This window comes from Methylobacterium sp. NFXW15, assembly GCF_049887755.1.
Classification (GTDB): domain Bacteria; phylum Pseudomonadota; class Alphaproteobacteria; order Rhizobiales; family Beijerinckiaceae; genus Methylobacterium.
Map to the genome: position 1 here is coordinate 1 of NZ_JAGEKG010000018.1, position 42856 is coordinate 42856.

Sequence of the window (42856 nt, forward strand, 5' to 3'; positions counted from 1 at the left end):
GCGTCGAAGCCGTAACCGGCGTTGAAACCAGCGTAGAAGCCCGTCCAGGTGAAGACCGGCACCGGCGTGAACACCGGCGGCGGCGCAGCGCGGCGCGGAAGGTCGGCGGCCGAGGCGGCGGCGGTCAGGGCCGTGAAGGCGGCGAGGGAGGCGATCAGGGTCTTCATGATGTGGCTGTCTCCAGCAAAACTTCGTTGAGCCCCTCCTAAATCATCGCCTAAAATAACGCTGTAGCCAAAGAGACACACTCGTTCCGAAGGTGATTTGCGGAGTGAGGGCCGCATTCTCGAAGATCGACATTGGTTAGCAAAGTGTAAGCGGTCGATTTATCGAGTAAGACTTGGCAAAGCTGCCGTGAGTCGGCGCTTGCGGTGGCCTGTTCCCCGCCGCACCGGCCCTCGGGCCACCGCCCCGGTGCGTGCATCTGAGCACGAGGCATCACGAACGAGACACGGGAAACCGGCTCGGACCTCTCCAGTCGTCACGCTCTCGTCCGGTGCGAGCCTAGCGGGGTCGCGACCGCCTTCGGACAACGCCAGCACGGAAATCATCCACTGCGAGTGACCCACTCGCTGCATTAAATTGCCAGTATGCTTATTTTTCAGCGCAATCGTGCTTGATCGGCGGCCCGCTCTCGGCTACGGCCATCGCCCCGGACAGAAAAAAGCCGCCCACAAGGAGCGGCTTGAAGTCTAGGGAGGAAACGCCCAAGAAGGGCAGCAGGACCGCGACGCCATCGCCGTCCCGCACTGCCGATGTAATCCTTTGCACCGCACCAAGCAAGCTCGCAGGTGCGAGCGCATCGGTATTTCGACGCCATTCCGTCGGATCGGTGCATTTTCGCACCACAGAAGCTACTCGCGCCGCTTTTTTGCTCGGCCGTTTTCCTGTGCCGGTCCGGTCAAAGAGGCAGGTGGCCATCGCTATAGGTCCTAGACCTTTTTCAGCGCGACCCTCGATGCGTGCCCCCGCGGACAAAGGGGCCGGAGATGAGGCTCCGGCCGCAATGGTGAACTCCGAATGCCGGAGGGGTCAGATCCCGCTGCCGGTGCCGGGGTAGGACCGAACCCGGGTCCGTCCGTCATTCGCTCCGGAGAGACCGGTCCCCGATGGGTACGGATCGGTGGTCGATGCTGCTGCCGGCGTCCAGCCTTCCTGGGTCCAGGCCGCGGTCTTCTGATCGAGATCGACAGAGCCGTGTTGTTCGAGGATATCCATCACCATCGGAGCGCGGGCTTCGTCCGCTCGCACGGTCACGAGAGTGCCGCCACGGCGCACGCCCTCTCCGTAGGCATGGGCATCCTTCTCACTCACTCCCGCTCCCGTGAGACCGCCGGCAAGGCCGCCCGCGGCAGCGCCGACTCCCGCTCCCGTCAGGGTCGCCACCAGCCACCCTGCAGCCACGACGGGGCCGACACCGGGAATGGCGATCATGCCGAGCCCGGTCAGCAAACCAGCTGCGCCACCAACGACGGTGCCGAGCGTCGCGCCCGCACCGATGCCGTCCTTCGCCTTCTCCTTCGTATCAGGGCTTACGTGATCATGGCCATGCTTGATCAGACCCGCGTGGCGGTCCCCCTCGTTGTTGCCCACGAGGCTGATGTCGCCATGAGCAATCCCGCCAGCCTCAAGCTTATCGACTGCGGCACTCGCGTCTTCGTATCGATCAAATAAGGCAGTCAGTGTCTGTTGGGCCATCAAAGCCTCCTAAGGCGATTCCTGCAAAAATTACTGCGCGGCGACGTTGCCTTTGAAATCGAGCCCGATCGGGACCGACTTTCCTTCATGCATGGCCGTACCGCGCCAGATGCCGTCACCGTCCTTCTTGAGATCTTTGACGTCCTTGAAGCCTGCTTTTTCCAATCGAGAGCGTGCCTCACCCTCGGTAAAGCTGTTTGCCCCCTTCTCCAGTTTGACGGCGGAATGAGGATTGGCGGTCGCACCGTCGGGGGTCATTTTGTCCGTGTTCGGACGCGTCACGCTCTGCTGTCCGCCGGACTGCTGACTGGTCTTTGCATCGGGGGCGGCCGGTGTTCCCGTGACAGTGGTCTGGGCATACGCGCCCGAGCCCAGGAGGGCCGTTAGAGCAAGCGCAGCAAGAGGTGTTCGCATGTTCAACTCCGTGGGTCTTCTCGGACTTACCAAGCAGCCACCCCAACAAACCGTTCCAAAAATGAGGCGCCTTGCCCAAAAGCTGAGCTATCGGCGCCGATGCATCAGCCCATCACGCGAAAATGCATGGAATTGACGGATAAGATCCTGTTCCTGCGAGGATATTCTCGAAAACAATTTGATGTTCACCCGAGGGCGTCCGGTGTCCCTCGGCTCCACTGCACCGATCTCGGGAGCGTGGCCCGCGATGATGCAGAGGAGCGGCGACGCGAGGTTCTGCCGCAGCGACGAAAGCCGGTCATCGCGGTTGCCTGATGCCAACCAAGGAGACAGGCATGGCCAGTAAGGCGGACGTGACGACCTACACCGTGAAGGAGGCCATGGCCGCCAAAGTCGGCGATCATATCGAGATCGCGATTGAGGCTGATGATGGGACCAAGCTCAAGCTGAAGGGCACTGCCGAACAGCTCGACGCCCTGGTCGGCGATCTGGAAGTCATCCTGGATGGCGACGATGCCTCGGCTGAGGCTGCAGAGTAAGCCGGATTTTTCTGAGTTCCTCGAATGACTTGCGCGCGTCCTGCAAAACAGGCAGGGCGCGCGGGGTGCAATACCGGTGCTCTCGCAGCAGAAGTGTAGGGGGCACCCGACCGCTGCGATCCGCTGTCCTTCATCCAGCCGATCATGAAGATCTGGAGGCCGTGAACCGGCGCTTGCGGTGACCCCCTCCCCCGCTACCGAAGCGGGCGTCGGCTCGAACGGGCGCCCTGCCCCCAAGCGCGAAAACCACGCTCGATGCAGCGTCGGCAGTCACGCTGCACTGACGTTGCTCTGATCGCCTCAGATCGCTTCCAGCGGGATCGCCGAGTAGGTAAGCCCGATCTGACCAACATTCACGGCCACGGAGCCAAACCTGAGCTTGGTCCGCCAACGCCGCGCCAAAGCCATCGATCGGTACAAAATTCGCGCGCGCCAGGTCGAGGACACCTGATAGCCGTTCAGCAGTGAGATCATCTCAGGCCGCCAGCGGGTCTTGGAGACGTCTGTGCCGGTCGACAAGTTCGCGATACGCACCCCGTTATCGAACGACCACTTCAGAATTTCCGTCAGCAAGGTCGTCATGATGCTGTATTTGCGGTAATTCAGATCATAACCCGAGTAATACAAATACAGAACATCATCGATCTTTATCGCAAGACGAGCGGCGACTGTCTGGCCGCCGATTTTGATCTGAAAGACAAAGATGGCGCCAACTTTGGAGGCAGCACCCGCGTAAGACCGAAGAAAATTCTTTGCCGCGTTGGTCCGGAAGATATTGAGATGATGAACCGTGTTCTCCGCCTTGGATCGCTGCTGATGCAGGGATAGAAATTCTTCTACTGCAGATTCAATCTCCGTTGGCGATGAAACCGCACGAAATTCGAATGAAATATGATCGCGATCCAGATAGCGGTAGCACTTTCTGATGCTCTCTTTGATATTTCGTGGCAACGCACTGTGGAACTCGGCCCAACTGGTGGGCAATGGAAGATAGTAGTTGCTGATATTGCTGACGTCTTCGAGCTTGAGGCTGGATCGAATGCGCTCGGATCGTTCGTCGACGTCGTGCAGGCCGCGCCATTGAATCCAATCCCATTCCGAGGATCGGGCGTCGAGGTAGTCCCGAAGAGCCGCCACCACGGCTTCGAGGTCGCCGGGTCGGCAGATCGGTCCGCGGATCTCGGTCACGTTGGTATCTGCACCGATAAACTGCAATTCCCGCATCCGCAGCGGGCCCCATGCCGGGCGGAGTGTCAGCATCATCGGCGCAATGCCGATGATTTCACCGTCACGCTGGACAAGGAAGACCATCAGCCGGTCTTCGATGAAGTCGCGACCTCGGCGATAGCTCTCCCACCAGGATCGGCACCATTGGTATGACGCGAAGGGATGTCGGGGAAATATTTGCTTGCTCAGCGCCTCCCAGGCACCCTGTACAGATACGAGCTCGTCGAATGATGTCGCGACAACAATCTGGACCATCTTACAGAGTATCTCTGACGGACACATTCCAGAAACATAGCATTGGCGTGGCTTGAAATCCAAGGCCATGCTTTAGCGGTCGAATCTTGGCTATCCGGCGAGACGCATGAGCGGCCAGGGTGCCATGTCGAATAGATCGACCTTTGCTACGGCTCGCGGCGGCAGCCCGGTCTCCCGCCAGGCTATTGATGAAGCTCAGCGCGCTACTGTCCTCGGTTCAGTCGAAAGCGCACGCCAACGCTTTCGCCCGAGCGCCACCGGCCCTCGCAAGGTAACCGTACGTCCTCATCGACCAGTGAGATTTCGAAGTAGAGCGGCAGCGGGACATCGCAGCCAATACCGATCTTCGCGCCGCGTTCCGACATATCCCAGACGATACACGCGATAGCGTCTCGCCCAGAAATGTGGAGCAGGCCGTCGAGGAAAGTCGGCGCGCGGTGCAGTTCGCGTTTGTTGTCCGGCGCGTCGAGAGCGTGGCCCATGTCGACCGTCCATCTGGATGCGGGCGCATACAGCCTGGAGTTGAGCTCGCTAACATCTCGTTACAGACGGGTGGTCAGAGCGCGCAGTGAATGAGACGGGCACGCCGAATTCCGGCGTGTCTCGGGGCGTAGACAGGGCAGGCCGGCACGACGCGGGGTCATTCCGGCCCCGTGCAAAGGGCCTCACGAGATCGCCCCTCGCACTCCTGCTGGCGAACAGCGATCTCGTCAGCAGGAGTGAAATCAGGCGTTAGCGACGCTGCATCTCACGCCGCTCCTCACGGCGCTCCATCCGCTCTTCCCGGCGATCCCGCTCCGGATCGACACCCAGCACGCCGCCGACTGTCCCCGTCGCCGCACCGACCGCTCCCCCGACGACACCGCCAATCGGCCCCGCAGCGCGATTGCCATCTTCCGCGCCTCGCTGAGCGCCGGGAATGGTACCTTGGGCTTGCGCAGTCGCAGCGAGTGCGAACGGCGACAGGATGAGGGCGGAGGCGATCAGGATCCGTTTCATGGCGTTGTCCTTCGAGGCTCGAGAGGCGACGCCCCGCTTCGAAGCGAGGCATCCGCATCTCAGGCCAACGTCTGGACGCCAAGAAGGTCACACGACCGAGAGCCCGAACCTCTCGTCAGCGCTCGGCCTCATGGGGCGCCGGTTCAAGCCGAGCCCTTCGAGCGATCCTCAAGCCTCTCGCCGCGTATGGCGGCATCGTAGCCGGCCAGCCACAGATCATGTGCGTCCACCCCCTCGGCATAGGGGCATGCCTCACGGCTGAGGTTCTTGGCCGGAGCATAGAAACCGAGGGCGTAATGGTCGAGGTTATCGTCTGGTATCTCGTTCATGGCCTTCCCGCCTCACGCTCGCCCCACAAGACACCGGACCGCTAACCGACGGTCACCGCGCCATCGATCAGATTGATGGACGCCACGCGCGGCCCCCGCACGTCGGCATCGCGTTGCTCCCATTCCGACAGGACCAGGTTGGCGGCTTCATTGAGCTCACCCGGTGACCCCTCCCCGATCTGCGGGCGAATAGCCTCGACGAGGCGCGTCAAAACCGTCTGCTCTTCGCGGTAGGGGATCGGCATCGTCGCCTGCCTGCAATAAGCCGCGTAGACGTTCTCAGCGATCGTACGGGCGCGACGGTCGGCCTCCGGCACTTCGTTCATGTCAGGTCGCCCTCAACCCATCGGATGCGCGGTGCAGCGTGTCCGAACGCCGCTCGGCTTCACTGACCTAGCTTCGAGGGCCCCCCGTTCAAGGCGTGTCGCCTTGAGGCGTCGGTGACGATCAGTCTCCCGGCGTCCAATCGATTTTCGGCTGTTGCGACAGGATCCGATCGAAATAGTTCGCCACGGCCTGCGCGCCGTCCGAGTGCATCATGGCGACCGGATGGGCGAGATAGGCGCGTGCAAGGTCGAGGGGGATTTCGCCGGATTGAAGGGCGCCGAGGACGGCGTCGATAAACGCGTCGTTGGCCTCGTTGAAGTCGCTTGAGAGCTTCTTCCGCTCATTGAGTGCCTTGATGGGCATCGTGCGACTCATCCTTCGAAAGACGTGCTACCGGTCTATTTACCTGAGCACGGTCAGCGACCGAGCACCGACGCACAAAACACTGCGCCACGCTTCCGCGCCCCACATCAAGGGCCCACGAATTTTGCTGAGGTCTTTGGAAGATTGGCGCACCCGACACGATTCGAACGTGTGACCTTTGCCTTCGGAGGGCAACGCTCTATCCAGCTGAGCTACGGGTGCTGACCGTGTCTTTCACCTAGCCCAAGCGGGCGGGGAGCGCAACGGTGGCGTGGGGGCCTCATCGCGCTCGATACCGGGTGGCGAGAACTCCGATGGCAAAGGTTGCACGTTCGATGCGCCTCGGACGTGCCGCGTTCTGACAGGAGGAAGCGCTGTCGGAACCCTGCAGCCGACCTCCGATCCGCGCCGCCCTGCGACCTTTCGCGGGCCGCCTTGAAAGGTTGATCCGGCGAGCCAAACCCTGCTGCACGGCGTTCCCGTCTTATCGGATGCCATCCAGCGGAGAGTGTTCTTGTCGACAAAAGCGCGAATCTATACGTCCCCGTCCGCCTTCCCGAACCCCCAGCGCCTGCGCCTCTTCCTGCACGAGAAGGGAATCGCCGATGCTTACGAAGAGGTGATCTATGACATGGCGCCGGGCGGCGAGCAGCGCGGCTGGCGCCATCTCAAGATGAACCCGTGGGGCGAAACGCCGACGCTGGAACTGCCCGATGGATCCTACCTGTCGGAATCGGCCGCGATCGTGCGCTACCTCGACGCTCACCATGAGGGACGCAAGATCACCGGGGCGACGCCTCTGGAGCAAGGTCTCGATACGATGTGGGACGATCGCGTCTGGGTGCAGATCCTCTACCGGCTCACGACGCAGTTCCACGTTCTGCACCAGGGGCTCGGACCGAAGCTCGAACTGACGAACAACCCGCAATGGGGTGAGCATTGCCGCAAGGAGGCGCTCTCGCACGCGGCGCTCGTTGATCGTCATCTGGCCGATGGCCGGGATTGGCTGCTGGGCGGTGAGAACCCGACTTTCGCCGACATCACTCTCTGCACCGCCATCGCCTTCTCGAAGTTCGGGCCGGTGGCCACGCCGCTCGATGAGCGCTTCGAGCAGCTCGACCGGTTCTGGCAGCGATGGACGGCGCGCGACAGCTTCCAGACGGCCTATGCCGACGGAGGCGGGCTCGAGGAACTGGCTCATCTTCGCCGCTAATACAGTGCCGTCGACGGGGGATTCACGCACGGAGTGTGACGTGTGAGTCCGAGCGATGGATCAGACGGTGTGCGCCCCCCGTCACGCGAGCGACGTGAGGCGGTTGGCTGCGATGGCAGGCGACCGCTCCCGCTCGTTCACACGCACCCAACGCGCCCGCAGGAGGTTCCGATGAAAGCCGAAATCCTCAGCCTCCGCATCATTCACGACGGCTGGACCAAGTTCGGCTTGGCCAAGGTCCGGCTGGCCGATGGCACGGAGGCCGAGCGCGAGATCGAGGATCACGGCAACTCCGTCGGCGTCCTCCCCTACGATCCCGAGAGACGCGTCGCGACGCTCGTGCGCGAATTGCGGGTTCCGCCCCTCTACGTCTCCGGCGAACAATCCCAGCTGGAAGCGCCGGCCGGCCTCATCGATGACGGCTCTCCCGAGGAGAATGCGCGGCGCGAGGTTCTCGAAGAGACGGGCCTGCGCCTGCACGACCTCGAATCGGTCGGCACGACCTATTCCTGCGCGGGGATCTCGACCGAGCAGATCCATCTGTTCCTGGCGCCCTATCGCACCACCGACCGCGAGACCGGGGGCGGTGGCGCCGAGGGCGAGCACGAGAACATCAAGGTCGTGGAGATGTCCCTCTCCGACCTCGCCGGGATGGCCGCGACCGGGCAAGTGCGGGACTTGAAGACCCTGGCCCTCGTCCTGGCCCTTCAGGCACGCCACCCCCGCCTCTTCGCGGCCGAGGGCGATTCCCGAGAGGCCGTGCTCACACCGGACGAAGGGGCCAGACCAGGGCAATGAGGGGGATGCCCACCGCGATCACGATGAGCGAGAGCGGCAATCCGAGCCGGGCATAGTCGCCGAAGCGGTAGCCGCCGGGGCCCATGACCAGGGTGTTGCACTGGTGCCCGATGGGCGTGAGGAAGTCGCAGGCGGCACCCAAGGCCACCGCCATCAGGAACGGATCCGGGTTGAGCCCGAGCTTGGTCGCGAGCTTCGCGGCGATCGGACCCATCACCAGGACGGTGGCGGCGTTGTTGAGGAACGGCGTCACCGCCATCGCCAAAATGAGGATCGCGCCGAGCGCCGTCACGGGCGACAGGCCTTGCACCAGCGTCGTGAGATGGCCGGCGATCAGATCGGCGCCGCCGGTCGTGCTGACCGTCTCGGAGATCGGGATCAGGGCGCCGAGCAGCACGAGCACCGGCCATTCCACGGCCTGATACGCCTCGTGAGGCGTCATGCTCCGTAGAAGCAGCACGGCCACGACGGCGCCGAAGAAGGCCACCGCCACCGGCACGACATGCAGGGCGACGAGGGCCATCGCCGCGATCAGGATCGCGGCGGGCAACCAACTCCGGTCGTTGCGGCCGAGCGCGATCTCCCGCGCGGCGAGGGGCAGCACCTTGAGGGTCCCGAGGGCGGGGGCGAGGGCGGCGGCCCGCCCGCGCACCACGACCACATCCCCACCCCGGAACCGGACGGAGGAGAGCCGCTGCTCGATCCGCCGCCCGCGCCGACTGACCGCGAGGATGGCGAGCCCCGCACTGTGCTCGAGGTCGAGTTGCGCGGCGGTGCGCCCGACGAGCTCGGATTCCGCCGTCACCACGCCTTCCATCACCACGGATTCGGCGGTGGGGGCGTCGCCGGTCAGGGTCAGCCCGGTGCGGGCCACGAAGCGCTCCAGGGCATCCGGCTCGCCGTTGAGCAGGAGGACGTCGTCGGCCTTCAGGCGGAAATCCGGGCTCGCAGGATATCGCCGGAAGCGCTCGCGCAGGATCGTGGCGACGCCGACTTCGCCGTCGCCCTGCGCCTCCAGGGCGGCCACCGTGCCGTCGACCGCCGGGTGGCCGGGCGGGAGGCGTGCCTCCGTCGTGTAGCGCTCCAGGGTGAATGCGGCCTCCATGGAGCGCGTGCCCCCGTCGCGCCGGGGCAGCAGGCGCCAACCGAGGCACAGGAAGACGAACCCGGCCGCCGCCACGCAGAGCCCCACGGGGGCGTAGTCGAACATGCCGAAGGGCTTGCCGGTCAGGTCGGCGCGGACCTTCGAGACGATCACGTTCGGCGATGTGCCGACCAGCGTGACGATGCCGCCGATCAGCGAGGCGGAGGCCATCGGCATCAGCAGCGCGGAGGGCGGTGTGCCGCTGCGGCGGGAAAGCTGCAGGGCGATGGGCATGAAGATGGCCAGCGCCCCGACATTCTTCGTGACCATCGACAGGAGCAGCACCCCGGCCACGAGGATCGGCACCTGCCGCCCGGGGCTGGTCAGGCGCGGCATCAGGGGACGCATGAGGGTCTCGACCGCCCCCGAACGGGCGATGGCGGCGGAGAGGACGAGGGCCGAGCCCACGATGATGACGATGTCGTCGGAAAATCCCGAGAAGGCCTTGTCCGCCGGCACGAGGCCCAGCGCAATGCCGGCGGCGAGCGCGGTCAGCGCCACGACGTCGTAGGGCAGGCGATCCCAGACGAAGGCGGCCACCGTCACGCCGATCAGGCTGAAGGCGAGCACTTGATCGACGGTCATTCAGGAACACCTGTTCGGTGCGCCGCCGGAGCGGCGCAGGCTGGAAGGAATGGGTGTTGGAGCAAGTCGCCGGACGACAGGACCACCGGACAACGGCCGGTGAGCGGGAGGCGATCGATCGCCGCCACCGCGACATAGCCCCCGGCCGTCGCCAGATCCTGGACGCGGTCGGCCAGAAGGTCCTTCATGGCTTCCTGCAGAACCGGCACCAGACCCTCATGCCCCTGAGCGTCAACCTGACCTCGCTGGCCGGGGCGGAGCGTATGGCCGTCGCCCGCTTCGCCGCGGTGGCTGTGCTGGCCGGAGGCGCGGCGGAGGCACAGCGCCCGGTGCGGGCGTGGCTCGCCGCCAGCGGGGCCGACGAGGAGACCCTCGCGACCTTCGAGGACGCCCTGCGGAGACCCCCGCCCCTCACCGTGGCCCTGGCCGGTCTGACGACGCCCGAGATGGATCTGATCGCTTTCATCCTCTGTCTGGTCGCCGCGCGGGAGGGCGGACCGGCAGCCTCGGCCTTCGCGGACTATGTCGCCGCCGCCCGCACCCTGCCCTCGACGCTGGTCCGTGCGGCGGAGCGGCGGTATCGGGTCTGATCAGCGCTCCGTTCCGTCGAGGCGGTCCTGCAGGGAGACCTGCAGTTCGTCGTCGTTCACGAGCAGGTGGCGCGCGACATCGGCGAGGGTCAGCCAGCCCACGACCCTGTCGTTCCCATCGAGGACCGGGAGGCGCCGCACATAGTTCGCCCCCATGACATCCAGGGCCGAGCGGAGCGTGTCGTCTGGCTTGCAGGACAGCACGGGGCGTGAGGCCACGTCCTGCACCGTGACGGAGGTCGGATCGCGGCCGCGGGCGACGACGCGGTAGAGCAGATCCCGATCCGTCACGATGCCGATGCAGTGGTCGGCCGAGCCGACCGGCAGGGCCCCGACCTCGATCTCGCCCATCAGGACGGCCGCCTCCTGCACGCTCGCCTGAGGCTCGATGAATTCAACGTCGTGGGCCATTACGTCGGCGACACGCAGATGTTCGGCGGACAGGTTCGGCATCAAGCTCTCGGCGCGGCGCGGCAGCCGTGAGCTTTCGCGCATGGCCGTTGATCTAGGGCAATGTCCGCCGGGCCGGGACCGCTTCCTGAGAAAATACGCTTCGCGAGAGACCGTGCGCTCGTGGTGGGAATTCAGGTGCGGAGCGAATGCCGTCTCCGCTCACGCGTTCGTCGAGACCCTTTCGTCGGCCACCACGGCGCTCCCCTCGTCCAGGAACGAGACGAGAGCCTCCAGGAACCGCTCCGGCTCCTGCAACTGCGGAACGTGCGCGCAGCCCGGCAGGATCGTGAGGCGTGCCTCGGGCAACCCGGCCGCCAGTTCACGCGACATCGGCGGGGGCGTGGCCTCGTCCTGCTCGCCGACGAGCACCAGCACCGGCACCTCGACCGCCTTGAGATCCGGCCGGAGATCGAGCCCCGCCAGAGCCTCGCAGGCGGCGCGGAACACGCTCGGGTCGGTGCGGAGGAAAGCGGCCAGGCGCTCTCGCATCAGCGCCGGGTTCGCCGCTTGGAAATCGGGCGCGAAGAGACGGCGCATCGCGGTCTCGCTCAAGGCGCCGAGCCCCTTCTCGCGCGAGACGGCGGCCATGGTCCGGAAGGCCTGACGCCCGGGCTCGGAGAAGCAAGCGCCGCAATCGGCCAGGATCAGACGGCGCGCGAGGCCGGGATGCCGGATCGCCATCTGAAGGGCCACGAATCCACCGAATCCATTGCCGAGCACGCTCGGCTGCTCGCCGAGATCCCGCACAGCCTCGGCCATGCGGTCGGCTACGACCTCCAGGCCGCCGGAGACCGCCTCGGACCCGCCGAAGCCCGGCAGGTCCGGCACGATGACCCGGAACCGCTCCGCCAGAGGCCCGGCGATCCGGTCGAAGCTCGCCGCATCCGCAAGGAGCGAGTGGAACAGGACGAGCGGCTCCCCCGCCCCCGAAACCTGCGCCGCGATCCGTCCGCCAGCGAGCGTGATCCGCATCCTCGTCCTCCCGTCCAGCCTGAATTTTTCGTTGACGTGATATTTCACGGATGCAATCTTAAGGCAACCTGATCGGGTCAGAACCGTGCTTCTTCGCGACAACATCTATCACGCCATCCGCTCAGAGATCCTGGCCTGCCGCATGCCTCCGGGGGCCGAAGTTCGGGAGCAGGAACTGGCTGAGCGCTACGCGGTGAGCCGCCAGCCGGTGCGGGAGGCGCTGCTGCGGCTGGAGCGCGAGCGGCTGGTGACGGTTCACGCTCGCCAAGGATATCAGGTGAACCCGATTTCGATCTCGGATGCCCGCGATCTGCTGGCCTTCCGCCTCGTGATCGAGCCGGCCTGCGCCGGCGATGCCGCCGAATCCGGAACGACGGAGGCGCTGGCCGACCTCGACGCCTTTCGGGCGCTCGAGGAGGGCACCGACTTCATCGACTACAACCGCGCCTTCCACACCGCCCTGGCTCAGGCCTCCGGCAACCGCCGCATGGCGGCCACCGCGCGGGACCTGATCGAGCAGGCCGATCGCCTCGTGCGGGTCAGCCTCTCAGGCATCAAGGGCCGGGACCCGGACCAGCTCATCGCGGAGCATGTCGCGATCATCGAGGCCGTGCAGCGGCGCGATGGCCGCACGGCCCGGCGTCTCGTGCGCGAGCATGTCGCCCAGGCCCAGCGCCGCATCATCCCGGCGCTCGAACGCAGCGCCGTCATCCGTTGAGGGAGATCACCCCATGAACATGATCACGAGACCGGACCTCGCCGTCGAGACGCGGGGCAACTTCGTCGACGGGCGTGAGATCGAGGCCGGGGACGGCCCGCTCATCGACGTGAGGAACCCCGCGACCGGCGCAGTGATCGCCCGGATCCCCAACTCGACGGAAGCGGATGTGGACCGCGCCATGCGCAGCGCCCGCGCCGCCTTCGAGTCGAAGGAATGGGGCGGCATGGACACTCGCTCCCGCGCCCGGCTGGTGAACCGCCTCGCGGACGCGTTCGAGGCGAACCTCGACACGCTCTACAAGCTGGAGACGCTGAACAACGGCCGCCCGATCAACGAGACCCGCGCCCAGCTCTCGCGCCTGCCGGACTTCTTCCGCTACGCCGCGGGCCTCGCCCTGGCGCGGCGGGATGCGGTGATCCCGGTGGAGGGGTCCTACCTCAACTACACGCGCCGCACGCCCATCGGCGTGGTGGCGAACTGCACGCCGTTCAATCACCCGCTGATGATCCTGTGCAAGTCGCTGGCGGTCGTGCTCGCCACCGGCTGCACCACCGTGGTGAAGCCCTCCGAATACACCCCGCTCACCACCCTGAAGCTCGCGCAGATCTTCACCGAGGCCGGGCTGCCCAAGGGCGTGTTCAACATCGTGCTCGGCCTCGGGCCGACCACGGGCAAGCACCTCGCCGAGCATCCCGACATCAACAAGCTGGTTCTGACCGGCGGCACCGAGGCGGGGCGCATCGCGGGCAGTGCGGCGGCCAAGGTCTTCGCGCACCAGACGATGGAGCTCGGCGGCAAGACCCCGGTGATGGTGTTCGACGATTTCGATCTGGAGCAGGCGGTGAACTACGCCGCCTTCGGCGCCTTCATCGGCGCGGGCCAGACCTGCGTCTGCGCGAGCCGCCATCTCGTCCAGGCCTCGATCTACGACGCTTTCGTGGAGAAGCTCGCCGCCAAGGCGAAGAGCATCCGCATCGGCGATCCCTTCGATCCGGCGACCCAGCTCGGCCCGGTGATCTCGGGCAAGCAGCGCGACCGGGTGCTGGCCTATGCCGGCTACGGCCGCGACGAGGGCGCCCGCGCGGTGGCGGGCGGGCAGGCGGCGCGGGTCGCGGGGGGCGAGGACGGCTTCTTCGTGGAGCCCACCGTCTTCGCCGACGTGCGCTCCGACATGCGCATCTTCCAGGAGGAGGTGTTCGGCCCCTTCACCAGCGTCACGCCCTTCAAGGACGAGGCGGACGCCCTGCGGCTCGCCAACGACTCCCCCTTCGGCCTCGCCGCCGCGATCCGCACCCGCGACGTCGCCCGCGCCCACCGGGTCGCGGCCTCGGTGAAGGCGGGGATCGTATGGGTGAACGACCACCACCGCCTCGACCCGGCCTCCCCCTGGGGCGGCGTCGATGACAGCGGGCTCGGCCGCGAGTGCGGGCTCGAGAGCTTCGACGACCATTTCAACACCAAGAGCGTCATGGTCGCGACCCACGACACCCCGTTCGACTGGTATCGCGACACGGCGGGCCAGCGCCGCCTGAACTGACGAACACGAAACCCGGACGGAGGGCGACAGACCCCGCGTCAGACGGGTGCCCTCCGCGCCGATCCCTTACGCGGAGGAAACGCCATGACCTCGATCGTCAATGCGGGAGGCCGGCTCGACCGGCTCCCGATCGGCCCGTTCCATTACCGGATCATGTGGTTGATCGGTATCGGGATGTTCTTCGACGGGTTCGACATCTACATCGCGGCGACCGTGCTCGGCGCCACGCTGAAGAGCGGATTCTCGACCCTGCCGGAAAACGCGCTCTTCGTTTCGGCGACCTTCCTCGGCATGATGGGCGGCTCGTTCCTCACGGGCTTCCTGGGCGACCGCTACGGGCGGCGCTTCACCTATCAGGCGAACCTCCTCGTCTTCGGGCTCGCCGCCATCGCGGCGGCCTTCGCCCCCAACATGATGACCCTCATCGCGCTGCGCTTCATCATGGGCCTCGGCCTCGGCGCGGAGAACGTCGTCGGCTATTCCACCATGACCGAGTTCGTGCCGGCCCGCTCGCGGGGGCGCTGGCTCGGGCTGATGGCGGTGTTCGTGGTCACCGGCCTGCCGGTCGCCTCGCTGATCGGCTGGCTCGTGATCCCGGTCTTCGGCTGGCGGGCGATGTTCGTGCTCGGCGGATTGGGGGCGCTCGGCGTCTGGTATCTGCGCAAGAACCTGCCGGAATCGCCCCGTTGGCTGGAAGCCGTCGGGCGCACCGACGAAGCGGAGGCGCTGCTTCGGCAAATCGAGACCGAGGCGGCTCGCGGCGGCGTGCTGCCGCCCCCTGCCCCGGTGTCGGCCCCGGCGCCGAAGGTTGCATTCGCCACGCTGTTCCAACCCCCGTTGCTGGCGCGGATGATCGTCGGCTGCCTCTGCCTCATCGTCATCAACACGCTGCTCTACGGCTTCGTGACGTGGCTGCCGGTCTTCTTCATCAAGCAGGGCCTCAGCGTCGCGACCTCGTTCGGCTACTCGCTTCTGATGGGGCTCGGCGCCCCCGTGGGCAGCGCCATCGGCGCCCTCACCGCCGATCGCTGGGGCCGCAAGCCGACCATCGTCGGCGCCTCGGCGGCGGCGATCCTGTTCGGCATCGTCTATCCGCTCACCACCGATCCGTGGCTCCTGCCCCTCGTCGGGTTCGGCCTCACGGTGCCGATCTACGTCCTCGTGGCGCTGCTGTTCGGCATCTACATCCCCGAACTGTTCCCCACCGAGGTGCGCCTGCGAGCCTCCGGGATCTGCAACACGTTCGGGCGCGGCGCGACCATCGTCACGCCCTTCGTGGTCATCTCGCTGTTCCAAACCTACGGGATCGGCGGCGTCATGGCCCTGATGATCGGCCTGCTGATCCTCCAGATCGTCACGGTGATCACGCTCGGCGTCGAGCCGCGACAGCAGAGCCTGGAGGAGGTCGAGCCGCTCCTTCCCTCGGATCGGCCGGTCGAAGGCGCCGCCACGCGGCGGGGTCTTGCTTGAGGACCCACCGCCCTTGAAGCAATCCGCGAGGCGAGTGCCGCTCGCCTCGCGCCGTCTCCTGGGAACAAAGACCCCGGTCGTCCCTTGAGGCATCAGCCCCGCTCGTCGCGCCCCCGACCGGCGGCCGATGTCCCATGCGGGGAAGACAGCGCCGATGCGGTTCGTGGCGGTCGTCTTCGCCGTGCCGGAACCCAGGTTCCGCCGTCACGATCGTCCCACGCCGCCATGAGCACCCACGCCGCCCTCACCGTCATCGACCGCCTGCCGACGCGCTCCCGCACGGTGGACCGGATGGTCGTGGGCTGCGTCGTGATCCTCGCCATGCTCGGGATCGCGGTGGGGGCGTTCACCTATCAGCAGCGCGGCACGGAGGCCGTCCGGCATGCCATGGTGGTGGATGGGATGCTCGGCCGTGTGCTGTCGGCGGTCCAGGATGCCGAGACCGGACAGCGCGGCTACCTGCTCACCGGGGAGGACGTGTTCCTCACGCCGTTCCGCGAGGGCCGCGCCAAGGTGAACCGGGAGGTCGCCCGGCTGCACGAACTCCTGCGGGATGATGCCAGCCAGCGGGCCGAGCTCGATACGCTGATCCTGCTGATCCGCACCAAGCTCGATGAACTCGGCACCACGGTCGATCTGCGCCGCAACGGCGATCTCGACAGGAGCCAGAGCCTCGTCCGGGCCGGCCACGGCCGTCAGGTGATGGACGAGATCCGCGCCGTCATCGGCCGGATGGAGGATCACGAAGCCGCCTTCATGGAGCAGCGGCAGGCGACGATCTCGCGCATCGCCCTGCTGATCTGGGGCCTGTTCGCGGGGGTGGTGGTCGCCCTGGTCCTCTTTGCCCTGTCGGCCACGCGCGAGGCCGCCCGCCGCCGCAGCCTGTCGCGCTTCCTGCCGCGGGAGCTGGTCTCGCGCCTCGCCGACGACGACGGCAGCCTGAAGGCCGGGCGCCGTCAGCAGGCGGTCATCGCCTTCATCGACATGCGCGGCTCGACAGCCATCGCCGAACGGCTCGATCCGCAGGAACTCTCCGCGTTCCTGTCCTCCTTCCGCAAGCGCGTGATGCGCCTGTCGCGCCTGCACGGCGGCGTGGTCGACAAGTTCATCGGCGATGGCGCGCTGGTGGTGTTCGGCCTGCCCGAACCGGCGGCGGACGACGCGGCGCGGGCCGTCGCCTTCGCCCGCGACCTCGTCGCGGTCATCGCCCGCTGGAACGACAAGGGCGAGCACGATGCCAGCGTGCGCATCGGCGTCGGTCTCCATTGCGGCGAGGTGTTCAGCGGCATCATCGGCGAGGAAGCCCGCTACGAATTCACGGTGCTGGGCGACACGGTGAACGTCGCCGCGCGCCTGGAGCAGGCGACCAAGGTCCACGGTGTCTCCGTCCTGGCTTCGGAGGCTGTCCGCCGGGCGGCGGGGGCGGAGGCCGCCGCGTGGCGGGAGGTCAGCCGGGAACCGCTTCGGGGCCGCCGGGAGGCAATGCCCTACTACACGCTGGACATTCCAGCGTCCGAAACGACCGCCGCCGATCCGGAGAAGGACGCGGCGTGAGGACGAGGCGGCGGACGGGACGGTAAGTTCTCATGACAGGCACGATCGACCGCGCGACCCTCGACCGGCTCATCGCCCTGGGGCGGGTGCGCGGCGAACTCACCGCGAGCGAATTGCAGGCGGCCCTTCCGGTGGATGCACTGGATGTCGATGCCCTCGTCCTCGTGATGCTCGAACTGGAGGAGGCGGGGATCAGCGTCGAGCCGGACGCGTTCGGCCCGCGCGCCGAAACCGGCCCCCTGCCCCGGCTGACCCTTCCGCTGCCCGATCCCGGCGTGCCGCAGGCCACCGCGACCACCGCGAGCGAGGCCCGGTCGCGGGAGACGGCCCCTGCCGCCGCTCGGGCGCAAGCGAGAGCGGGCGAGGCGGAGGGAAATGATGTCACCCGCGTGGTCCTGTTGGCGGGTCTCGCGGTCGTGCTGACCCTGGGGCTCGTCCTCGTCTTCGTGTGAGGACGTCGCATGCCCCTGCACGGGAGCGGACCGAACCCATAGATCCTGGCTGTCACGCCGTCCGGACCGAACGCCCTTGTTTCGCACCGCCCTGCTCGTCTTCGTCGTCGTCTTCCTCGCACCGATCGCCGTCTCGGCCGCACGCTATTACTGGTTCAACGACATCTCGGATTGGCGTTTGGCCGACCGGTCGAGCGCGGGTCTGCTGCCGCCCGCTCAGCGCAAGCCCGAGGCGGTCGTCCGCGTGTTCTCCGCGCGCACGGTGAGTTGGCGCGGCATCGTCGCCACCCATAGCTGGATCGTCGTGAAGGGGGCGGGCGAGCGCGCCTACCAGCGCTTCGACTACACGGCCTGGGGCCAGCCGATCTGGGTCGACCGCTTCGTGCCGGACGGCCGCTGGTTCGGCAGCCTGCCGGAGGTGATCTTTGCCGCCGACGGTCCGGAGGCGGAACGGATGCTGCCGCGGATCCGCGAGACCATCGCCACCTATCGCTATGCTGCAATCGGCGATTACCGCCTCTGGCCGGGGCCGAACTCCAACACCTTCGTGGCGGCGGTGATGAGCGCCGTGCCGGAGATGGAGGCGAGCCTGCCCGCCACGGCGATCGGGAAGGATTTTCCCTATGACGGGCGCTGGATCGGGCTCACTCCGTCCCGCACCGGTCTCCGCCTGAATCTCGGCGGCTATCTCGGGCTCACCGCAGGCTGGGTCGAGGGGGTCGAAGTGAACCTCCTCGGCGCGGTGGCCGGATTCGACATCCGACGCCCCGGCCTCAAGCTGCCGGGGATCGGGCGGGTCGGGATCTGAGCGGGCCTCAGCCCTCCCGCTGCGTCTCGAGGCTGCTGTCCTCGCCGGACGCTCCCATCGACGGGCTCGCCAGCCCGCTCGTATTGGCCTCATCCGGAGATCCCGGATCGTCGACCCGGCGGTTGGCCACATGGTCCTGGTACTGTTCGGTCTGGACGTTCTTGCTGTCGAGGCCGCGCTGGTCGCTGTGCTGGGACTTGTCGCGGTTACTCAGCACCATGTTCTCGGGCAGGATTCCGTCCAGCAACTCGGTCATGGCGCCGGTGCCCGAGCCCTTGCCCTGTGCGCCCGATCCAAACGTGTGCTTGTTGGCTTTGGCCATGTGGCGCTCCTTCAATGAGGCTTGGGATCAGTGGGACCGGTCCGTGCGGTCGGAAGCGCGGCCCTTGCCCCCGTGGGTGTGGTGACTGTCGCGCTCGCCTCCGCCGCCGGAGACGTGAGACTTCGAATCGTTCGTTGGGCTGCCGGGCGCGGGTCCGCTCCGCTCCTCGTGGGCGGGCTTCGATGCGTCCTGATGGCTGCTGCCGGGACCGCCATGGTGGCGGTCGGCGGCGGGATTCTTCTGAGAGGTGCTCATCACCGATCCTGCTGGTGGCCCTGATGGGTCGTGTTCACCTTCGAATTGCCCGCTTGGCCGACCTTCTCCGGATTTTGGGCCTGGACGCCGCCCTGGCCCTGTGAGAGCGGCGCGGCGGGCGCGCTTCCGGGGCCCTTGTCGGATTGGTTCGCGGGCGGGACGGGGGGCGGCTTGGCCGTCATGATGGTCTCCTCGGTGGCGTGTCAGGCCAACCGTGCAGAGCCGACGACGTTCCTGCCGATGAAATTCTGCGACACTATTTGTCCGAACCTATGCTTGTAATATGCCCAAGCTTATCTTCCGATAATCCGCGATGCATTGTCGCAACATGAAAACGACTTGCCTCGTCGGTCGCAAGGTACGACGGACGACGCGGCGAGGCTGAGGGTTTCGAGCGGAGCTGTTTCGGACGTCGGCCGCGCTCGACATAGACTGGCCACGTTTCTCGATCTTTCGAGAGGTCCGCGTTCGCCGACACACGGCGCGCCTCGACACTCGAGATGTCAGCGATGCCGATCCGCCTCAGCCGGGACATCCCCAGAACCGTGCCCGAAGCCATCCCGGCTCCGGGGCAGGTGGGCATCGCCCGGGCGGCCGGAGAGCTCACGAACCTGCAACTCCTGCGGGCGCTGGCGGCGGGTCTCGTCCTCGTTCACCACGTGGCGATCTATGGGCAGATCCTGCGCGGGGCGGACAGGCCCTTCGCGGCCCTCGACCAGCTGATGGGTGTGTGGGGCGTGGCGATCTTCTTCGCCCTGTCCGGCTTCCTGATGGCGCGGCTCGTCACCCGCGATCCCCCGATGGTGTTCCTGGCGCACCGGGTGAGCCGCATCTTTCCCACCTACTTCGCGGTGGTCGGCCTGTTCGCCGTGCTGTACGCGGCCCTGGGCCTGGAATTCGGCGGTCTCTCGGTGCTGGCCCTGTCCCTGGCACCGGTGGGACCGCGCAGTTGGCCGCTCAACGTGGAATGGACCCTCGTTCTGGAGGTGACCTTCTATGTCGGGCTGTTCCTGCTGGCTTCCCTCGGGCAGGCACGGCGCCTCGTGCCGGTGGCCGCCGGGTGGCTCGTCCTGATGGCGGTGGCCTTCCCGCTGCTGCCGCCCGGCAGCCGCAACATGATGCCGCCGCCTCTCTATCTGGTGCCGGTCACGGCCTCCTGCGTGCCCTTCGCCCTGGGGCTGCTGCTGCCGCGGCTGATCGCGGCGGGCTGGGTCCGCCCCGCGACGGCGCTCCTCGCCCTGCCCTTCGCGGGGGCCTGCTTCTTCGTCGATGCGGCCGCCGCGCGCTGGCTCGGCGGCATCGCGGCGGTGCTGCTCGTGGGTGCTGCCGTCACCGCCCCGGCCATCGGGCGCCGGAGCCCGGCGGCGCGGGGGCTGATCGCCCTGGGGGATTGGAGCTACGTCCTCTATCTGGCCCATCCGCCGGTCCTGATGCTCGCGAACTGGGCCTGTCCGCCGCATTGGTCGGGCCTCGCCTACGGCGCGGTCTGCATCGCAGGCGCACTGACCGCCGCCGCCCTCCTCGGTCCGCTCGACGTCGCCCTGTACCGCCGCCTGCGCGGGTGGATCGACGCCCTGAGCCCCGCAGCCGGCAAGCGCGCCACCATCGCGTTCCTCAGCTTCTTCGGAGGCTGCGCCCTCTGGGGCAGCGTGGAGACGGCGCAGCACGATTGGGCCGAGAGCCGCGCGCGCCACGCGATCGCGAGCCTGCCTGCCGCTTCCTGGACCACGCGCGAGGCGGCCGAGGCCGCAATGGCCGGGCGCGGTCTCGCCCTGCCCCCCTCCGTCAAGGCACGGGTCGAGTCCATCGAGCCCCTGCCGGGGGCCGAATGGCTGGTGGGAGCCTACGCGTTCGATCCGGCGAAGCCGGGCCGGGCGATGCGGCTCGCCCTGTTCTGCGGCGGGCGGCTCGAGAGCCTTGAGCGGCCGCGCCGCCTGCGGAGGGACCTCGTCGGCCAGCCGGGCTTCGAAGGCGTGGGCAAGCGGCGGATCGGCTATCGCGTGCGTATCCCCGCCGGACCGTGCACGCCGGACAGCCTGCTAGCCGTCGCCGTGGACGACACCGGACGGATGGCGGTGCTGCCCCTCCCGTGAGGGGACCGCCGCTCACTCGTGGTTGATGTGGAGGCGGCGTGTCGTCCGGCGCGCATCCTTCGGCAGGCCGCGGACATGGATCGCGAGCGCGGTGCCGACGAGGCAGAGGAAGTAGCCGACCTGCATGGCGAGGAAGGCGAGGGCAGGCATCCATCCGCCGAGAAGACCGCCGATGAGGTACGCGACGAGGGTCAGGAGCAGGGCGAAGGCAAGGGCGGTCACCGCAAAACCGACGACCGACACGTAGAGTCCGCACACGACACCGAACACGCCGAAGAGTGCCAGAACGCCCGTCGTCTCCATCGGTCCTCTCCGAGTCCCGCCCCGTCGTTCCCCGGCCTGTCTCGGCGTCACGGGCTCGCGGCACCCCTCACGGGCTCGCCGCCGACCCTTGGCGCGTCACTTGTTCCGGAGGTGCACCTGGCGTCCTGTCGGTGAACAATACCTACGTGAGCGACTTATCTCCCAAAGGAAGGCCGAAAGGAATACATTTTTGTGAATTAGAAACGAAACCTGCCGTCAAGCCGCATCGGTTTGACGGGACAAGCCTCATTGTGCGTGGCGGGTGGAATGCTTTTGCCGCTTTTCACCGGGTCAAGACGCGTGTCGACTTGTTCGTCTCGACCCAGATCGATGGTATCCGGACGGGAGACCGGGCGGGATGATCCCTGTCCCGTTCAGTACGAACCCTTGACCAGGAAGACCGCCGGCACGGTGCGCATGATGATGACGATGTCGCCCGCGAAGCTGCGCGACTCGACATACTGCCGGTCGAGGCGGACACGCTCGGCATAGGTCGTGTCGGACCGTCCGCTGATCTGCCACGCGCCGGTCAGGCCCGGCCGTACGGCAAAGTAGGCAACGGCGGCGTCGCCGTACTTCTCGACCTCCGCCTCGACGATCGGGCGCGGCCCGACGAGGCTCATCTCGCCGCGGATCACGTTGATGAGCTGCGGAAGCTCGTCCAGGCTGGTCTTGCGCAGCAGGTGGCCGATCGCGGTGATGCGCGGATCCTTCTTGAGCTTGCGGCTCTGTGCCCACTCGGCCTGGGCCGCGGGATTCTCGGACAGGTACCGCACGAGGATCTCGTCGCCATTCATCCGCATGGAGCGGAACTTCAGGCATCCGAAGGTCTTGCCATCACGGCCGAGGCGGCGATGGCTGTAGAACGGCGAGCCCCGGTCCACGGCCCAGACCGCGAGGGCGACGAAGGCGAAAAGCGGCAGCAGCATGAAGAGCAGTGCCGTCGCGACGCTCAGATCGAACAGGCGCTTCATCGCCCTGTCATGGATGCGCTGGCGACCATACCGGCCCTCGGACTGCAGGCCGGATGCGACTTTGCGCGAGCGCAGGGCAGGAAGGGGCAGGTTAGAAAGCAGCATTCTGCGTCCCTTGATGACACGGGGTGGCGCCGTTGATTTTTAACTGGGTATTAAGTTTCGAATGCCAGATTGCGTTGCACAATTCAAGACGCGACTTGGATGAGGCGGGCTGCTTTTTTCGTCCTTCTGCATGGAACCCTTTTGGGGGTAAGTGAAACGAGGACTATATTCATCAAGCATTTGCGCCTTTTATAGCTGAGCCGTAAGGCTTCTAGAATCCTTTGTTGCACTGCAATGATTCAGCGTCCCGCCGCCCTTTCCGGGTGTTCGCGGGCGTTTCGGCGTTTCGGGCCTGGCCGGAAAAGATTCTGCCCTCGATCACTCCCACTGCAGTAGAAAATTTTTGCCTGAGCCCTCCGGCCTCACCGGACCGCGGCCTCCCGAATGCTGGGACGCGGGTTAAAGATTGTTAACGCTTGATCCTCATGGTCCTGATTCGTACCCGGTGAGACAGCCTCGCCGGTGCGGACAAACCTTTGAATGCGAACGCCTTCCTCGCTGAAGCCACGGCGATTCGGTCTCGAGGGCGTGTGACACCATGCAGGAACGGTGCCTCTTTCCTCGTCCCGGATGAGCGAGGGGGCTTGGCGATCACGGCGGCACTCCGAGCGGATCATGGCGACGACAGGCACTTCTCCCACGCTCGCCTCGGCCCTCGAACGGTGCCGGCTCGCCTTCATCGGCGTGGCCTGCATGAGCGCGCTGGTGAACGTACTCTATCTCACCGGCTCGTTCTTCATGCTGGAAGTCTACGATCGGGTGATCCCGAGCCGCTCGGTGCCGACGCTGGTCGGCCTCTGCGTGCTAGCCCTCATGCTCTACGCCATCCAGGGCGTGCTGGAAGCGATCCGCACCCGGGTGCTGGTGCGTGTCGGCATGGCGCTGGACGAGGCCCTGAGCGCGCGCGTCTTCGACGTGACGGTGCGCGCGCCCCTGAAGGGCGGGCTCGGGCAGGATGGGCTGATGGCGGTGCGCGACCTCGATCAGGTGCGCGCGTTCCTCACCGGTGGCGGTCCCTCGGCCCTGTTCGACCTGCCGTGGATGCCGGTCTACCTCGCCATCTGCTTCCTGTTCCATCCACTCATCGGCGTGGCGGCCATCGTCGGCATGCTGGTGCTGGTGGCGGTGACGCTCCTCACCGACCGGGCGACCCGCAAGCCCACCGTCCAGTCGGCGGTGACGGCGCAGCAGCGCAGTAGCCTCGCGGAGATCTCCCGCCGCAACGCCGAGGCTCTGGCGGCCCTGGGCATGCAAGGCCGCCTCGGCTTGCACTGGGCGCACGTCAACCGGACCTACGGTCTCGCGCAGCAGCGTACGGCCGACGTGGTGGGCGGCTTCGGCGCCCTGTCGAAGACCTTCCGCACCGCCCTGCAATCCGGCGTCCTGGCCCTCGGGGCGTGGTTGGTGATCCACAACGAGGCGACGGGCGGCATCATCATCGCCTCATCCATCCTCGTCTCGCGCGCCCTCGCCCCCGCCGAACTCGCCATCGCCCATTGGAAGGGGTTCGCCGCCGCCCGCCTGAGTTGGCGCCGCCTGTCCGACGTGTTCGGCCGCCTGCCGGAGGCGCCCAAGCCGCACGCCCTGCCCGCCCCCAGCCGCAGTCTGACGGTGGAACGGCTCGCCGTCGTCCCGCCCGGCGGTCGCAAGCCGACGGTGCAAGACGCGACCTTCGCCCTCTCGGCCGGACAGGGGCTCGGCATGATCGGCCCGAGCGCCTCGGGGAAATCCTCCCTCGCCCGCGCCCTGGTCGGCATCTGGCCACCCGCGCATGGGCAAGTCCGCATCGACGGGGCGGCCCTCGACCAATGGTCGAGCGAGACCCTGGGACCGCATCTCGGCTATCTCCCGCAGGAGGTGGAGCTGTTCCCCGGCACGATCGCGGAGAACATCGCCCGGTTCGAGGACGGGGCGGATCCCGCCAAGGTCATCGCGGCGACGCGGGCGGCCTGTGTCCACGAGCTGATCCTGCGCCTGCCCGAGGGCTACGACACGCGCATCGGCGAGAACGGCATGGGCCTCTCCGCCGGCCAACGCCAGCGCATCGGCCTCGCCCGCGCCCTGTACGGCGAACCCTTCCTCGTGGTCCTCGACGAGCCGAATTCCAACCTCGATGCGGAGGGCGAGGCCGCCCTCACCGAGGCGATCCACGGCGTGCGCCGCCGGGGCGGCATCTGCGTGGTGATCGCCCACCGGCCGAGCGCGCTCGCCGCCCTCGACCTCGTGCTCGTCCTGTCGGACGGGCGGGTCCAGGCCTTCGGCCCCAAGGAGGAGGTGCTGCGGCACGTTCTGCGTCCGTCGCAGGCCCCGACATCCGCCCCCGCACCCGCCGTCGCAACCCTGCGTGAGAGCGCGTGATGAGCCATTCCAGCCTGCCCGCCCTCGGCTCCTTCGGCGCGCCCCTCGCCCCGCCGCCCTCCCTCGCCCTGCCCTCGATCCGCCGCCATCTCCTGGCGGCGCTGGGCCTCGGCCTTGTGCTGGTGCCGGGCATCGGCGGCTGGGCCACGCTCACCCATTTCTCGGCGGCCGTGATCGCCCCCGGCCAGCTCGTGGTCGAATCCGACGTGAAGAAGGTCCAGCACCCGACGGGCGGCGTGATCGGCGAGATCCTCGTGCGCGAGGGCAGCCACGTCCATGCCGGGGACGTGCTGTTGCGCCTCGACGGCACGCAGATCCGCACCAACCTCGAGATCGTCCTGAGCGCTCTGGACGAATTGTCCGCCCGCCGCGCCCGCGACGAGGCCGAGCGCGACGGAACGGCCACCATCGCCTTTCCCCCGGACCTCACGGACCGCGCCGGGACGAGCCGCGCCGTCGCGCACCTGATGGAGAGCGAGACCCGCCTGTTCCAATCGCGCGTCGCGGCCCGGGAAGGGCAGAAGGCGCAGCTGACCGAGCGGATCGCGCAGCTGCGTCAGGAGATCCAAGGCCTCGGCCAGCAGACGGAAGCCAAGAACCGCGAGATCGCGCTGATCCAGCAGGAGCTGGTCGGCGTGCGCGACCTCTTCGCCAAGAACCTCGTGCCGCTCTCGCGGGTGACGGGTCTGGAGCGCGACGCGGCGCGGCTCGAGGGCGAGCGTGGCCAGCTCATCGCCGCCACCGCCTCCTCGCGCGGCAAGATCGCCGAGACCGAGTTGCAGATCATCCAGATCGACCGGGAGATGCGCACCGAGGTGGGCAAGGATCTCGCCGAGATCCGAGGCAAGTGGTCGGAATTCGTGGAGAAGCGCGTCGCGGCGCAGGACCAGCTGATGCGCATCGACATGCGCGCGCCCCAGGACGGCATCGTCCACCAGTTGAGCGTCCACACGGTGGGCGGCCTCGTCACGCCCAACGAGCCCGCCATGCTGATCGTGCCCCAGGCCGATCAGCTCCTCGTGGAGGTGCGGGTCCAGCCGCAGGACATCGACAACGTCCGCACCGGCCAGACCGCGATGCTGCGCTTCTCGGCCTTCAACCTGCGCACCACACCCGAGGTCGCGGGTGAGGTGATGCGCGTCTCCGCCGACGTGAGCCAGGACCCCAAGACCGGCCAGACCTTCTACACCGCCCGCATCCGCCTGGACCCGAGCGCGAAGGAGGCCCTGGGCGCCCTGCGCCTCGTCCCCGGTATGCCGGTGGAAGCCTACATGCAGATCGGCGACCGCTCGGTCCTCTCCTACCTGACGAAGCCTCTCACCGATCAGATTGCCAAGGCCTGGAAGGAGCGGTGAGGATCCTCGGTGATCCTTCTCGCTTCTATACCGCACCCCTGCCTTGCGAATCGAAGAACTCTCTTTGAAGCCGCCACTCTTACTGTCGACAAGACTTGGTCCGTATTCCGCACCTTCCGATGACGCTGTTTGAACACGTGTAGATTGCAATTAAATGGTTTATTAACCACAAATCCTTAGTCCTGTAGCCCTGAACGTCACGCCGTCACGGGGACCACAGGTGGTATGAAGGGTCGCGCACAGATCTTCGGCGCGGCAATCCTGTGCGTGGCGGCCACCGCAGCACCGGCTGCCGAACCCCTCTCGAACCTTCCCGACGGCACGGGCCTGCGCGGTGGGTCCGGGGGTGTGATCGTCCGGGGGACGGATCGGCTCGTGGGCAGCGACGCCGCCGTGCAGGAACCCCTCCCCGCCGGGACCGTGAACCTCAACTTGGTCGATGTCCCGCTGACGGTCGCCGCCAAGGCGGTGCTCACCGACACCCTCGGCTGGGGCTACACCCTCGACGCCGATCCGAACGGCACCCTCACCCTTCAGACCGGTGGCCCGGTGAACCGCGCGACCCTGCTCTCGATGTTCGAGGCGGCTCTGTCGAGCCGGGGTCTCGCCCTGCGGCGCCGGGGCCGGACGGCCCAGATCGTGGCGGCGGGGGGCAACACGCTCCAACCCGTGCGCGGCACCGGGGCCGAGGCCGGAGCCGTCGTGGTGCCCCTGCGCTGGATCTCCGCCGCCGAGATGCAGGCGATCCTGGCCTCCGTCGCCCCGCGCGACGTGGTGCTGCGGGCCGACCGGGCACGCAACGTGCTGATCCTCAACGGCGACGCGGGCCAGATCCGTATCCTGCGCCAGACGATCGAGGTGTTCGACGTCGACTGGATGCGCGGCATGTCGACGGCGATGCTGCCGGTGCGCAGCTCGAACCCGCGGGCCATCGCCCGCGACCTCACCCAGATCTTCGGCGGCGAGGCGGCGGGCACCGGCGACGTCATCCGCTTCGTCCCCAACGAGGCCCTGAGCGCGGTGCTCGTGGTGACGTCGCGGGCGGCCTATCTCGACCGCGCCCGCGTTTGGCTCTCCGAACTGGAGATGCTGGCCGCCGACCGAGAGCGGCAGCTCTTCGTCTACCGGATCCAGAACCGCTCGGCGAAGGAACTCGCCGCCGTCCTGCAGGGCGTCGTCGCCGCCGAGACCGGCACGAGCGTGAACATCACCGCCGGGGCCGGGTTCGGCGCAGGCGGGCTTGGTGCAGGTGGGCTTGGCACAGGCGGGCTTGGTGCAGGCGGCGCCGCCTCGGGCGGGTTCGGCGCGGAGGGCTCCGGCATCGGCGCCGGGTTCGGCACCTCCGGCTTCGGCGGCGATCCCGGCGGATTCGGAAACGGCCAGGGGACGCTCGGAGGCGGCCCCGGCGGATACGGCGCGGGCGGCCAGCCGTCCGGACCGGGCAGCCTCGCCGCGACGGCGCCCCTCGGCGGGGCGGGCGGCTACCAGCCGGGCGCGCAGGGCGGGGGATACGGAGGCGGATACGGCGGCGGGGGTCTCACCGGCGGCGCGGGCGGCGGCTATGCGGGCGGCTATGGCACCGATGCGGGCTACGGCATGGCGGGGGGCTCGGCCGGAGGCCTAGCCAACGGGATGCCGCGCCGTGACATGATCGGCATCGTCGCCGACGAGACCAACAACAGCCTCGTCATCTCGGCCACCCGCAACCAGTACGACAAGATCCTGCGCATCCTCGGGCGCCTCGACGCGATGCCGACGCAGGTGCTGCTGGAAACCGTCATCGCCGAGGTGACGCTGAACGACCAGCTGCAGTTCGGGGTGCAATGGTTCCTGCAGAACCGGGGCGACCGGCTGAACCTCGCCACCAGCGCCACGGCGGGAATCGGCAACTCGGCCTTGCCGGTGACGCCCACCGGCACGGCGGTCAGCGGCACCGCCGCCCTGATCAGCGCGGCGACGCGGGGCGTGCCGGGCTTCAACTATCTGATGAGCGCGACGAACTTCAACGTGGTGCTCAATGCCCTTCAGGGCATCACCACCGTGCATGTCCTGTCGTCGCCCAACATCACCGTGCTCGACAACCGCACGGCCAAATTGCAGATCGGCGATCAGGTGCCGATCGTGAAGCAGAGCGGGCAAAGCGCCCTCGCGGCGGGCGCGCCGATCCTCAACCAGATCGAATTGAAGGATACCGGCGTCATCCTCTCGGTGACGCCGCGGGTGAACAAGAACGGCCTGGTCGTGCTCGATATCAACCAGGAGGTGAGCGACGTGGTGCCGACCACCACCTCGACGATCAATTCCCCGACCATCCGCCAGCGCCGGGTGGCGACGAGCGTGGCGGTGCATGATGGGCACAGCCTCGCCCTGGGCGGCCTCGTGCAGGAGAAGTCGCAGCTCTCGAACGAGAGCTTCCCGATCCTGGGCGATCTGCCGATCATCGGCACCGCCTTCCGTAACCGCGCCGACCAGCGGGTTCGCACGGAACTGATCGTCTTCATCCGCCCGAAGGTGATCCGCGGCGTCGCCGAGGCGGACAAGATCGCGGACGACTTCCGGCAGCAATTCCGGGCGATGATGCCCGTCCGCCCGGTCCCCCCGCCGCCACCCATGGCCATGCCGATGCCTGGGACGGAGGGTGTGCTCCGCCGGATGATGGATTAGAGCGCATTCCGACGAAGTGGAGACCGGTTCGTCGCAAGAATGCGCGTCACAACAAAGAGCGAGAGTCGCCGGCCTGATGCCATCAGGTCGGATACGGCTTGAGCGGATTCGGGGTTTCGAAAGGGCGAGCCCTTTCACGGGTGCAGGGCAGAGCCCTGCGCTACCGCCGCAAGGCGACCGGCGCGTCCGCGAAGGGCGCCGGGCGAAGCGTCGCCGGAGCCCCCAGGAATTCGGCCTGATAGGACACCCCGCGCTGCGAGACCGTCACCCGGTCCGGCGCGATGGCGGCGATGCGCCAATCGCCCCGCCCCTCGCCCGCGGCGAGCCAACTGCGATCACCGCTGCCGTCATCGATGAAAGTCCGCGTCTCTCGCCCATCGACGCGGATGCCGCGCACCACCAGCACGGGCGCGGCCGGATCGGGCCGCTGGATCAGGTCGCGACTGCCCTGGGCGGTCCAGGCCCGGCGCGCGGGGTCGAACAGCGGCCGCTGCACGGCGGCGCCTTCGGCCTGCCCCCCGGATACGGGCGTGGCGGACGCGACCCGCGCCACCGGCGCGATGTCCTCTTCCGGCAGGGCCTGAACGGCCACGACGGCGAGAGCCGCCAGGGCGAAAGCGCAGCGCGATCCCCACCCGCTCGTGGCCAGCATCCGTGTCAGGGCGCTCACGGGTTCCTCCGGGGGGCGGGCGGCGGCAGGACGACCCCGCGCGCGGTCAGGACGAGGCGCATGATCGTCGGGCGTCCGATCTCGGCATCGGCCGGGCGGTCGATACCGAGATCGGCCTGTTCCAGGACGACGAGGGGCGTGCCGGTCTCCAGGGCCTGGACGAACCCGTGCAGACCCTCGGCGGTGCCGTGAAGGGAGCCGTGCAGGCGCGGCAGGTCCGGCCGGGACGGATCGGGATCGAGGCCCGTCGTGTCGATCACCACCGCCTTGTCGACCGCGAGGGCTTCGAGGCGGGCGCGGAGGGCCGCGAGCAGGGACTCGCCATCCGCCCCCGTGAGCGGCGGGACCGCATCGGGCCGGGCGGCCCGCGCCTGCGCCCGGTCCAGGCGGTCGCGGGCGTTTCCAATGTCGGCCGAGGCGTCGAGGGAGGCGGAGACGGCTCCTGCGCCGAGGGCCAGGAGCGCCCCGAACCCCACAAGGCGGACGAGCAGGGGCCTCAGGGCCATATCCGGCACGCGCATCACGGACGGCCTCCCCAGCTGGCGCGAGGCAGGTGCAGGACGAGGCGGCGCGTTCCGCCGGGCTCGTCTTGCGTCGTCTGGAGGACGGGTGGCCCGAAGCCGGGCAGGCGGCCGAGGGCGGCCAGGGCGCCCGCCTCGTCCCTGACGATGAGGGTCACGAGCGCCCCCGTGGCGTCGAGATGGAGGGCTGCCGCGGAGGCGCCCTCCGGCAGGGCGGCGGAGAGTGCGTCCCAGGTGGGGGCGAGCGGCGGGGCGCGGCCCGCTAGGATCGTCGCGAGACCGGCCTGGACCGGCGGCGCCATGCCGGTTCCGGCCGCATGGCGTGCCGCAGTGAAGGCTTGGTCGAGGGACGCGAGCGTCGCGTCCTGATGCGTGCGCCAGCCCCAGAAGGCCACGGCCAGCAGAAGCCCCGCGCCAAGCCACAGGGCGGCGTCGCCCGATCGCGCGCCGGTCAGGGCGGGCAGCGCCCGGTGGCCGTGGCTCAAGAGATCGACCGGCATGGTCTGGTCCTCGGCGCGGCCCACCGCCACCGGCCCGGCGGGCAACCCGGCCTGCGCCAGCGCGTCGAGCACCGGATCGAGGCGGGACTTCTTGATCACCACGTGGCGCACCCGCAGGGTCCGCGCGGCCACGTCCTCGCCCTCCACGAACCAGTCGCTGTAGACGCCGCCCACGCGGAAGGGCGTCGCCGCCTCCAGTTCCTCCGCGAGCAGGGCGCGCATGCGCGGCAGGGCGGCGCTCGGCAGGTCGAGGCTGCGGACGAAGCAGGCGGCGGGGTCGAGGAGCACCTTCGCCCGCAGGCCGCCGCGTCCGCCCGCCACCGCCGCGAGGCGCTCCACGAGGTCGCCCTCCCCGGTCCTGAAGCGGTAGGTGCGCGTCTCGTCCCCGCTCCGCTCGGTCAGCGTCACGGTCTCGTCGCCCGGCGCGCCGAGGCACACCGTCAGGGCGGTCTGGATCCGGTCGGCCCTCGGTTCGGTGAAGCCCGACAGGTGCACCGCCGAATCGAAGATCTGCCGCAGCCGCGCCGTCCGGGCTCCGGCCAGCCAGAGGCGGATAGCGGACGGAACGGCGGATATGACGTTCACGGTCAAACTCAGATTCCCCGCACCGGCCTTCGTTAAGCCTCCGGTATTTCCAACCCTTTAAGGACGTCTCATCTGCATTCGCTCGCTTTGCGATGGTGTGCGGACGGATCAGAGCGACACGGGATCACCGGGTGATGCTGAACATCTGGGCTGCCAAGAGCCGCCCGCTCCGCTCCCAGCCCGATCGTCGCGGCGACAGGCGGGGTCCCCGCGACGACGCGCGGGACTTCATCGCCTTCCTCGCGGAACGGGAGGTGCTGGACGCGGCGGGTCATGAGCGTGCGCTCGCCGCCCTCGATCTGCCGGGACGGCGCACGCTGCCCGTGCTGCTGGTGGAACTCGGCCTCGTCCACGAGGCGACCCTCGTCACCGCCCTGTCCGAGGCGACGGGCCTGCCGATCCTGGCGCCGGAGGAGATCCCGCCCTCCCCCGTCCTGCCGGAATCGATCGGTGCCGATTACTGCGCCCGCGCCCGTGCCCTCCCGGTGGCGGCGGACGCGGACAGCCTCATCGTGGCGGTGGTCGATCCGTTCGATCCCGAGATCGCGCAGGCCCTGGAGCATCTGGCCGACCGGCGCGTGGCGCGCGTCCTCGTCGGGCCGGGGCATTTCGAGCGGACGCACCGGGCGATCTACGGCGATGCCCCGCAGGACGACGACGGGGCGCCCGACGACGACCTCGCCCGCCTGCAGGACGTGGCGAGCCAAGCGCCCATCGTGCGGCTCGCCGCCCGCCTCGTGCGCAAGGCGTTCGAACTCTCGGCCTCGGACATCCACCTGGAGGCCGAGGAGGCCGACATGCGGGTGCGCTACCGCGTCGACGGCGTGCTGATCGAATCCGAGCGGCTGGCGAAATCCGTGCAGCTCGCCCTGACCACGCGCATCAAGATCCAGGCCGGGCTGAACATCGCGGAGCGGCGCCTGCCGCAGGACGGCCGCATGAAGGCCCCCGACCGGGGCCAGGAGGTCGATATCCGCGTCTCGACCCTGCCGACCGCTCATGGCGAGAGCGTGGTCCTGCGCGTGCTCGACGGCTCCCGCCGGGTCGAGGACTTTTCCGGGCTCGGCTTCGATGCCCCCTCCATCGCCCGGATCGCGGCCATGACCGCGCGGCCGAACGGGCTCGTCCTCGTCACCGGCCCCACCGGCTCGGGCAAGACCACCACCCTCTACGCGGCGCTGAAGCGCCTCAACGGGCCCCATCTCAAGGTCGTCACCGTCGAGGATCCGGTGGAGTACCGGATGGCGGGGGTGAACCAAGTGCAGGCCCATCCCAGCATCGGCCTCGACTTCGCCGCCGCGCTGCGCTCGATCCTACGCCAGGACCCGGACGTGGTGATGGTCGGCGAGATCCGTGACGGCGAGACCGCGCGGATCGCCGTGCAGGCCTCGCTGACCGGCCACCTCGTGGTCTCGACGCTCCACACCAACTCGGCCGCCGCCGCCGTGACGCGCCTGATGGACATGGGCGTCGAGCCCTACCTGATCGCCGCGACCCTCAACGGCGTCGTCGCCCAGCGCCTCGTGCGCCGCCTCTGCGACGACTGCGCCGAGACCGTGCCCGGCACGGAGCGGGACCGGATCGTGCTCGGGCTGCCCCCTGCCAAGCCCTTCACCCTGCGACGGCCCTGCGGCTGCCCCGCCTGCAACGGCACCGGGTACCGGGGCCGCATGGTCGCCTCCGAGGTGATGCTCCTCGATGGAGCCCTGCGCGGGATGATCGCCGACCGGGCCGGGGAGCGGGCCATCGCCGACCGCGCGCGAGCGGAGGGCATGGTCTCGCTGTCCGAGAGCGGGCGGGCCCTCGTCCTGTCCGGACGGACGAGCCTCGACGAGGTCGGCCGCGTGCTCGAAGGTCTCGGCTGATGGGTCGCTTCGCCTACCGGGCCTATTCCGCCGACGGGCGCATGCGCTCGGGCAAGGTGGAGGCGCAGACCCGCCAGCGGGCGGTGGCGCACTTGCAGGGAGAAGGCCTGCGAGTCTTCGCCATCGAGCCCGCCGCCGCCGGGCCGGACGCCTTCTGGAAGCGCGACCTGTTCGGTCGCGACCGGGTGAACGACGCCGCCCGCGTCGCCTTTCTGCGGGAATTCGGCACGCTGCTCGGCGCCGGCCTCACCGTCGACCGGGCGCTGCGTCTCACCGAGCGTCAGGCCTCGAAGGCCCTGCAACCCGTGCTCGCCGACCTGCTCGAACGGGTGGTGGGCGGCGCCTCCCTGTCGCGGGCCATGGCGGCCCACCGGCAAGCCTTCCCGCCCGACATGGTCGATATCATCCGCGCGGGCGAGGCGACCGGCACGCTCACCGACGTGATCGCCTCGCTGACCGCCTCCGTGGAGCGGCGGGACGCGGTGCGCCGCCACCTGACTTCCGCGATGATCTACCCGAGCCTTCTCATCCTGATGGCGATCGGCACCGTGGCGATGATCGTCGGCGTGCTGGTGCCTGCGCTCGCACCGATGTTCGAGGGAAGCGGCCAGGCGCCACCCTTCGCGATCCGCGCCGCCGGGGCGTTCGGGGCCTTCGTCTCCGTCTGGTGGCCGGTCCTGACGGGCGGGACCGTCCTCGCCGTCGTCCTCCTCGCGCGGCTCTGGCCGAGGCCGGGCTTCGCGCGGGCGCGGTCCTCCCTGGCCCTGCGCCTGCCCCTGGTGCGCGACGTGGTGGTCGGCATCGAGATGGGCCGGATCTGCCGGGTGCTCGCCACCCTGCTCCAGGCGCAGGTGCCGGTGCCGGATGCGGTCGCCGCCACGACGCCGCTTGCGGGAAACCGGCTGTTCCGCCTCGCCCTGGACGAGGCCGGGCAGCGGCTGGTGGAAGGCGGCAGCCTCGCCTCGGGCCTCGCGCGCCTTCGCCCCTATGCGCCCTCCACCCTCAACCTCATCGCCAGCGGCGAGCAGGTGAACCGGCTGGGCAGCGTGCTGGGCCACGCCGCCGACATGCACGAAACCCAGACCCGCCAGCGCATCGACGGGATGCTCGCCCTGTTCACCCCCCTCGTCACCGTCGCCATCGGCGGAGTGATCGGGGGACTGATCATCTCGGTGATGGGCGCGATCCTGAGCGTCGGGCAGCTGGCCCAGTGAGGGTGGCCCGCCCCCCGGTTCGAGGGGAACGGAGGGCATCAACAGATCTGATCAAGAGGCCCTTGCAACAGCCGACAGTACAACGAAAACGTGTTCGATATAGCGTATTCAATCGTATCTCATTCTTCGATTACTTTTAACTGTTTTGCGGCAATTTTCCAACCGGCTGCCGCACGCACTCCTGGATTGTCGGCACCGTCCCGAGGTCGGTCGTGTCGCTACAATCCCTCTCCATCCGCACCAAACTGATCGCCGCCTTCGCGGTGCTGCTCCTGTTCCTCGGTGGCCTCACCGCGGTCGGCCTCTGGAGCGCCCTGAGGATCAACGGCCTGCTCATCGACGTCGAGACGAACTGGCTGCCGAGCATGCGGACCGCAGGCCAGGCCGATGCGCTCACGGGCCGCTACACGACGAGCCTGCTGCGGCACATCCTGACGGACGAACCCCAGATGATGGCCAGCATCGAGGGCGATCTCACCGACCGCGCGGGGAAGATCGACGCGACCGCGAAAGCCTACGAGCCTCTGATCAGCTCGCCCGAGGAGCGGGCTCTCTACGAGACCTTCTCCCGCGAGTGGCGGGCCTTCCTGGGGACCGTCGACAGCATCCTCGTCCTGTCCCGCAAGGGGGAGAAGGCGGAGGCCCTCAAGTTCTACGCGGCCAACAGCATCGCCCCGCGCCGGAACGCGTCGATCGCGCTCGATCGGATCATCCAGCTCAACCAGGACGGAGCCCTACAGGCCGAGATCCAGGGGCGCGAGGTCTTCGAGCGGACGCGCCTGACGCTGATCGGCGCCGGCCTGACCGCCGCCATCCTGGCGTTCGTGCTGGCCACCACGATCATCCTGGGCATCTCGCGGGGGATCGGCTCGGTGGTGAGCCCCATGCAGTCCCTGGCGGGCGGCGACCTCGCCGTGACCATCCCGCATCAGGGCGCTGGGACGGAGATCGGGCAGATCGCGGATGCCGTGCAGGTGTTCAAGGACGGGCTCATCCGCATGCGGGCGCTGGAAGAGGAGACCGTGCAGGCGCGTCTCGCCGCCGAGGAGCAGCGCAAGCTCGGCATGCGCCAGATGGCGGACGGGTTCGAGGCCGCGGTCGGCGGCATCATCGGCATGGTCTCGTCGTCGGCGACCGAACTCCAGGCGACCGCGCAGCAGATGACCGCGACCGCCGCCGGCACGGCCAGCCAGTCGACCACCGTGGCGGCCGCCGCCGAGGAGGCCTCGTCCAACGTCAACACCGTCGCAGCGGCGGCCGAGGAGCTGGGCTCCTCGGTTCAGGAGATCGGTCGGCAGGTGCAGGGTTCGGCGACCTTGGCCCAGGCAGCCGTCGGCGAGGCCGCCCAGACCGCCCAGCTCGTGCAGGTCCTGAAGACGACCTCGACCCGGATCGGCGAGATGGTCGGTCTAATCTCCGGCATCGCGGGCCAGACCAATCTCCTGGCCCTCAACGCCACCATCGAGGCGGCGCGCGCCGGCGCGGCCGGTAAGGGCTTCGCGGTGGTGGCGACCGAAGTGAAGGCCCTGGCCGAGCAGACGGCCCGTGCCACGCAGGAGATCGCCAGCCAGATCGGCGAGATCCAGGGCGTGACGGACCAGGCGGTCTCGGCCATCGGCGGCATCGCTCACCGCATCCGCGAGATCGACACCGTCGCCACCAGCATCGCGGCGGCCGTCGAACAGCAGGGCGCCGCGACCCAGGAGATCGTGCGCAACGTCTCGCAGGCCGCGATCGGCACCTCGGAAGTGACCGGGACCATCGCGGGCGTGGCCCAGGCCTCGGAGGAAACCGGAGCGGCGGCCAGCCAAGTGCTCTCGGCGGCCTCCGAACTGTCGCGGCAATCGGAACATCTCGGCGCGGAAGTCGAGCGCTTCCTCGCGACCGTCCGCGCCGCCTGACCGGGCGATGCGGGTGGCGAGCCGGGGCACTGACCCGGCCCGCCACCCCGAAAGAACGCGGGAGAGCGATCGATCGCCGAAGCTGTCCAGCCGCCGCCGGTCGCCCTGCGCTCCGATGCGTTCACTCCGTTCATGCAGACGCGCACGGGATCACTGACCTTGCATCCATGTTTCCAGACCGGGCTGACGCCTCCGTCCGGATCGATGCATTAGGTCGTGGGCCCCAAGGCCAGTGCCATGTGGAGGGCCAGGGCCAGGAACGGCCCGAAGGGCAGTCGCGTCGTGGCCCCGATCCGGCGGCCGGAGAGCGCGACGAGGCCGATGGCTAGGAGCGCCGTGAGGCTGGCGACGAGGATCAGTAGCGGCACTTGCGCGAGGCCGGTCCAGGCCGTGGCGGCGCCGAGGAACTTCACATCCCCCAGGCCGAGGCCGATCCGGCCGCGCAGACGGGCATGGAGCGCCCTGACCACCCAGCCGAAGCCGAAGGCGAGGGCCGCTTCCGCACACCGCATCGCGACGTCGAGCGCATCGGCGTCGCGCCACGCCGTCAGCGCGAGGCCAGTGGCCAGCAGGGCGAGGTTCAGCCCGTCCGGGATGATCCGCCGCCGCAGGTCGATGACGGCCATGGGCACGGTCAGCGGCAGCGGCGCCAGAACGAGCGCGAGCGGGAAGAGATCGCCGGTCATCGCGTCCGCCACGGGGCCTTAGGCACTGGCGGCGGCGCGGATCCGCACGAACTGGCTCGGCGGAATACGAGGTTCGGCATCCAGGGCGGCGGCGCCCTCGGCCTTGCCCCGGCGGAAGGCGCTCCATTCGCGCAGGTGCAGCCACAGGGTGTAGGCGCCGAAGGACGCGGTCGCGACTCCCAGGAGCCACAGGCCGATCAACGTGGAATAGGCCACGGTGCCGTTCAACTCGCGCATCAGCCCGAGGGCGAAGGCGGTGTACCACGAGACCCCGGAGACCGCGCCGGAGACGAGGAAGATGCCCGTACGCGCGCCGGAGATGCCATCGAGCATCGGGCGCCCGACATCGCGCAGGACGCCGGGCAGGACCGCGCTGTGGATGATGAGCCCGTTCAGGGTGAGCACCCCCACCACGGTGATCTTCGCCCAGAGTTTCGGGTTCTGGAACTTCTCGGGCGATTCCACCGCATAGACCGCCAGGAAGCCGAGGCCCGAGATCCAGAGCAGGATGAGACCCACGCTGCAGACCTTGCTGACGAACAGGAAGATCCGTGCGATCTCCGGTGGCAACCCGCCCCAGCGCATCCAGCGCAGGATCCAGAAATCGAGCATCGTCGCCCCGCCGAGGCCGAAGCACAGGCCGACGAGATGCAGCCCCACCAGGAGGGTGAGCACACGCACCGGTGGCAGCGGCCCCGGCAGCGCGAGGGTCAGCGCCTCGGTCGGGGACTGTGCCGCGACAGCGGGGGCAGCCGCCCCGAGGAAACCGAGGATCAGGCCCGCGCCGATCACAGGAAGGAGGCTCGAACGGGCAGCGGTCATCGTCTCTGTCGGCCCCTTCGAGCCTCTCCCCATGGGACAGAACCGTTTCTGTCGCAGGATCGCGTTAACAAAGGCGAAAACCCTGCCTCCGTCCCAGGCCGAAAACCGTCGAACGGCCCAAAGTCCGCCAGCGAAATCTTTAGAACTACCCTTCATTCTGCCGGTCTGTAGTCAGTATCACTGTCGGAGCCGGAGAATGGACGAACACGCGATCGGGCGCCGCGACGACGCGGACCCGCGTGAGCGCGGGGAGGCGGGCTTCTCCCTTGTGGAACTGCTCGTCGTGCTGGCGATCATCGGCATGATCGCGACCATGGTGACGCCGCAGGTGCTCGGCTATCTCGGCCGCGCCAAGGGCGAGACCGCCCGCATCCAGGTGAAGAACATCGCCCAGGCGGTGGAGCTCTACTATCTCGATCTCGGCGGCTACCCGAGCCCCGATCAGGGCCTCCAGGCCCTGGTGCAGCCCACCGGCCCCGCTTGGCGCGGTCCCTATGTCCGCGACGCCCGCGGCCTCGTGGACCCCTGGGGCCATCCCTACCTCTACCGCTCGCCCGGCCTCGGCGGCTCGCCCTACGAGGTCTACTCGCTGGGCAGCGACGGCAAGATCGGCGGCACCGGCGACAGCGCCGACGTCGCGAGCAACTGACGGGGTTCCCGAAGGGCCGAGCCCTTCGGTGGGGTTCGGGGCTTCGCCCCGAGCGCCGCAGGGCTCCGCCTTGCAACCGCAAAAGGGCTTGCTCTTTTGAAACCCGCTATTCGACCGCCAGGCCGTAGACGGCATCGCCGTGGCGGCGCAGGGGTCCGCCTTCGCCCGAGCGTTTCCAGAGCCGCGTGTTGAGAGCCGCCACCGGGTCGCGCCCCGGAATGGCGAAGCCCCGCGCGATCAGCCCGTCATGAATCTCCCTGGCATGGAGCGGTTGCCCCGCCGCCGCGAGGATCGCGCAGGCCGCCTCGACCAGGGCGCGTCCGTAGCGGCGCGCGCCGGTCGGGTCCTCCGCGAAGGCCACCGGTTCCGGCGCACTCGCCCGCCTGGGGCGGGGCGGGGGGCTGGTGAAGGTCGGCACGGCTTCGGGCTCGGGCCGGGGTTCGGGCCAAGGCTCGGACCAAGGCTCGGGAACGGACGGAGGATGATCCGCCATCGGCAGGGGATCGGGCGTCGCGGGCCGGGGGGCCCCCGCCTTCAGCCGCCGCCCGAGTTCCAGATAGAGGACAAGATCCGCGATCTCCCGGTCGAGGGCTTCCCGCTGGCGGCGCAACTGCGCCAGCCTCTCTTCCGCGTCGTGTTCCGAAAGGCCCATTCCGTTCCTACCGCATCAATTCCTTCCAAGGAATATGGGACGATCCCGGACGCCGCAACGGAATAATCGGCGTTCCCCTTCCTATTCTATGTCTTCCGTTCTCTGCCCCGCCGATCTTCTCTTCATTCCTTTCCGTGGGGGAACGAGCAAGGCCGTCTCGTCGGCGGGCGAGAGAACGAGGCCGTTCTCATCCAGGCTCGCCGGCAGCTTCGGGAACACCTCCTGCAGATGGGCGAGGTCGGCCTTGAAACCCTGCCGGAAGCTGCGGATCGACGCGTTCTCCGCCCCGAATTGCTGGTGCAGGTTGTTCCAGGTGAGGCGCAGGGGACGGGGAAGGGCGCGCAGCCGGTAGCCGAGCCAGAACAGGAGATCGAGCTTGCGGGCCGACCCGGAAAACGCCTTGGCCGCCCGCATGTCGACCGGCAGGGCGTGGCGGATCAGCGTCTCGTAGAATTCCTGATCGAACCGCACGGTGCGTGCGCCGTCCAGGGATTCCTCCCCCTCCCCGGTGCGGGGGCGCCACAATTCCAGGCTCCGGAACGGCGGCACGTTGAGGGTCGTGGCGCTGTCGCGCCCGTCCCACAGGCCGATCTGCATGGTGCAGGCGGCAAGCCGGTTGAGCTGCTCCTTGAACTGCCGGATCGTGCCGCGCTCGCCCCCGGTCACGGCGAAGCCCATCTCGCGCATGAAGCCGGAGAGCGTATCGGCCACCTGCACCACGGCGCTGCGCTGGCGCACGGCCTCCGTGCAAAGGTGCAGCAGCATCAACCGCGCCTTCGGCCCATAGGGCAGGCCCTGGGGCTCGAAGGCGCCCGTCGTCGGGTCCTTCAGGCGCCCGGCGATGAGATTGAGGGAGTTGCGCCCGTAGGTGCGGGAAAATTCCCGCATCGCCCCCGGATCGCGATAGGGCAGGCCACACAGGGCGAGAACGGAATGGATGTGCTGGAGGTTCTCCGGCAGCGCGGGTTCGTTCTCGATGACGAGGCGCACCGCATCCCGCCGCCGCTGGTCCCGCGACAGCTCGGCCCGGCGCGCCTCCTCCTGCCCCCGCACCGCGCGGGCTTCGTTCCGCTCCCGTTGCCGGTGGTGCAGGTGGGCGACGATCTGCGCGAACAGGAAGCCGCCCCTGGCCGCTTCCAATTCGGCCAGGAGGTCGGGATCGCGGATCTCTGCGATCGTCTCCTCGATCCCCATCGAACCCCATGCCCACGCCAAGGCCGCCCGGACGGAACAGGCCATCCTGAGGGCATGGCACGATTCGGCCTCGCGAGGCGTGAGCTCTGGCGGACTTGTCCCGGCAATCCACGGTATCGGGCTCCACCGCCGGTGGGGCGAGGGGAGCGCGGGCGGTCGTTCCGAGGCTCACGCAGAGTTCGATACGCCCGTTTGTCCCCGGACTTCACACCCTTCCCTCGATTTCCGCGCTGAATCGCATACGCGGCCACGCAGAATCCCATGCGCTCCGACGCAGGACTCACGCAGACTCCCATACGCACCCACGCAGAGCTCGATACGCCTCCGCGCAGATTCGGATACCGGAAGTGGCCTCAACCCTCTGACAGACAGATAAAATCCCAGCGGCATATAACTTACCGAACTGACTCTCTGATAAAATGATTTAGATAGTTTTCCTAATCAGCGCGAGGGTCGTCCGCTAAAACGGACAGGGGGGTTCAGAGGGAATGAACATGTTTTGAAGGGAATATGCCAGCCTTATCCCCAAAGCGGCGGCTCACCCAGGAGGGAATGAAGGAAGCGACTTGACGAAAGCACGGGCGACAGCTTCACGAAGGGCAGACCCTTTCCGCACGGTTCGAAGGAGCCTTCCTCTCCGTGGCGCCACCCGACACCCGCAAACCCGGCCGGCCCTTCAAACCCCGGTTTCATCACCGCCCCGGCCAAGCCTCCGGCCCCCCTCCCCGCGCCGCGGCGGAGGATTCTGTCGTCCTTTATGGGTGGCATCCCGTCTCGGAAGCATTGGCCAACGAACGGCGCGGCCTGCGCCGCCTGCTCGCCAGCGAGAACGCGGCCCTGCGCCTGCAGGAGACCTTCGGAGAGCGCCTCCGCCTCGCGCCGGAGATCGTGCGCCCTCCCGAGATCGGGCGCCTTCTCGGCGCGGATGCCGTGCATCAGGGTCTTTATCTGGAGGCGGATCCCCTCCCCGCCCCGGCCCTCGACGCGATGCCGCCGGATGCGCTGTTGCTCGCCCTCGACCAGATCACCGATCCGCACAATGTCGGCGCCATCGTGCGCACGGCGGCGGCCTTCGGCGTGACGGGCATCGTCACCACCGTCCGGCATGCCCCCGGCGCCACGGGCGTCCTGGCGAAATCCGCCTCGGGGGGCTTGGAGCACGTGCCCTTCATCAACGTGCGCAATCTCGCCGAGGCCCTGATCACCCTCGGTGAGCGCGGCTTCATGCGGATCGGGCTCGATTCCGATGCGGAGGTCGAACTCGGCGCGCTCGAACCGAAGCGGCCCCTCGTCATCGTGCTGGGTGCCGAGGGGAAGGGCTTGCGCGAGCGCACGCGCTCCTGCTGCGACGTGCTGGCGAAGATCCCGTTCACGGGGGCGATCCGCAGCTTGAACGTGTCGAACGCGGCGGCGATCACCCTGTATGCACTGGGGCGGGGGACGTAGATCTCGTCGGGGCGCCGCCCCGACACCCCGCCAAAGGGCTCAGCCCTTTGGGATCCCTCGATCGGTGATGTGAGCCGCGATCTGGCCTGCGGTGGTGAGCCAGATCTGGTCACGGTGGGCGGCGATGTGAGCGAGAGCCGCGCGGAGGGGGCGTAGGCGGTGCGGCTGTCCGACGATATACGGGTGAAGGGCGATACCCATCACCAGCGGTGCCTTGGCGGATTGGGCCAGCATCTCATCGAATCCGTCGATGATCGATTGCGCGAAATCCCGGCCCGTATCCTTGCGGGCGACGATCGCCGGGATATCGTTGAGTTCCTGCGGATAGGGCAGAGCCAGGATCGGACGGCTGCGCGTCGTGAACCAGGTCGGCTGGTCGTCATGGCACCAATCGAGCAGATAGCGGTAACCCGCTTCGGCGAGCAGATCGGGGGTGACCTTGGATTGTGAGATCCAAGGCCCCAACCAACCCTCCGGCGCCCTGCCCTCCTCCCGAGTCAGAATCTCGGTCGCTTCCGCGATCAGGGCCCGTTCGTCCGCTTCATCGAGGTTGCCCTGGCGCTCGGCATTGGTACGGCCATGGCCGACGATCTCGTCACCCCGCGCCCGAAAGGCTTCGATCAACCCCGGACAATCCCGATAGAGTCGACTGTTCACGAGGATGCTGGCAGGCCAATGCAGCGCATCGAACAGATCTCGCAGACGCCACGCTCCGACCCTGTTTCCCCAATCCCGCCACGCGTAATTCAATACGTCCGGCTGCGGACCGCCCGGCGCCAGCTCCGCGCCCAAGCCATCTCCGAAGTCGAATGTCTCGAGATTCAGCGCAACATAGACCGCAAGGCGCCTCCCCCCAGGCCAATCGTAGACCGGCCGGTCTGGCAGGGCGCTGTAGGGATAACGGCCATGATGGGGATGCGTCATGCCCCCAAGATAGGCCCCGAAATCGGGGTTTCCAAAGGGCCCAGTCCTTTGGCGGGTGCAGGGCGGCGTCTTGTATAGACCAAGAAAAAACCCGCCCCGTCTTTCGACGGGGCGGGTTTGATCGGGATTGTGGTTGCGGGGGTTGGATTTGAACCAACGACCTTCAGGTTATGAGCCTGACGAGCTACCGGACTGCTCCACCCCGCGGCAAGGCTGCATCGTGAGAGGGAATGGTTTGTTTCTTGCGTTGTGCGGGTCTGGCGGCGACCGACTCTCCCGTGCCTTGAGGCACAGTACCATGGGCGCTGGCGTGTTTAACGGCCGAGTTCGAGATGGGATCGGGTTCTGGG

44 protein-coding genes, 2 tRNA genes and 1 rRNA gene are annotated in these 42856 nt (G+C 68.1%); 19 read left to right on the plus strand and 28 right to left on the minus strand.

What is annotated here, in order from left to right:
• Nucleotides 1-594: 594 nt before the first annotated feature.
• From J4O73_RS23510 to J4O73_RS23520, 3 genes are all read right to left on the minus strand, one after another.
• Entirely contained in the window at nucleotides 595-921 is a 327-nt protein-coding gene (locus J4O73_RS23510; protein WP_426221344.1) for a hypothetical protein, read from the minus strand.
• 111 nt (nucleotides 922-1032) lie between these two features.
• A complete protein-coding gene (locus J4O73_RS23515; RefSeq protein WP_426221346.1) occupies nucleotides 1033-1698 on the minus strand; it encodes a hypothetical protein in 666 nt (221 codons plus the stop codon).
• A gap of 30 nt (nucleotides 1699-1728) precedes the next feature.
• Nucleotides 1729-2112, minus strand: coding sequence for a hypothetical protein (locus J4O73_RS23520; protein ID WP_426221348.1), 384 nt, complete (start codon nucleotides 2110-2112; stop codon nucleotides 1729-1731).
• A 335-nt stretch (nucleotides 2113-2447) separates the two neighbouring features.
• Between J4O73_RS23520 and J4O73_RS23525 the strand changes: the two genes are divergently transcribed.
• The gene (locus J4O73_RS23525; RefSeq protein WP_378972942.1) at nucleotides 2448-2651 is read left to right on the plus strand and encodes a hypothetical protein; all 204 of its coding nucleotides are present in this window, start codon (nucleotides 2448-2450) and stop codon (nucleotides 2649-2651) included.
• 300 nt (nucleotides 2652-2951) lie between these two features.
• Here the strand turns inward: J4O73_RS23525 and J4O73_RS23530 are convergent, their stop codons facing one another.
• The 7 genes from J4O73_RS23530 to J4O73_RS23560 form a co-directional block, all read right to left on the minus strand.
• Nucleotides 2952-4133 (minus strand): GNAT family N-acetyltransferase, encoded by a 1182-nt coding sequence (locus J4O73_RS23530; RefSeq protein ID WP_426221350.1) that lies wholly within the window; start codon nucleotides 4131-4133, stop codon nucleotides 2952-2954.
• Nucleotides 4134-4336: 203 nt separating this feature from the next.
• Nucleotides 4337-4615, minus strand: a complete 279-nt coding sequence (locus tag J4O73_RS23535) for a PilZ domain-containing protein (protein WP_426221352.1) — start codon at nucleotides 4613-4615, stop codon at nucleotides 4337-4339.
• Between the two features lie 250 nt (nucleotides 4616-4865).
• Nucleotides 4866-5132: a hypothetical protein gene (locus tag J4O73_RS23540; protein WP_426221354.1), complete on the minus strand. Its 267-nt coding sequence runs from the start codon at nucleotides 5130-5132 to the stop codon at nucleotides 4866-4868.
• 143 nt (nucleotides 5133-5275) lie between these two features.
• Nucleotides 5276-5461: a ribosome modulation factor gene (locus J4O73_RS23545; protein WP_426221356.1), complete on the minus strand. Its 186-nt coding sequence runs from the start codon at nucleotides 5459-5461 to the stop codon at nucleotides 5276-5278.
• 41 nt (nucleotides 5462-5502) lie between these two features.
• Nucleotides 5503-5787, minus strand: a complete 285-nt coding sequence (locus J4O73_RS23550; protein ID WP_426221357.1) for a hypothetical protein — start codon at nucleotides 5785-5787, stop codon at nucleotides 5503-5505.
• Nucleotides 5788-5908: 121 nt separating this feature from the next.
• Nucleotides 5909-6151 (minus strand): hypothetical protein, encoded by a 243-nt coding sequence (locus J4O73_RS23555; protein ID WP_378972925.1) that lies wholly within the window; start codon nucleotides 6149-6151, stop codon nucleotides 5909-5911.
• A gap of 145 nt (nucleotides 6152-6296) precedes the next feature.
• Nucleotides 6297-6373: transfer RNA gene (locus tag J4O73_RS23560), tRNA-Arg, on the minus strand.
• A 292-nt stretch (nucleotides 6374-6665) separates the two neighbouring features.
• Between J4O73_RS23560 and J4O73_RS23565 the strand changes: the two genes are divergently transcribed.
• Nucleotides 6666-7364, plus strand: a complete 699-nt coding sequence (locus tag J4O73_RS23565) for a glutathione S-transferase family protein (protein ID WP_426221359.1) — start codon at nucleotides 6666-6668, stop codon at nucleotides 7362-7364.
• Nucleotides 7365-7535: 171 nt separating this feature from the next.
• Complete coding sequence (locus tag J4O73_RS23570; protein WP_426221361.1) at nucleotides 7536-8162, plus strand: NUDIX domain-containing protein; 627 nt, start codon at nucleotides 7536-7538, stop codon at nucleotides 8160-8162.
• On the opposite strand, the gene J4O73_RS23575 is transcribed toward J4O73_RS23570, so the two are convergent.
• Nucleotides 8128-9891, minus strand: a complete 1764-nt coding sequence (locus J4O73_RS23575; RefSeq protein WP_426221363.1) for an SLC13 family permease — start codon at nucleotides 9889-9891, stop codon at nucleotides 8128-8130. The genes J4O73_RS23570 and J4O73_RS23575 overlap by 35 nt on opposite strands.
• 17 nt (nucleotides 9892-9908) lie before the next feature.
• Between J4O73_RS23575 and J4O73_RS23580 the strand changes: the two genes are divergently transcribed.
• The gene (locus J4O73_RS23580; protein WP_426221365.1) at nucleotides 9909-10481 is read left to right on the plus strand and encodes a hypothetical protein; all 573 of its coding nucleotides are present in this window, start codon (nucleotides 9909-9911) and stop codon (nucleotides 10479-10481) included.
• On the opposite strand, the gene J4O73_RS23585 is transcribed toward J4O73_RS23580, so the two are convergent.
• Together J4O73_RS23585 and J4O73_RS23590 are read right to left on the minus strand one after the other, a co-directional pair.
• Nucleotides 10482-10934 (minus strand): CBS domain-containing protein, encoded by a 453-nt coding sequence (locus tag J4O73_RS23585; RefSeq protein ID WP_426221367.1) that lies wholly within the window; start codon nucleotides 10932-10934, stop codon nucleotides 10482-10484.
• 159 nt (nucleotides 10935-11093) lie between these two features.
• Complete coding sequence (locus J4O73_RS23590) at nucleotides 11094-11906, minus strand: alpha/beta fold hydrolase (protein WP_426221369.1); 813 nt, start codon at nucleotides 11904-11906, stop codon at nucleotides 11094-11096.
• 85 nt (nucleotides 11907-11991) lie between these two features.
• On the opposite strand from J4O73_RS23590, the gene J4O73_RS23595 reads away from it, so the two are divergent.
• From J4O73_RS23595 to J4O73_RS23620, 6 genes are all read left to right on the plus strand, one after another.
• Nucleotides 11992-12624, plus strand: coding sequence for a GntR family transcriptional regulator (locus tag J4O73_RS23595; RefSeq protein ID WP_426221371.1), 633 nt, complete (start codon nucleotides 11992-11994; stop codon nucleotides 12622-12624).
• Between the two features lie 19 nt (nucleotides 12625-12643).
• A complete protein-coding gene (locus tag J4O73_RS23600) occupies nucleotides 12644-14164 on the plus strand; it encodes an aldehyde dehydrogenase (protein WP_426221420.1) in 1521 nt (506 codons plus the stop codon).
• Between the two features lie 84 nt (nucleotides 14165-14248).
• Nucleotides 14249-15634 carry an MFS transporter gene (locus J4O73_RS23605; protein WP_426221373.1) on the plus strand — a complete coding sequence of 462 codons (1386 nt, stop codon included), beginning with the start codon at nucleotides 14249-14251 and terminating at the stop codon, nucleotides 15632-15634.
• 225 nt (nucleotides 15635-15859) lie between these two features.
• Nucleotides 15860-17188, plus strand: a complete 1329-nt coding sequence (locus tag J4O73_RS23610; protein ID WP_426221375.1) for a CHASE3 domain-containing protein — start codon at nucleotides 15860-15862, stop codon at nucleotides 17186-17188.
• A 32-nt stretch (nucleotides 17189-17220) separates the two neighbouring features.
• The gene (locus J4O73_RS23615; RefSeq protein WP_426221377.1) at nucleotides 17221-17640 is read left to right on the plus strand and encodes an RNA polymerase sigma factor region1.1 domain-containing protein; all 420 of its coding nucleotides are present in this window, start codon (nucleotides 17221-17223) and stop codon (nucleotides 17638-17640) included.
• Between the two features lie 76 nt (nucleotides 17641-17716).
• Nucleotides 17717-18448 (plus strand): DUF3750 domain-containing protein, encoded by a 732-nt coding sequence (locus J4O73_RS23620; protein ID WP_426221379.1) that lies wholly within the window; start codon nucleotides 17717-17719, stop codon nucleotides 18446-18448.
• 7 nt (nucleotides 18449-18455) lie between these two features.
• On the opposite strand, the gene J4O73_RS23625 is transcribed toward J4O73_RS23620, so the two are convergent.
• Genes J4O73_RS23625 through J4O73_RS23635 form a run of 3 tightly spaced genes read right to left on the minus strand, consistent with a single transcriptional unit; the run spans nucleotide 18456 to nucleotide 19207 of the window.
• Nucleotides 18456-18770, minus strand: coding sequence for a hypothetical protein (locus J4O73_RS23625; protein ID WP_426221380.1), 315 nt, complete (start codon nucleotides 18768-18770; stop codon nucleotides 18456-18458).
• A 27-nt stretch (nucleotides 18771-18797) separates the two neighbouring features.
• The gene (locus tag J4O73_RS23630) at nucleotides 18798-19025 is read right to left on the minus strand and encodes a hypothetical protein (protein WP_426221382.1); all 228 of its coding nucleotides are present in this window, start codon (nucleotides 19023-19025) and stop codon (nucleotides 18798-18800) included.
• The gene (locus J4O73_RS23635; protein WP_426221384.1) at nucleotides 19025-19207 is read right to left on the minus strand and encodes a hypothetical protein; all 183 of its coding nucleotides are present in this window, start codon (nucleotides 19205-19207) and stop codon (nucleotides 19025-19027) included. The genes J4O73_RS23630 and J4O73_RS23635 overlap by 1 nt, the downstream gene beginning before the upstream one ends.
• Before the next feature lie 327 nt (nucleotides 19208-19534).
• Here J4O73_RS23635 and J4O73_RS23640 point away from each other — a divergent pair, with 327 nt between their 5' ends.
• Nucleotides 19535-21118 (plus strand): acyltransferase family protein, encoded by a 1584-nt coding sequence (locus J4O73_RS23640; protein WP_426221386.1) that lies wholly within the window; start codon nucleotides 19535-19537, stop codon nucleotides 21116-21118.
• Nucleotides 21119-21130: 12 nt separating this feature from the next.
• Here J4O73_RS23640 and J4O73_RS23645 read toward each other — a convergent pair whose 3' ends face one another.
• Nucleotides 21131-21421 carry a hypothetical protein gene (locus J4O73_RS23645; protein ID WP_426221388.1) on the minus strand — a complete coding sequence of 97 codons (291 nt, stop codon included), beginning with the start codon at nucleotides 21419-21421 and terminating at the stop codon, nucleotides 21131-21133.
• A 374-nt stretch (nucleotides 21422-21795) separates the two neighbouring features.
• The gene (locus J4O73_RS23650; protein ID WP_426221389.1) at nucleotides 21796-22500 is read right to left on the minus strand and encodes a sugar transferase; all 705 of its coding nucleotides are present in this window, start codon (nucleotides 22498-22500) and stop codon (nucleotides 21796-21798) included.
• A gap of 615 nt (nucleotides 22501-23115) precedes the next feature.
• Between J4O73_RS23650 and J4O73_RS23655 the strand changes: the two genes are divergently transcribed.
• The 3 genes from J4O73_RS23655 (at nucleotide 23116) to gspD (ending at nucleotide 28877) form a co-directional block, all read left to right on the plus strand.
• Entirely contained in the window at nucleotides 23116-24858 is a 1743-nt protein-coding gene (locus tag J4O73_RS23655) for a type I secretion system permease/ATPase (protein WP_426221391.1), read from the plus strand.
• Nucleotides 24858-26213, plus strand: coding sequence for an HlyD family type I secretion periplasmic adaptor subunit (locus J4O73_RS23660; protein ID WP_426221393.1), 1356 nt, complete (start codon nucleotides 24858-24860; stop codon nucleotides 26211-26213). The genes J4O73_RS23655 and J4O73_RS23660 overlap by 1 nt, the downstream gene beginning before the upstream one ends.
• A 225-nt stretch (nucleotides 26214-26438) precedes the next feature.
• Nucleotides 26439-28877: a type II secretion system secretin GspD gene (gene gspD, locus J4O73_RS23665; protein ID WP_426221395.1), complete on the plus strand. Its 2439-nt coding sequence runs from the start codon at nucleotides 26439-26441 to the stop codon at nucleotides 28875-28877.
• Between the two features lie 160 nt (nucleotides 28878-29037).
• On the opposite strand, the gene J4O73_RS23670 is transcribed toward gspD, so the two are convergent.
• Genes J4O73_RS23670 through J4O73_RS23680 form a run of 3 tightly spaced genes read right to left on the minus strand, consistent with a single transcriptional unit; the run spans nucleotide 29038 to nucleotide 31153 of the window.
• Nucleotides 29038-29547, minus strand: coding sequence for a hypothetical protein (locus tag J4O73_RS23670; RefSeq protein WP_426221397.1), 510 nt, complete (start codon nucleotides 29545-29547; stop codon nucleotides 29038-29040).
• Nucleotides 29544-30068: a hypothetical protein gene (locus tag J4O73_RS23675; RefSeq protein ID WP_426221399.1), complete on the minus strand. Its 525-nt coding sequence runs from the start codon at nucleotides 30066-30068 to the stop codon at nucleotides 29544-29546. Before J4O73_RS23675 ends, J4O73_RS23670 begins: the two co-directional genes overlap by 4 nt.
• Entirely contained in the window at nucleotides 30068-31153 is a 1086-nt protein-coding gene (locus J4O73_RS23680; protein WP_426221401.1) for a hypothetical protein, read from the minus strand. Before J4O73_RS23680 ends, J4O73_RS23675 begins: the two co-directional genes overlap by 1 nt.
• A 134-nt stretch (nucleotides 31154-31287) precedes the next feature.
• Here J4O73_RS23680 and J4O73_RS23685 point away from each other — a divergent pair, with 134 nt between their 5' ends.
• The 3 genes from J4O73_RS23685 (at nucleotide 31288) to J4O73_RS23695 (ending at nucleotide 36133) form a co-directional block, all read left to right on the plus strand.
• The gene (locus tag J4O73_RS23685; RefSeq protein ID WP_426221403.1) at nucleotides 31288-33018 is read left to right on the plus strand and encodes a GspE/PulE family protein; all 1731 of its coding nucleotides are present in this window, start codon (nucleotides 31288-31290) and stop codon (nucleotides 33016-33018) included.
• A complete protein-coding gene (locus J4O73_RS23690) occupies nucleotides 33018-34232 on the plus strand; it encodes a type II secretion system F family protein (protein WP_426221405.1) in 1215 nt (404 codons plus the stop codon). The genes J4O73_RS23685 and J4O73_RS23690 overlap by 1 nt, the downstream gene beginning before the upstream one ends.
• Before the next feature lie 212 nt (nucleotides 34233-34444).
• On the plus strand, nucleotides 34445-36133 hold the full coding sequence (locus J4O73_RS23695; RefSeq protein ID WP_426221406.1) for a methyl-accepting chemotaxis protein: 1689 nt from the start codon (nucleotides 34445-34447) through the stop codon (nucleotides 36131-36133).
• A gap of 209 nt (nucleotides 36134-36342) precedes the next feature.
• Here J4O73_RS23695 and J4O73_RS23700 read toward each other — a convergent pair whose 3' ends face one another.
• Together J4O73_RS23700 and J4O73_RS23705 are read right to left on the minus strand one after the other, a co-directional pair.
• Nucleotides 36343-36819, minus strand: coding sequence for a prepilin peptidase (locus J4O73_RS23700; RefSeq protein WP_426221408.1), 477 nt, complete (start codon nucleotides 36817-36819; stop codon nucleotides 36343-36345).
• 18 nt (nucleotides 36820-36837) lie between these two features.
• Nucleotides 36838-37641, minus strand: a complete 804-nt coding sequence (locus tag J4O73_RS23705; RefSeq protein ID WP_426221410.1) for a hypothetical protein — start codon at nucleotides 37639-37641, stop codon at nucleotides 36838-36840.
• 196 nt (nucleotides 37642-37837) lie between these two features.
• Between J4O73_RS23705 and gspG the strand changes: the two genes are divergently transcribed.
• Nucleotides 37838-38290, plus strand: coding sequence for a type II secretion system major pseudopilin GspG (gspG, locus tag J4O73_RS23710; protein ID WP_426221412.1), 453 nt, complete (start codon nucleotides 37838-37840; stop codon nucleotides 38288-38290).
• A gap of 106 nt (nucleotides 38291-38396) precedes the next feature.
• On the opposite strand, the gene J4O73_RS23715 is transcribed toward gspG, so the two are convergent.
• Entirely contained in the window at nucleotides 38397-38942 is a 546-nt protein-coding gene (locus J4O73_RS23715; RefSeq protein ID WP_426221414.1) for a hypothetical protein, read from the minus strand.
• Between the two features lie 81 nt (nucleotides 38943-39023).
• Nucleotides 39024-40136 carry a replication protein RepA gene (locus J4O73_RS23720; RefSeq protein ID WP_426221415.1) on the minus strand — a complete coding sequence of 371 codons (1113 nt, stop codon included), beginning with the start codon at nucleotides 40134-40136 and terminating at the stop codon, nucleotides 39024-39026.
• A gap of 639 nt (nucleotides 40137-40775) precedes the next feature.
• Here J4O73_RS23720 and J4O73_RS23725 point away from each other — a divergent pair.
• Nucleotides 40776-41582, plus strand: a complete 807-nt coding sequence (locus tag J4O73_RS23725; protein WP_426221417.1) for a TrmH family RNA methyltransferase — start codon at nucleotides 40776-40778, stop codon at nucleotides 41580-41582.
• 39 nt (nucleotides 41583-41621) lie between these two features.
• Here the strand turns inward: J4O73_RS23725 and J4O73_RS23730 are convergent, their stop codons facing one another.
• From J4O73_RS23730 to rrf, 3 genes are all read right to left on the minus strand, one after another.
• Nucleotides 41622-42506 carry a polysaccharide deacetylase family protein gene (locus J4O73_RS23730; RefSeq protein WP_426221419.1) on the minus strand — a complete coding sequence of 295 codons (885 nt, stop codon included), beginning with the start codon at nucleotides 42504-42506 and terminating at the stop codon, nucleotides 41622-41624.
• Between the two features lie 130 nt (nucleotides 42507-42636).
• Nucleotides 42637-42713: transfer RNA gene (locus J4O73_RS23735), tRNA-Met, on the minus strand.
• A gap of 48 nt (nucleotides 42714-42761) precedes the next feature.
• A 5S ribosomal RNA gene (gene rrf, locus J4O73_RS23740) occupies nucleotides 42762-42856 on the minus strand; the annotation flags it as partial.

What these genes read in the sequence shown, in the direction of transcription:
- J4O73_RS23510 (WP_426221344.1), bottom strand. Translation starts at nt 921, where the DNA reads ATGGCCACCTGCCTCTTTGACCGGACCGGCACAGGAAAACGGCCGAGC.
- J4O73_RS23515 (WP_426221346.1), bottom strand. Translation starts at nt 1,698, where the DNA reads ATGGCCCAACAGACACTGACTGCCTTATTTGATCGATACGAAGACGCG.
- J4O73_RS23520 (WP_426221348.1), bottom strand. Translation starts at nt 2,112, where the DNA reads ATGCGAACACCTCTTGCTGCGCTTGCTCTAACGGCCCTCCTGGGCTCG.
- J4O73_RS23525 (WP_378972942.1), top strand. Translation starts at nt 2,448, where the DNA reads ATGGCCAGTAAGGCGGACGTGACGACCTACACCGTGAAGGAGGCCATG.
- J4O73_RS23530 (WP_426221350.1), bottom strand. Translation starts at nt 4,133, where the DNA reads ATGGTCCAGATTGTTGTCGCGACATCATTCGACGAGCTCGTATCTGTA.
- J4O73_RS23535 (WP_426221352.1), bottom strand. Translation starts at nt 4,615, where the DNA reads ATGGGCCACGCTCTCGACGCGCCGGACAACAAACGCGAACTGCACCGC.
- J4O73_RS23540 (WP_426221354.1), bottom strand. Translation starts at nt 5,132, where the DNA reads ATGAAACGGATCCTGATCGCCTCCGCCCTCATCCTGTCGCCGTTCGCA.
- J4O73_RS23545 (WP_426221356.1), bottom strand. Translation starts at nt 5,461, where the DNA reads ATGAACGAGATACCAGACGATAACCTCGACCATTACGCCCTCGGTTTC.
- J4O73_RS23550 (WP_426221357.1), bottom strand. Translation starts at nt 5,787, where the DNA reads ATGAACGAAGTGCCGGAGGCCGACCGTCGCGCCCGTACGATCGCTGAG.
- J4O73_RS23555 (WP_378972925.1), bottom strand. Translation starts at nt 6,151, where the DNA reads ATGCCCATCAAGGCACTCAATGAGCGGAAGAAGCTCTCAAGCGACTTC.
- J4O73_RS23570 (WP_426221361.1), top strand. Translation starts at nt 7,536, where the DNA reads ATGAAAGCCGAAATCCTCAGCCTCCGCATCATTCACGACGGCTGGACC.
- J4O73_RS23575 (WP_426221363.1), bottom strand. Translation starts at nt 9,891, where the DNA reads ATGACCGTCGATCAAGTGCTCGCCTTCAGCCTGATCGGCGTGACGGTG.
- J4O73_RS23585 (WP_426221367.1), bottom strand. Translation starts at nt 10,934, where the DNA reads ATGCCGAACCTGTCCGCCGAACATCTGCGTGTCGCCGACGTAATGGCC.
- J4O73_RS23590 (WP_426221369.1), bottom strand. Translation starts at nt 11,906, where the DNA reads ATGCGGATCACGCTCGCTGGCGGACGGATCGCGGCGCAGGTTTCGGGG.
- J4O73_RS23600 (WP_426221420.1), top strand. Translation starts at nt 12,644, where the DNA reads ATGATCACGAGACCGGACCTCGCCGTCGAGACGCGGGGCAACTTCGTC.
- J4O73_RS23605 (WP_426221373.1), top strand. Translation starts at nt 14,249, where the DNA reads ATGACCTCGATCGTCAATGCGGGAGGCCGGCTCGACCGGCTCCCGATC.
- J4O73_RS23610 (WP_426221375.1), top strand. Translation starts at nt 15,860, where the DNA reads ATGAGCACCCACGCCGCCCTCACCGTCATCGACCGCCTGCCGACGCGC.
- J4O73_RS23615 (WP_426221377.1), top strand. Translation starts at nt 17,221, where the DNA reads ATGACAGGCACGATCGACCGCGCGACCCTCGACCGGCTCATCGCCCTG.
- J4O73_RS23625 (WP_426221380.1), bottom strand. Translation starts at nt 18,770, where the DNA reads ATGGCCAAAGCCAACAAGCACACGTTTGGATCGGGCGCACAGGGCAAG.
- J4O73_RS23630 (WP_426221382.1), bottom strand. Translation starts at nt 19,025, where the DNA reads ATGAGCACCTCTCAGAAGAATCCCGCCGCCGACCGCCACCATGGCGGT.
- J4O73_RS23635 (WP_426221384.1), bottom strand. Translation starts at nt 19,207, where the DNA reads ATGACGGCCAAGCCGCCCCCCGTCCCGCCCGCGAACCAATCCGACAAG.
- J4O73_RS23640 (WP_426221386.1), top strand. Translation starts at nt 19,535, where the DNA reads ATGCCGATCCGCCTCAGCCGGGACATCCCCAGAACCGTGCCCGAAGCC.
- J4O73_RS23645 (WP_426221388.1), bottom strand. Translation starts at nt 21,421, where the DNA reads ATGGAGACGACGGGCGTTCTGGCACTCTTCGGCGTGTTCGGTGTCGTG.
- J4O73_RS23650 (WP_426221389.1), bottom strand. Translation starts at nt 22,500, where the DNA reads ATGCTGCTTTCTAACCTGCCCCTTCCTGCCCTGCGCTCGCGCAAAGTC.
- J4O73_RS23655 (WP_426221391.1), top strand. Translation starts at nt 23,116, where the DNA reads ATGGCGACGACAGGCACTTCTCCCACGCTCGCCTCGGCCCTCGAACGG.
- J4O73_RS23660 (WP_426221393.1), top strand. Translation starts at nt 24,858, where the DNA reads ATGAGCCATTCCAGCCTGCCCGCCCTCGGCTCCTTCGGCGCGCCCCTC.
- gspD (WP_426221395.1), top strand. Translation starts at nt 26,439, where the DNA reads ATGAAGGGTCGCGCACAGATCTTCGGCGCGGCAATCCTGTGCGTGGCG.
- J4O73_RS23675 (WP_426221399.1), bottom strand. Translation starts at nt 30,068, where the DNA reads ATGCGCGTGCCGGATATGGCCCTGAGGCCCCTGCTCGTCCGCCTTGTG.
- J4O73_RS23685 (WP_426221403.1), top strand. Translation starts at nt 31,288, where the DNA reads ATGCTGAACATCTGGGCTGCCAAGAGCCGCCCGCTCCGCTCCCAGCCC.
- J4O73_RS23690 (WP_426221405.1), top strand. Translation starts at nt 33,018, where the DNA reads ATGGGTCGCTTCGCCTACCGGGCCTATTCCGCCGACGGGCGCATGCGC.
- J4O73_RS23700 (WP_426221408.1), bottom strand. Translation starts at nt 36,819, where the DNA reads ATGACCGGCGATCTCTTCCCGCTCGCGCTCGTTCTGGCGCCGCTGCCG.
- J4O73_RS23705 (WP_426221410.1), bottom strand. Translation starts at nt 37,641, where the DNA reads ATGACCGCTGCCCGTTCGAGCCTCCTTCCTGTGATCGGCGCGGGCCTG.
- gspG (WP_426221412.1), top strand. Translation starts at nt 37,838, where the DNA reads ATGGACGAACACGCGATCGGGCGCCGCGACGACGCGGACCCGCGTGAG.
- J4O73_RS23715 (WP_426221414.1), bottom strand. Translation starts at nt 38,942, where the DNA reads ATGGGCCTTTCGGAACACGACGCGGAAGAGAGGCTGGCGCAGTTGCGC.
- J4O73_RS23720 (WP_426221415.1), bottom strand. Translation starts at nt 40,136, where the DNA reads ATGGGGATCGAGGAGACGATCGCAGAGATCCGCGATCCCGACCTCCTG.
- J4O73_RS23730 (WP_426221419.1), bottom strand. Translation starts at nt 42,506, where the DNA reads ATGACGCATCCCCATCATGGCCGTTATCCCTACAGCGCCCTGCCAGAC.